The sequence below is a fragment of the Streptomyces sp. NPDC020807 genome (assembly GCF_040641575.1).
Taxonomy (GTDB): Bacteria; Actinomycetota; Actinomycetes; order Streptomycetales; family Streptomycetaceae; genus Streptomyces.
In genome coordinates this window covers 1-46,766 of sequence record NZ_JBFADU010000040.1, presented here as the reverse complement: position 1 = coordinate 46,766, position 46,766 = coordinate 1, and the positions used below count along the sequence as shown (strand labels likewise).

Sequence of the window (46,766 nt, the reverse complement as noted above, 5' to 3'; positions counted from 1 at the left end):
GCCCGGGGGCACATTCAGCCCCGCCGGCGTTTGAGGCGCGGGGTCCGGGGCGGAGCCCCGGTTTCGGGAAGGGGCGGGGTGGGGGAGAAGGCCCGCCGCAGGCGCCGGACCAGGCCCGGTGGCGGGGCGCGCCCCGGAACGTCCCGCTGGCCCCGGACCAGGCCCGGCGGCGGCGCGCCCCGCAACGTCCCGCAGGCACCGACACCGGCACCGGCACCGGCACCGGCACCGGCCGGAACCCACCCGCTCAAGGGCGGGGCCCGCCTACCGCAGCCGCGGACGCCCCGGATGCAACCCCGCCCGATCCGCCGCATCCGCCCCCCGCGTCCACCCCGCCTCGTCCCAAGCCGCCCGAACCCGGGTCGTACGGGTCTCCGGAAAGAGCTCGTCCGTGCGCGCCGTCACCGCGACCTCGCGACTCGCCAGCGCCGGAAGCAGCGTCGGCGCCTCCGCCGCCACCCGGCGGGACGTCGCCGAGAGCCGCTTGCCGAGCCGGTTCGCGTACGCCAGGAAGAACGACTGGCGGAACGACTTCGTGCGCTTGCGTCCCCCGGCCCGCTGCTCCGCCTCCGCCCGCGTCATCGCCGCCGTCCCCTGCACGAGCAGCGACGTGTAGAGCAGTTCCACCGGGTCGAGGTCCGCCTCGAAGCCGACGACCGTCGAGAAGCCGTACGCCTCGTTCCACACGGCCCGGCAGTGGTTGGCCGTCGCCACCGCGTCCAGCAGGATCGCCTTCGCCTGCTCGTACGGCGGCTCGACGCCGATCCGGATCGCCCCGGGCGTCTCCGGCGACGGCGCCCCCGCCGCGAGCGTCGCCTCGTCGAGGCTGTGCCGGGCCATCAGCTCCTGGGCCTTGGCGGTGAGCGCTTCCGCCTCCTCCGGGTACCCGGTCGCCTCCGCCTTCGCGAGGAGGGCCCTGATCCGCGTCAGCATCCGGGGCTCGCCGGCCGCCGCGGGCGGCAGCGCCTCACCCGGTGCAGGCCCGACGGCGTCGAGCCTGGGGAGCCGGACCAGGAGCCGGTACAGCTCCAGGACCGTCGTCGCGTACGAGAAGCGGTCCGTGGGGCGGGCGGCCCCGGCGTCGAGCGCCTCCAGCTGCGCGTCCCAGCGGCGCGGCAGCCGTTCGTACCGCGTGGTCTCCTTCACGATCAGCCCGGCGAGCACGCGCGCGTGCTCGTCCTCCAGCTCCCGCCGGACGGTCCTCGCCAGGTCCGCCGGCTGCCACCCGCGCGCCCACAGGGTCCGTACGAACTCCTCGCCGCGCCGTGCCAGCTCCGCGTCGGCGGAGGGGTCGGCCGCGAGCAGCGACGCCGCCGTGTCGAGGGCGTCGAGGCCGCGGTCACCGCCCGCGTACAGCGCCTCGAAGGCCTTGTCGACGGTACTGCCGGAAGTCATGCCGTGCCTCTCGCGTCCCGATGCGTGTCCCCCTCGATGGTCTCAGGGGTTCTCGGGGGCGTCTCGGGGGCACCTCGGGGGTTCTCGGGGGTAGGGCCGGCCCTACCCCCGAGACGCCCCCTGGTGGTCGTGATCGGCACGCGCGAAAGCGGTTCGCTGAACCCATGACGCCCTATCCCACCCCGGCCTCCACACCCGCCCCCGCCGCCGTACGGCTCCGCGGCCTGGCCCGGCACCACCGTGACGTCCGCGCCCTCGACGGCGTGGACCTCGACTTCGCGGCCGGTACCTTCACCGCCGTCATGGGCCCTTCCGGCTCGGGAAAGTCCACGCTCCTCCAATGCGCCGCCGGGCTGGACCGCCCGACCTCGGGGACGGTGGAGATCGGCGGCACCGCCCTGGAGGGGCTGAGCGAGCGGGGCCTGACGCTCCTGCGGCGGGACCGGATCGGTTTCGTCTTCCAGTCGTTCAACCTGCTTCCCTCCCTGACGGCCGCGCAGAACGTCGCCCTGCCCCTCCGTCTCGCTGGCCGCCGCCCGTCCCGTAGCCAGGTGGGGGACGTCCTCGCCCGGGTGGGCCTCGCCGGAAGGGAACGGCACCGGCCCGGCGAACTCTCCGGCGGGCAGCAGCAACGCGTGGCCATCGCACGGGCGTTGATCACCCGCCCGGCGGTCCTGTTCGGCGACGAGCCGACGGGTGCGCTGGACTCGACGACGAGCCGCGAGGTCCTGGACATGTTGCGGAGCCTGGTCGACGAGGAGGGCCAGACGATCGTCATGGTCACGCACGACCCGGTGGCGGCGGCCCGCGCGGACCGGGTGGTGTTCCTGGCGGACGGCCGTGCGGCGGGCGAACTGCGGGCGCCGACGGCGGAGTCGGTGGCGGAGAGGATGGCGGGACTGGCCGCCGAAGGGCCGGCATGCTGACCGTCATCGTCTCCGGCCTGCGCGCCCGTTGGGCGTCCTTCGTCGGCGGCTTCCTCGCGCTGGCACTGGGCGTCGGACTGCTCGCCACCATGGGTCTCGGCCTCTCCGCCACCTTCCACGCGCCCGAGCGTTCTCCCCAGCGGTTCGCTTCCTCCCCCGTCGTCGTGCAGGGTCAGGACCGCCTGACGCTCGACGTGCGGCGCGGACCCGCGACCGTACCCGTCACGCACCGCCTCGATCGTCCACAGCCTGTGGATACCGAACTGCTGCGCGAACTGCGCGCCCGCTGGACCGTGACGACGTCCGGCGGCCCCGACGCCGTCGGGGTCGAGGCTCCCTCCGCCGACGTCCGCGCCCTCGTGGGCGACCGGGCCCGCGTTCTCACCGGGCACGCGCGCGTGGAGGCCGACCCCGACCCCGAGCGGGACGCCCGGGCACTCGTCGGGCTCAACGCCCTCCTCGGGACGGCGGGCGGCGTCACCGCCTTCGTCTCCGTCTTCGTCGTCGCCTCGACCTTCGCCTTCGCCGTCGCCCTGCGCCGTCGCGAGTTCGGACTGCTCCGCACGGCGGGCGCGACCCCCGGGCAGGTCCGCCGGATGCTCCTCGCGGAGGCGACGGTGCTCGGCGTCCTCGCCTCGGGGGCGGGCTGCGCCCTCGGCGCGCTCGGCGCTCCCGTCCTCGCCAGGACGCTGGTCGAAGGTGGCCTGGCGCCGCGGTGGTTCGCGGCCGGCGAGGCGGTCTGGCCCTTCCACCTGGCCTTCTGGACGGGCCTGACCGTCGCCCTCGCGGGGGCGGTCGCGGCTTCCCGCCGGGCGGGGAAGGTCGGCCCGGCGGCGGCGCTGCGGGACGCGGACGTCGACACGGACGTGCTGCCCGTGGGCCGGGCGCTGCTGGGGGCGGGGCTGCTGGCCGCCGGCCTGGTCCTCCTGGTCCACGCCTGCGCCACGGACCCGTCGTCCCTCCTGAAGCGGAAGACGTACACGACCGTCCCGATGCTGCTGATCGGCGGCACGGCCCTCCTCTCCCCGCTGCTCGTCCGCCCGGCGGCGCGGCTGCTCGGCGCGCTGGGAACGGGCGGCGGGCGCGGCGGTGCGGTGGGCATGCTCGTACGGGAGAACAGCGCTGCGTCCGTGCGCCGTACCGCCGCCGTGGCCGCGCCCGTCCTCGTGACGGTGGCGCTCGCGGGCACGCTGTTCGGCTCGGCGGCGAGCGTCACGCGCGCGCGTGCGGAGGAGGCGCGGCAGCAGACGGTCTCCCCCACGGCTCCGACCTCCGTCTTCGTACGGGACGGGGAGGAGGCGGTCGTGAAGTACGGGGCGCGGGCGGTCACCGACCCAGCGGCGTTCGCGAAGCTCGCACACCTGCCGGTGGTGGCCGGGGACCTGGGGGGCCTGGACGACGGATCGATCGTCGTGAACGAGGAGTTCGAACGGCGCGGGGTGGGCGAGACGGTGGAGGTGTGGCGGGCGGACGGGAGCGGTCCGGTACGGCTCCGGGTGGCGGCCGTCCTCGCACGCGGGACGGGCGACAACGGCCCGTACGTGACGCGGGCGAACGCACCGGGGGCGACGGCAGCGGAAGCGAAGACGAGAACGGACACGAAAACGCCAACGGAAACGGAAGCTGCGCTCACCGCCAGCCCCCAAGCCCGCCTCGGCATGATCCTGGTCCTCGGCATCGCGCTGGTCTACACGGTGATCGGCCTCGCCAACACCCTCTTGATGGCGACGTCGGTACGCGGCGCGGAGCTGTCCGCACTGCGCCTGGCGGGCGCCACGCGGGCGCAGATCCTGCGGGTCGTGACGGGCGAGGCGGTCCTGGCGACGGCGATCGGCACCCTCCTGGGACTGGCGGTGACGGCCGCGGTCCTGGGCGCCCTGGCCGCGGCCCTGTCGTCCCTGGGCGCCCCGGTGACCCTGGCCGTCCCCTGGTCGACGACGACCGCCGCGGCGGCGGTCTGCACCGCTGTGGCCGTCGCCGCCTCGGCCGTCCCCGCGTGGCGCCTCACGCGCTGACCGGCCATGGTGGGACAACGGGGCGGTGACAAGGGTCGGAGCCGGGTCACCGCCCCGTCCGCGTCCGGCCCCGCGGCAGACCCGGCCCGGAGCCAACTCCAGCCCGCGGCAGATCCGGCCCGGAGCCAACTCCAGCCCGCGGCAGACCCGCCCCGGACCCAACTCCAGCCCCGCCGGCGTTTGAGGCGCGGGGTCCGGGGCAGAGCCCCGGTTTCGGGAAGGGGCGGGGTGGGGGACAGGCCCGCCGCAGGCGCCTACCCCCCACTGTCAGACCCCCCTGTCACACTCGCACCCATGACCGAAAGGTGGGCCCTCGCCCCCGAGCCGGAGGGAAACGGCGCACAGCTCGTCCCCCTCGGCCCCGACGGCCTGCCCGCCGGCCCCGTCCGCCACGAGTCCGACCTCGTCACCGCCGTCCGCTCCCGCCCGGACGTCACCCGCTGGGTCTGGCGGGCGACCGCCGAGGTCTACCCCCGCCTCCTCGCCGCCGGCGTCCGCGTCGAGCGCTGTTACGACGTGGAGGACGCCGAGCAGCTCCTCCTCGGCCACGAGGGCCGCCTCGGCGAGCCCCGCTCGGCCGCCGCCGCCTGGGCTCGCCTGCGGAACGCCCCCGTACCCCCCGATCCCCCGCAGCGCGCCGCCGAGCCCGGCTCGCAGGACTCCCTCTTCGAGCCGCGCCCCTCGTCCGACGTGCCCTTCGAGGGCCTGCTCGCGGTGTACGCGGAGCAGCTCCGCCGCCACGACCGCGCCGAGCACCCGGGCAGGATGCGCCTGCTCACGGCCGCCGAGTCGGCCGGCATGCTCGTCGCCGCCGAGATGCACCGCGCGGGCCTGCCGTGGCGGGCGGACGTGCACCGGGAGCTGCTGCACGAGCTGCTCGGCGAGCGGTACGCGGGCGGGGGCGAGCCCCGTCGTCTCGCCGAGCTCGCGGACGAGGTCTCCGCCGCCTTCGGGCGGAGGGTCAGACCGGACCTGCCCGCCGACGTGGTGAAGGCCTTCGCGGGGGCCGGCATCCGGCTGCGGTCGACGCGCCGCTGGGAGCTGGAGGAGGTCGACCACCCGGCGGTCGCGCCGCTCGTCGCGTACAAGAAGCTGTACCGGATCTGGACCGCACACGGCTGGTCGTGGCTGGCGGACTGGGTCAGGGACGGCCGTTTCCGGCCGGAGTACCTGCCGGGCGGCACGGTCAGCGGGCGGTGGACGACGAACGGCGGCGGCGCGCTGCAGATCCCGAAGGTGATCCGGCGCGCGGTGGTCGCCGACGAGGGCTGGCGGCTGGTCGTCGCGGACGCCGACCAGATGGAGCCGCGGGTGCTGGCCGCGATCTCCCGCGATCCGGGGTTCATGGAGGTCGCGGGCCACCCCGACGACCTCTACCGCCGTCTCTCCGACCGCGCGTTCTCCGGCGACCGGGACCACGCGAAGATCGCGCTGCTCGGCGCGATCTACGGGCAGACCAGCGGCGACGGCCTGAAGAACCTGGCGGCTCTGCGCCGTCGCTTCCCGCGCGCGGTGGCCTATGTCGACGACGCGGCGAAGGCGGGCGAGGAGGGGCGGCTCGTCCGGACGTGGCTCGGCAGGACGAGTCCGCGGGCGGTCGGCGCGGGCGACGCGGAGGAGGCGGGACTGCCCCAGGACGGCGGCGAACCGGAGGTACGAGAGGGGGGCGAGTTCGTTCCCGGCTACGCCTCGGGGAACGCGCGGGCCCGCGGCCGCTTCACCCGTAACTTCGTCGTGCAGGGAAGCGCCGCGGACTGGGCGCTGCTGATGCTCGCGGCGCTGCGCCGCTCGCTCGCGGGGATGCGGGCGGAGCTGGTCTTCTTCCAGCACGACGAGGTGATCGTGCACTGCCCGGCGGAGGAGGCGGAGGCGGTGACGGCGGCGATCGCGGCGGCGGGGGACGAGGCGGGCCGGATCGCCTTCGGGGACACGCCGGTGCGGTTCCCGTTCACGACGGCGACGGTGGAGCGGTACGCGGACGCGAAGTAGCCCGGAGGGAAGCCGTACCGACTCCCCTCCGGACCACATCGAGGACTCCTTCGAGGACTCCTTCGAGGACTCCTTCGAGGACTGCCCCTGAGGGCCGCCCCTGCGGACTACTTCTGGGCAGGCCGCGTCTGCCACTTCCCGCTGAGCGCGATCGTCTTCAGCTGATCCATGGTCAGCGCGGGCTCGGCACGGGTCGCGTCCTCGTGCTGGGCGCCGGTGTTGAAGGCGGAGACGACGACCCGGAGGCCCTCGGGCGTGATGGTGTCGACGGTCCACCAGACGACCCCGGAGCCGCCCTTCTCACCGGGCTGCCGGGTGAGCTTCACCTTGCGGCCGTCGGGAAGGGTGGTGACGTCCCCGGTGAAGAGGCCGTCCGCGCCGCCCATGCCGTACTGGACGTTGATCTGGACGAGGCTCTTGCCCTGGCCGTCGTCGACGACCATGTAGCCGTACCCGTCCTCACCCTCCGCTTCGACGACGGTGAGTCCCTTCGGCAGGAGGGAGCGCAGGCCCGCCTCGATGAAGGCCCCGCCGAGCTGGGCCGGCGGCTGGTGGGCGGAGTCGGGCCCGCGCTTCACCTTGACGTTCGGGGCCAGCTGCTCGTACAGCGGGCGCCAGTCGTCGGTGGTCACGAGCTTCCGCAGCTCGGCCGCGTCGAAGGGCGGGTCCTCGCGGGTGATCGCCTCCCCCTTCTCGGCGGGGGCGTTGTACTCGTTCACGTCGACGATGAAGCCGTCCTTGGTGAGCAGGACCGCCCGCCAGTCCTTGGTCTCCTCGCGCTTGTCGGGGTACTCGTACCCCTGGAGGATCATCAGACGGGCACCGCCCGGCAGGCGTTCCTCGTCGCAGTGGTCGTACGGGACGGCGACCTTGCTGGGGCAGGTGACCTGGCCCGAACCGGCCTCGCCGTCGCCGCCGGCGGAGCGGTAGAAGCCGACGGTGACGCCGGCCCTGCCCGCGCCGTCGTCGTAGACGGCGCTGACGTGCTGGCCCGTGCCCTCCAGCGACTCGAACTCCCACTTGCCCTCGGGGGTGTTGTTCTTGAGGACGGCGGCGATGTCCTTGATCGGGATCTGCTCGGCGACCGGCTCCCCGCTCCCCTTGCCGGGCGCCGCGGTGGCGGTCGTTCCGGTGGGCTTGGGCGTGGCCGGCCCGGCCACCGACGTGGTGGTCGCCTTGCCCGCCGGGGTGAGGACGGAACCGCCGTACACCCCGCCGATGCCGATGGCGGCGAGCGCGAGGGCGCCGCCGGTCACGGCGAGGCGGCGGCGCACGATCCGGCGCCGGCCGCGGGCGAGGCCGGCGCTGACGATCTCGCGGCGGCCGTCGAGGGTGAAGCTCTCGCCGGTGCTGCGGAGGGCCGCGCCGAGGCCGTCCTCGAACGGGTCGGGCTGGGGGTCGTTCTGGGGCATGGCAAACCACCGTCTCCGGTCGATAGGGAAAGAGAAGAAGAGGAAAGGGAGCGCCCCCTCAGATGAGGAGCCCGCTCGCATGAGGAGCCACTCGCATGGAGAACCACTTGTCTGGGGAGCCACTCGCCTGGGGAGCCACTCGCCTGAGGAGCCCGCTCAACGAGCGGCGAGCTCCATCACGGTCCCGCCGAGCCGGGCGCGCAGCTTCGCGAGCGCCCGTACGGACCGGGTGCGGACGGCCGCCGAGCTGACGTGCATGGCGTCGGCGGTCTCCTCGACGCTGCGGTCCTCCCAGTACCGCAGCACCACGACCGCCCGGTCCTTGGGCGCGAGCCCGGCGAGCGCGTCGAGCAGCGCGATCCGGAGCGCCGGGTCACCCCCGTCCTCGGGGGCGCGGTCGGGCAGCTCGCCGAGGGGACGCTCGGTGGCCGAGCGGCGCCGCCGGTGGCTGAGGAACGTGCGGACGAGCACGGTCTGGGCGTACGCGGCGGGGTTGTCGATCCGTGCCATGCGGCCCCAGAGGGCGTACATGCGCCCCAGGGTCTCCTGGGTGAGGTCTTCGGCGAGATGGGTGTCGCCGCTGGTCAGCAGGCATGCGGACCGGAAGAGGTGCCCGGTGCGTGCGGAGGCGAACTCCAGGAACTCATCCGCGCGGGACGTCTTCATGCCCCTCCCTTCCTGCCGGTCACGTGGTGTCGCCGCCTGTGTGGTCGCCGTACACCTTCATGACGCGACGGGCGCGCGGAAATGTTTCAGCAAATCTGGGAGGGGACGCCCGTCCGACGAGTCCAAGAAGCGGAATCGGGTAATCCTGAAGTATGAACACTCTCAGCGCAGCAGAGACCCTGGCCGCTGGGGTTTGGCAGTCAGGTCTCGCACAGGTCATCGGCGGCCTCGTCATCGTCGCCGTCCTCATCGGAGCCTTCTGGCTCGGTCAGCGGATCAGGGACCGCGAGCCCGCTCCCCCGAAACCGGAGGAGCAGCCGCACAGGCCGGAGACGGACCGGTTGCCCGGCGAGATGTCGGAGTACCGCCGACCGGCCGAAATGCCGCACACGGACGGCGCACACCGGCTCATGCCGTACCAGCTCAAGGACTCGGGCACCTCGGGCACCGAGACCTCGCCGGAGCCGCCGAGCGAGGAGAAGCGCAAGTGGGGCGGCATCTCCAGCGGCGGCTTCGGCAGCGGCGGCACGGGCCACGGCGACTGACCGCCCTCACCCGAGCCCCCAGGGCTCCTGCGCCCCAGGTCCCTAACCTCCCAGCGTGCGCCCGGCCCGCTCGGCCACGTGGCGGGGCGGCTCGGCCCCCACGGGCAGGCAGGGGTCGGTGACCGGCTCACCGAAGGTGGTGACCACCGGCACGACCCCCGCCCACAGCCCGAGGGCGGCGTCCTCGGAGTCGCCGTCGTCCGGCGGGCCGCTCGCGATCTTCACGGAGGCCTCGGTGAGGTCGAGCGCGAGGAGCGTGGTGGCGGCGAGCTCCTTGCGGCTGGGCTGCCGCGCGTAATCCCACTGCCCCGGGGAGCTCTGCTCGGTGAGTGCGCGGAGCCCGCGCAGCTTCTCGTCGGGGTCGGTGACGATCCGGGGTATGCCGTAGACCATCGCGCAGCGGTAGTTCACACCGTGCTCGAAGACGGACCGGGCGAGGACGAGCCCGTCGACGTGGGTGACGGTGACGCAGACGGTGGTGTCGGGCGCCTGCACCATGCTGCGGCTGGCGACGGACCCGTGCAGATAGAGCCGGCCGTCCTCGACGCCGTACACGGTGGGCACGACCATCGTCGTCCCGTCGACGGGAACGCCGAGGTGGCACAGGAACCCGGCCGCGAGCACGGCGTCCAGGTCCTCCCGCCGGTGGCTCCCCTTCTCCCGCATCCGCCGCAACCGCGTCCGCTCGGTGACGACGAGCGTGCTGTCGGCCGACTCCTCGGCGGCGGTCCCTCGGGTGGTGCTCATGCCACGTGTCCTCTCGTTCCGCGTACGGATGGCGAACAACAGAAAACCCCAGGTCAGAAGAATCTGTCCTGGGGTTTCGCTGAGCCGCCTTCGGGATTCGAACCCGAGACCTACGCATTACGAGTGCGTTGCTCTGGCCAACTGAGCTAAGGCGGCGTGCCGTGCGGACCCATTATCGGGTGCAGCAGCGCCGCCAAGTCTACACAGTTTTCGGAGGTGCTCCGACCACCCCCGGATCATGGCTATGAGCAGCGCTTTCCGTCTTGCGGAGGCGTTCCTTCCAGGAGGTAGGTGTTGATCGCCGTGTCGATGCAGTCGCTGCCCCGCCCGTAGGCCGTGTGGCCGTCGCCCTCGTAGGTGAGGAGGGTGCCGGAGGAGAGCTGGGCGGCGAGGGAGCGGGCCCACTTGTACGGGGTCGCCGGGTCGCGGGTGGTGCCGACGACGAGGATCGGCGCGGCGCCGTCGGCGGTGATGCGGTGGGGGCGGCCGGTGGGCGAGGTGGGCCAGTAGGTGCAGTTGAGGGCGGCCCAGGCGAGGCCCTCGCCGAAGACCGGGGAGGCCTTCTCGAAGGAGGGGACCGCCTGCTCGGCCGCGGCGGGATCGGCGTAGGCGGGCGGCAGGTCGAGGCAGTTCACGGCGGCGTTCGCGTACATCAGGTTCGCGTACGTGCCGTCCGCCTCCCGCTCGTAGTAGCTGTCGGCGAGCGCGAGGAGGCCCGAGCCCTCGCCGCCGATCGCCCGGGTGAGCGCCTCGCGCAGCTGGGGCCAGGCCCCCTCGTCGTACATCGCCGCGATCACGCCGGTCGTGGCGAGGGACTCGCCGAGCTCGCGGCCCTCGCCGGTGGGCAGCGGTGCGGCGTCCACGTCGCGGAAGAACTTCCGGAGCGCGGCCCCCGCCGCCTCGACCGAGCCGGTGCCGAGCGGGCAGTCCGGCGTACGGACGCAGTCGGCGGCGAAGGCCCGGAAGGAGGTCTCGAAGCCGCCGGTCTGGTCGCGGTTGAGGTCGAGCGCCGAGAGGGAGGGGTCCATGGCGCCGTCGAGGACGAGCCGGCCGACCCGGCCGGGGAAGAGCTCGGCGTACGTGGCACCGAGGAAGGTGCCGTACGAGGCCCCCACGTAGTGCAGCTTCTCGTCGCCGAGGACCGCCCGCAGGACGTCCATGTCGCGGGCCGTCTCCACGGTGGAGACGTGCGGCAGTACCGTCCCCGAGCGCTTCTCGCAGCCCGCCGCGAAGCGCTTGAAGGAGGCGCTGAGCTCGTTGATCTCCGCCGCGTCGTCCGGAGTCTGGTCGACCTGCGTGTACGCGTCCATCTGCGGGCCCGTCAGGCACTCGACCGGCTCGCTGCGGGCGACGCCGCGCGGGTCGACGGCCACCATGTCGAAACGGGCGCGGACGGGGGCGGGGTAGCCGATGCCCGCGTACCCCTGGAGGTAGCCGACGGCCGAGCCTCCGGGGCCTCCCGGGTTGACCAGGAGCGAACCGATCCGCTTCCCGGGGCCCGTCGCCTTCGTCCGCGAGACGGCGAGCTTGACGTCGCCCGCCTCCGGCTTCGCGTAGTCGAGCGGGGCGAGCAGGGTCGCGCACTGGAACCCGACGACGCCGCAGTCCCGCCAGGCGAGCTTCTGCCCGTAGTACTTCCTCAGCGCCCCCGAGGCGGGGTCCTGCGAGGCGGCCTCCCGGGAGGCGGGGGCCTGGGCGGCGGACGCCTCGCTCCGCGTGCGGGACGCGGCGGCGTCGCTTCCGCCCGTACAGCCGGAGAGGATCAGCCCGGCGGCGGCGAGGGCCGTGGCGGACGTACGGAGCAAACGCCTGGAGTCCATTGCCGGAGGGTATCCAGACGGGTACACACCGTGTCCAATCCGGAGTCCGGCGGGCGCCTGAGCGGGACCGGTGGGCGCCGGAACGGGCGCCGGGGGACGCCGGAACGGGCGCCTGAACGGGCGCCGGAGGATGCCAGAGCGGGTGCCGGAGGGTGCCGAAGCGGTGCCGGAACGGGCGCCGGAGGGTGCCGAAGCGGCGCCGGAACGGGCGCCGGAACGGGCGCCGGAGGGCGCGTCGGCTACTCCCGCAGCGCCATCGTCATCGCCTCGACCGCGAGCAGCGGCGCCACGTTGCGGTCGAGGGCCTCGCGGCAGGCGAGGATCGCCTCGATCCGGCGCAGCGTCCGCTCCGGCGTCGTGTCGCCCGCGATCCGCTCCAGCGCGTCCCGCACGTCCGTGTTGGCGAGGGGCGCCCGGGAGCGGAGCTGGAGGGCGAGGACGTCCCGGTAGAAGCCGGTGAGGTCGGTGAGGGCCAGGTCGAGGCTGTCGCGCTGCGTACGCGTCCTGCGGCGCTTCTGCCGCTCCTCCAGCTCCTTCATCGCGCCGGCCGTGCCGCGCGGCATCCGCCCGCCCTGCGCGGCGCCGAGCGCCGCCTTCAGCTCCTCGGTCTCCTTGACGTCGATCTCCTCCGCCACCTGCTTGGCGTCCTCGGCGGCGGCGTCGACGAGCTCCTGGGCGGCCTTCAGGCAGCCGCCGATGTCGGCGACCCGCAGCGGCAGCTTGAGGACGACGGAGCGGCGCGCGCGGGCGCGCTCGTCGGTGGCGAGCCGTCGGGCCCGGTCGATGTGGCCCTGGGTCGCGCGGGCGGCGGCGTGCGCGATCTCCGGCTCGATGCCGTCTCGCCGTACGAGCACGTCGGCGACGGCCTCCACGGCGGGCGTCCGCAGCGTCAGGTGGCGGCAGCGGGAGCGGATCGTCGGCAGCACGTCCTCCAGGGAGGGCGCGCAGAGCAGCCACACCGTGCGGGGCGCGGGCTCCTCGACGGCCTTCAGGAGCACGTTCCCCGCGCCCTCGGTGAGGCGGTCGGCGTCCTCCAGGACGATGACCTGCCAGCGGCCGCCGGCCGGGGAGAGCTGGGCGCGCCGGACGAGGTCGCGGGTCTCCTTCACGCCGATGGACAGCAGGTCCGTGCGGACGATCTCCACGTCCGCGTGGGTGCCGACGAGCGACGTGTGACAGCCGTCGCAGAACCCGCAGCCCGGCCCGCCGGTGCTCATCGCCCGGTCGGGGCTCACGCACTGGAGCGCGGCGGCGAACGCCCGCGCCGCCGTCGCCCGGCCGGACCCCGGCGGGCCCGTGAACAGCCACGCGTGGGTCATCTTCGACGCCTCGGGGGCGGGCAGTCCGGCGGCATGGGCGGTCACGAGCGCGTCGGCGTCGCGCGCGGCGGCGGCGAGCTGCTCCTCCACCCGCGTCTGTCCGACCAGGTCGTCCCATACGGCCATGTCTGCCCCTCCTCAGGTACGCCCTCCATTGTGGGGCAGCGCTCTGACATCCCCGGATCAGCCACGGGCCTCCTCGCGCCGCCGCGTCAGCCACAGCCCGACCGCGGAACCGAGCACGACGGCCCCGGTGCCGACGCTTCCGGCGGCACGGAGCCCGCCGGTCAGGTCCGAGAACGTGCCGACGTAGACGTTGGCCAGGACGCTCACGACGAGCAGCAGCCAGAGAAGGGGGCGCATGGGGTACCTCCGTGCGAAGTGGGTGGGTGCCCTACGATCCTCGCCCTCCCCAACCGGCCCGCACAGCGGTGCCCGCTCCCGGGCCGTGGTGTAGCCCGCTCCACCGTGTCGCCTCCCGGCGCCGCCTAGGCTGGCGGGATGCGTGTGGCGATCAAGGAAGCGTTCCGGGCGTGGCTCCACCTGACGGTCGGGGCCGCGGTCTCCGTGCTCTGCTACCTGATGGTCGCCGTCGCCCTGTTCACCGCCGTCCTCACCGTCACGGTCATCGGCGCGGGCGTGCTGCCCGAGAGCGTGCTGCTGCTGCGCCGCCTCGCCGGGTGGGAGCGCCGTCGCACGGCCGCGTGGACCGGGACGCCGGTCCCGGAGGCGTACCTGCCGCTCGAAGGCCCCCTCCCCGCGCGCGTGCGGACGGCTTTCACCGACCCGGGCACCCGGCAGGACCTGCTCTGGGGTGCCGCGCAGCTCCTCTACGGCATGGTCCTCTGGTGCCTCTCGCTGATCCTGTGGATCCCCGCGCTCCTCGTCGACGGGGTCCAGGCCGGGCTCGTGGGGCGGCGGCCGGTGGCGCTGCCGCTGGTCGGGCGGCTCGCGGCGCTCGACGCCGAGTGGTCGCGCGCCCTGCTGACGCCGTCCCCGGCGGCGGCCAGGGACGCCGCCCTCGCGGCCCGGGTCGAGCAGCTGACGGCCACGCGCGCGGGCGCGGTCGCCGCGCACGGCGCCGAGCTCCGCCGGATCGAGCGCGACCTCCACGACGGCGCGCAGGCCCGCCTGGTGGCGCTGTCCATGCGGATCGGCCTGGCCCGGCGCGTGTACGACTCCGATCCCGCGACCGCCCGCGCGTTCCTCGACGACGCCCAGACGCAGGCGGAGGAGGCCCTCGCCGAACTCCGGCACGTGGTGCGCGGCATCCACCCGCCGATCCTGACCGACCGGGGTCTGACCGGGGCGGTACGGGCTCTCGCCGCGAGCAGCGGCCTGCAGACGACGGTCACGGTGACGGGCCTGACGGAGGACGGCCGGGCGGAGGACGGCCGGGGGGAAGACGGCCGGGCGGAGGACCGCCGGGCGGACAGCCGGACGGATGGCGGCCGGGCGGAGGACGGCCCGGCTCAGATCGGCCCGGCGCACGACCGCGACGCCACCCCCGCGCCCGAAGCCCCCCGTGCCCCCGCCGCCGTCGAGGCCGCCGCCTACTTCGTCGTCGCCGAGGCCCTCACCAACGCCGCCAAGCACAGCGGCGCCGCCCGCGCCTCCGTCGCCCTCACCCGCGAGAAGACCGCGCTACGCGTGCGCGTGGCGGACGAGGGACGCGGCGGGGCCGAGGCCGCCGAGAGCCGCGGCTCCGGCCTGACCGGCATGCGGCGCCGGGTCGCCGCGCTCGACGGCACCGTACGACTGACCAGCCCCGTCGGGGGCCCGACCGTGATCGAAGTGGAGCTTCCGTGCGTGTGGTGATCGCCGAGGACAACGCCCTCCTCAGGGAGGGCCTGGTCCTGCTGCTGACCTCGTCGGGGCACGAGGTCGTCGGCGTCGCGGCCACCGGCCCCGAGATCCTGCCCCTGCTCCTCGAGCACCGCCCCGACGTGGCGGTGCTCGACGTACGGCTGCCGCCCGACTTCCGCGACGAGGGGCTCCGTGCGGCGCTCGCCGCCCGCGAGCACCTCCCCGAGCTGCCGCTGCTCGTGCTCTCGCAGTACGTGGAGGAGACGTACGCCGCCGAGCTCCTCGGCGGCGGCGCGCGCGGCGTCGGCTACCTCCTGAAGGACCGGGTGGGCCGGGTCGACGAGTTCCTCGACGCCCTGGAGCGGGTCGCGTCCGGCGGTACGGCCCTGGACCCGGAGGTCGTCACCGAACTGATGGCCCGTCGGCGCGACGACCCGCTCGACTCGCTCACGCCCCGCGAGCGCGAGGTCCTCGGGCTCATGGCCCAGGGCCACGACAACGCGACGATCGCCCGCTCGCTGGTGGTCACCGAGCGGGCCGTGCACAAGCACATCGGGAACGTCTTCCTGAAGCTCGGCCTGCCGCCGACCGACAGCGGCGGCCACCGCCGGGTCCTCGCGGTCCTGGCCTACCTCAACGCGTAGCCGCCGCTCCCGGCGCCCCGCCCGCGACCCCGGCCATGATCGGCCGGGCAGGCCCTACGTCCCCGCGCCCGGCCGCCGCACCCGCCGGAACTCCTCCAGGAACACCCCCGTCACGACCGTGACGAGGACGACCCCGACGATCGCACCGGCCTGCGCGGGCGGCAGGTACGGCAGGCCGCCGGTGAGCGCCCAGGCGAAGGCGGTCAGCGGCAGCGCGCCCACCGCGAGCCCGACGAGGAGGCCCGTCACGGTCAGGAATCCGGCCTCCAGGCCGAGCATGCGCCGCAGCTGTCCCGCCGACGCGCCGACCTGGCGCAGGAGGTCCCGTTCGCCGCGCCGCCCGGCGCCGATGAGGGCGAGGGTGCTGAGGACGGAGAGGACGGTGAGCCCGCCGATCGCGGCGACGATGCCACCGGAGACCAGCCCGTTGAGCTCGGCCCCGGGAAGCGTCACCGCCACGGGCGCGACCGGCGCCCCGCGTCCGGTGCCGGACGCCAGCACGCGCGCGGGGTACGGATCGCTCATGTGCGGGGCCAGTTCGGCCTTCGGGAGCAGGAACTCGCCGAGGGCCAGCGAGCGTTCGTAGACCGCGACCACCCGCAACCGCTTCTCCGTGCCGTCCCCGAGCCGGAGCGCCACCGTCGAACCGGGCTTCGCGTCGAGCGACTTGGCCATGTCCGCGCCGACCGCGACCGTGCCCGCCCGGCCGAGTCCGGCGAGGTCGCCGGCGACGACGCCCGGGTCGAGCGTGCCGGCGAGTCCCTCGGCGTCCACGCCGAGGACCGGGAGCCGGTCGAGGCGCGGCGCGCCCGCCTCGGTGCGGGCCAGGACGACCGAGGAGCTCAGCACGTCCGTGGCCGCGTCGACCCCCGGCAGCTTCCGTACGCGCTCCGCCGTCGTACCGGTGAACGCGAGGTCGGCGGTGGTCGCCGCACGGGCCTGGGCGGCCGCCGCCCGCTCCATGGTGGCGCCCGCCGAGAGCTGTACGAGCGCGAAGGAGGTGACGAGGACGACGGGGACGAGCGCGGCCCCGAGGCGCCGGGAGTGCGCGCCCGCGCCGGCGGCGGTGAGCCGTCTGGGCGCACCGCCGAGCCGGCGGAACGGCCGGTCGAGGACGGCCGTCGCGGCCCGCGCGATCCACGGGCCGAGCAGCGCGCAGCCGGCGACCAGGGTCACCGTGGCCGCCCCGGCAGCGGCGGCGGCCGCCTCGCCGCCCTGGACCGTGGCGGCCCCGGCCGAGCTCGCGCCGAGCACGAGCAGGACGATCCCGAGGACGCGGCGGACGCGCCCCGTCCCGGGCCGCGCGGGCCTGCGGGCGGCGAGGAGGACCACGAGCCGGGCGAGGCCGACGACGAGCGCGGAGACGGCGAGGACCGCGGCGAACAACCAGGTCGGGACGGGAAGTTCGAGCCCCTCCGGTACGACTCCGGTACGGGCCCGCAGCGCCGACCACAGCAGCTGGAAAACCGGCACGGCGGCGAGCGCGCCGAGCAGGGCCGCGGCGGCGGCCACCCGGCCCACCTCGCGGCCCGCCGCCGCCCGGACCTGCCGGGGCGACGCGCCGACGGAGACGAGCAGCTCCCTTTCGGCGGCGCGCTGCTGGAGGGCCTGCGCGACCAGCGAGGAGAGGACGAGGGCCGCGACGAGGAGGAGGGTGCCGGAGACGGCCGCGAGGAGCTGGAGGAGGTCCCCGCGCGCGGGGAGCGCGCCGAGGTGCTCGGCGCCGCCCCGGCCGTCGCCGGTCAGGGCCCGGAGCGGCTGTCCCGACGCGGTGTCCTTGAGCCCGGCGTCGTCCAACGCGGCCCGCACGCGCGCGTGGAGGGTCTCCACGGGGACGCCGGGATCGGCCAGGACGCCGACGGCGTCGACGGCCCCCGGGTGCCCGGCGATCCGCCGTGCCTCCCCGGCGGTGACGTAGAGCGCGTCCGGCCCGTCGGCCACGCCGACGACCTTCCGCCCGGCGAGGGTGTCCCCGACGCCGACACCGGGCCCTGCCCCGGCCCCCACGACGACCTCTCGGCCGTCGCGCGGCTCGCGCCCGTCGGTCAGCTCGTACGGGGCGAGACGAGCGGCCTCCCAGGAACGCCCGGCGTACGCGCGCGTGCCCGCGCCGCCGTCCGGGGCCGGGTTCGTCGTGCCCGCGCCGTCCCGGGCCCGGGACCCTTCCCGTACGACGAAGGTGTCGTCCGGGACCGCCTCCCGTACGCCCGGTACGGCGCGCAGCACGTCGACGGTCGCGGCCGGGATCCGTACCCGTTCGGTGAGGCCCGCCGAGGCCGTCTGCGGCTCGCCGCCCCACGGGGTGACCGTCGACTCGACCTCCTGGTCGCCGGCGACGACGACGGGCGCGGCGGCGTACCGCTCCACGCGCGCGTGGCCGAGTGCGGTGGAGCCGAGGGCGAGGGCCAGGGCACCGAGCAGCGCCGAGGTGACGGCGACGGCGGCGAACACGGCCGCCCACGCCTTGCGGTGGGTGCGCAGCGAACGGGCGGCGAGCAGCCGCACCGCCGGGTTCCCGGGACGGCCGCTCATCGGGCGGCCCCCGACAGGACGCCGGCGGTACGGGCGCCGAGCGCGGCCCGTACGCCCGCCTCGTCCGGCCGGTCGAGGCGGCCGGCCATCCGGCCGCGCTCCAGGAACACCGCCTCGTCCGTCCAGGTGGCGGCCACCGGGTCGTGGGTGACGAGGACGACGGTGGTGCCGCGCTCGTCGACCGCGCGCCGCAGCAGGGCGAGGACGCCGCTCGCCGTGACCGGGTCGAGGGCGGCGGTCGGCTCGTCGGCGAAGACGACCTCGGGCTCGTTGACCAGGGCGCGGGCGATGGCGACCCGCTGCCGCTGGCCGCCGGAGAGGTTCTCGGGCCGGTCGTCGGCACGGTCGGCGAGGCCCACGGCGTCGAGCCCGGCGAGCGCCCGGTCGACGAGCGCGCGGTCCTCGCGGGCCCCGGCGAGGAGCAGGGGCAGGGTGACGTTCTCCCGCACGCTCAGCGCGGAGACGAGGTTGAGCGACTGGAAGACGAAGCCGATGCGGTCCCGACGCAGCCGGGTCAGGCCGGCGGCCTTCAGGGTGGCGAGGTCGGTGCCCCCGATCCGTACCCTCCCGGCCGTCGGCCGTTCGAGTCCGGCCGCGCAGCGCAGCAGCGTGGACTTGCCGGAGCCGGACCGGCCCATCACGGCCACGAAGCGTCCGCGCGGCACGGTCAGGTCGATCCCGTCGAGCGCGGGCGCCCCGCGTCCGTACGCACGGCTCACGCCGTCCAGGGCGAGGGCGGCGCCGTTCTCCGTCACTGCTGTCGTCGTCATACCGCAACGCTAGAAAAGCGCAGGTCAGGCCGGTATGGGGCTGGCTGCCGGACCGGGGGTGGTGCTAGCTCCACCCCCGGTGCCGGTCAGCGGCGGCGGCGCGGGCCCTCGCCCTCGTCGTCGTGCGGGCCGAACAGCTCGTCGGCGAGGGTCGGCAGGTCGTCGAGCGGGGTCTCCTCCGCCCAGTCCGAGCGGCGGCGCGGACGGCCGTGCTCGTCGAGCTGGGGCAGCTCGCGGGTGCGGTCGTTCGCCCCTTCCGGCTCCGGCCGGGCCTGCGGCCGCTCGTCGCGGAAGATGCCCTGCGGCACCCGGTCCACGGGCCGGACGGGAGGCAGGACGGCGGTCTCGTCGACCGCGCGCGGGTCGGTGATCCTGGGCAGGACGGCCGTCTCCTCGGCGGCCCTCGTGTCCTTGACCTGCGGCAGGACGGCGGTCTCCGCCTCCGGCCTCACGACCGGCTCGGACTTCGCGACCGGCTCGGACTTCGCGATCGCCTCGGGCTTCACGACCGGCGTCTGTACGGTGACCTCGTTCGGCGAGACGGACGGCTGGGCCACCCGCGGATCCGGCTTCACGACGGGGGTCGGCACGGTGACCTCGTTCGCCGACTCCTGAGCGGCGGCCTCCTCCGCGGCCGCCTTCTCGGCAGCGGCCTTCTCGGCGGCAGCGCGCTCGGCGGCGCGCTTCTCGGCGGCAGCCTTCTCCGCAGCCGCCTTCTCCGCCGCGGCCTTCTCCGCAGCGGCGGTCCGCTCCGCCGCAGCCGCTTCCGCGGCCGCCGCGCGCTGGGCCGCGGCGGCCACCGCGGCGGCACGCTCGGCGGCGGCCTTCTCCGCGGCGGCCTTGGCGGCGGCCTCGGCCGCGACCTTCTCGGCCGCCGCCTTCACCGCCGCGGCCTCCGCCGCCTTCGCCGCGGCCGCCGCCTCGGCCATCCGGCGGGCCTCCTCGGCGCGGAGCAGCGCCTCCTCGGCCTTGCGCTGCTTCTCCAGGCGGCGCGCCTCGGCCTCGGCCCGGAGCCAGGCCTCCTTCTCGGCCTCCTTGCGGAGCCGCTCCTGCTCCTCCTGGCGGGCCTTCTCCTCGGCGGCGAGGCGCCGGCGCTCCTCCTCGGCGGCGGCCTCCGCCGCGAGCCGCTCCTCCTCGGCCTTGCGCCGGGCCTCCTCGGCCTGACGCTCGGCCTCCAGGCGGCGCGCCTCTTCCTCCTCGCGCCGCTTGCGCTCCTCCTCCTCGGCGCGGAGCTTGGCGAGCTGTTCCTGCCGCTCGCGCTCCAGGCGCTCTTCCTCGGCCTTGCGGGCGGCCTCTTCCTCGGCCCTCCGCCGCGCCTCCTCCTCGGCCTTGCGGCGGGCCTCCTCGGCGGCCTTGATCTCGGCCTCGGAGAGCGGCAGCATCCGGTCGAGCCGGTGGCGTACGACGGTGGTGACGGCCTCGGGCTCCTGGCCGGCGTCGACGACGAGGTAGCGGCTGGGGTCGGCGGCGGCGAGGGCGAGGAAACCGGCCCGTACGCGCGCGTGGAACTCCGGCGGCTCGGACTCCAGCCGGTCGGGCGCCTCGGTGAACCGCTCGCGGGCCGTCTCCGGGGAGACGTCGAGCACGACGGTCAGGTGCGGGACGAGCCCGTCGGTCGCCCAGCGGGAGATGCGGGCGATCTCGGTCGGGGAGAGGTCGCGGCCCGCGCCCTGGTAGGCCACGGACGAGTCGATGTACCGGTCGGAGATGACGACCGCGCCCCGCTCCAGGGCGGGCCGGACCAGGGAGTCGACGTGCTCGGCGCGGTCGGCCGCGTACAGCAGGGCCTCGGCCCGGTTCGACAGCCCCGCGGACGAGACGTCGAGGAGGATCGAGCGGAGCCGCTTGCCGATCGGGGTGGCGCCGGGCTCGCGGGTGACGACGACCTCGTGGCCCTTGGCGCGGATCCACTCGGCGAGCGCCTTGACCTGCGTCGACTTGCCGGCGCCGTCGCCGCCCTCCAGGGCGATGAAGAAGCCGGTCGGGGAGGGCGCCTGGGCCGGGTCGGAGCCGCGGACCGCGTCGCGCAGGTCGCGGCGGAGCGGTACGCCCGCGCGGTCGTCGGTCCTGGCGAGGACGAGCGCGGCGACGGGCAGCAGCAGGGCGCCGACGAGGGCGAGCGTGTAGGCCGCGCCGCCGTGTTCGAGGACGAAGGTGCCGCCCGAGGACGCGAGCCGGTGCGGGCCGATCGCGGCGGCGAGCAGCGGCGCGGCGAGCGCGCCGACGGCCATGCCGACGCGCGCGGCGGCCTGGAGGCGGGCGGTCGTCACGTCGCGGTCCGGCTCCTCGGTCTCCTGGTCGACGAGGGTGTGGCCGGTGTGGGCGGCGACACCGGCGGCGTACCCGGCGAGGACGGCGAGCAGCAGCACGGTCGCCGTGTCGGGGACGAGGCCCATGGCGAGCAGCGCGACGCCGGTGACGGCGGTCGCGAGGGCGAGCAGGCGGCGCCGGGAGAGGACGGGCAGGACGTGCCGCGCGGTGCGGATGCCGACGGCGGTGGCGCCGCTGAGCGCGAGGATCAGGAGCGCGTACGTGACGGGGCCGCCGCCGAGGTCGTACGCGTGGAGGACGGCGACGGACGCGGCGGCGGCGATCGCCCCGGCGACGGTGGCGCAGGTCAGGACGAGCAGCGGGAGCGCGCCGGTACGGCCCTTCGCGCGCTCGCCCTCCTCCTCCGTCCCGCCCTTGCCTCCGGTCCCGCCCAGCCCCGCGAGCGGCGAGCGGAGTGCGGGCCCGCGCCCGCCGGGCAGCGCCATCCCGAAGAGGACGGTGACGGAGGCGGCGAAGAGTCCGGCGGCCACGTACGAGCCGAGGGCGGCCTGGTGGAACGAGAACCAGTCGAGTCCGGCGCCCAGCAGGTTGCCGACGAGGGTGGCGACGAGCAGCGCCACGGCGGCGGCGGGCACGGCGAGGAAGGCGGTGCGCAGCGAGAGCCGGCGCAGCGCGCCCAGGTGGTCCGGGAGCGGCCGGACGGCGTCGCCCTCGGGCGGGGCGGCGGGGAGCAGCGCGGGGGCGGCGCCCTCGCGGCAGACGGTCCAGAGCCGCTCGGCGGCGCCGGTCACGAAGACGGTGCCGAGCACGTACCAGAGGGCGGAGCCGGGGAGCCAGTCGATCCAGAGCGGGGCGACGACGAGCAGCGCGAGCCGCACCCCGTCGGCGCCGATCATGGTCCAGCGCCGGTCGAGCGGGCCGTCGGGCCCGGTCAGCCTGGCGAGGGGGCCGAGGACGACGGCCCCGAACAGGGCCGAGGCGAGCAGGCGCGTACCGACGACGGCGGCCACGGCGAACGCGGCGCCCCGGTAACCGCCCCCGAGCGCGCCCTCGGCGACGGCCGCCTGGAGGCCGAGGAGGACGAGGACGAGGAGTCCGAGGGCGTCGCCGACGCTGCCGACGAGCTGCGCGTTCCACAGACGGCGGAGCGGCTGGTGGCGCAGGAGCGCCCGTACGGCACGCTCCTGGGAATCCGCGACGAGTGCGGCGTCGAAATCGCCGAGGCGGTCTGGCTGCTCTGCTCGCGTCATCCGTCCACCCTATCCGGACGGTCCGGCACCCGGCGGCCTCCACCCGAACACGGGGGCGAACGTGGGGAGGGGGAGGAAGCGTCGCTTCCTCCCCCTCCCCACGACCGTTCGCGGCAGGACTACTCCGGCTGCGCCGCCGCCGTCTTCTTCGCGGCGGTCTTCTTCGCGGCCGTGGTCTTGGCGGCCGTGGTGGTCTTCTTCGCCGCCGTCTTCTTGGCCGCCGTCGCCTTGGTGGCCGTGGCGGTCTTCTTCGCGGTGGCCTTCTTGGCCGGGGCCTTCTTCGCCGGGGCCTTCTTCGCCGGTCCCTTGGCCCGCTTCTCCGCGAGGAGCTCGTAGCCGCGCTCGGGCGTGATGTCCTCGACGCTGTCGCCGGTGCGCAGGGTGGCGTTGGTCTCGCCGTCCGTCACGTACGGGCCGAAACGGCCGTCCTTGACGACGACGGGCTTCTCGCTGACCGGGTCGGTGCCGAGCTCCTTCAGCGGCGGCTTGGCGGCGGCCCGGCCACGCTGCTTGGGCTGGGCGTAGATCGCCAGCGCCTCTTCGAGGGTGATCGTGAAGAGCTGGTCCTCGTCGGTGAGCGACCGCGAGTCCGTGCCCTTCTTCAGGTACGGGCCGTAGCGGCCGTTCTGCGCGGTGATCTCGACGCCCTCGGCGTCCGCGCCGACGACCCGCGGGAGGGACATCAGCCGGAGCGCGTCCTCCAGGGTGACGGTGTCGAGCGCCATGGTCTTGAAGAGGGAGGCCGTGCGCGGCTTGACCGCGTTCTTGCCGGTCTTCGGGGTGCCCTCGGGGAGGATCTCCGTGACGTACGGGCCGTAGCGGCCGTCCTTCGCGACGATCTGGTTCCCGCTGACGGGGTCGGTGCCCAGCTCGAAGTCGCCGCTCGGCTTGGCGAGCAGCTCCTCGGCGTGCTCGACGGTCAGCTCGTCGGGCGCGAGGTCGTCGGGGACGTCGGCGCGCTGGTGGCCCTCGGCGTCCTTCTCGCCGCGCTCGACGTACGGGCCGTAGCGGCCGACGCGGAGCACGATGCCGTTGCCGACGGGGAAGGAGGAGATCTCGCGCGCGTCGATGGCGCCGAGGTCGGTGACGAGCTCCTTGAGGCCGCCGAGGTGGTCGCCGTCGCCGTTGCCCGCGTCGGCCGCGCCGCCGGAGGCGCCCGCGCCGGACTCGCCCTCGCCGAAGTAGAAACGCTTCAGCCACGGCACGGACTGGGCCTCGCCGCGCGCGATGCGGTCGAGGTCGTCCTCCATCCTGGCGGTGAAGTCGTAGTCGACGAGCCGCCCGAAGTGCTTCTCCAGGAGGTTGACGACGGCGAAGCTCAGGAAGGACGGCACGAGGGCCGTGCCCTTCTTGAAGACGTAGCCGCGGTCGAGGATGGTGCCGATGATCGAGGCGTACGTCGACGGGCGGCCGATCTCGCGCTCTTCGAGCTCCTTGACCAGCGAGGCCTCGGTGTAGCGGGCCGGCGGCTTCGTCGCGTGGCCGTCCGCCGTGATCTCCTCGGCGGTCAGCGCGTCGCCCTCCGCGACCTGCGGGAGGCGCTTCTCGCGGTCGTCGAGCTCCGCGTTCGGGTCGTCGGCGCCTTCCACGTAGGCCTTCATGAAGCCGTGGAAGGTGATCGTCTTGCCCGAGGCGCTGAACTCGGCGTCCCGGCCGTCGGCGGACCGGCCGCCGATCTTCACGGTGACGGAGTTGCCGGTCGCGTCCTTCATCTGGGAGGCGACGGTCCGCTTCCAGATGAGCTCGTACAGGCGGAACTGGTCACCGGTCAGGCCGGTCTCCGCGGGGGTGCGGAAACGATCACCCGAAGGACGGATCGCCTCGTGCGCCTCCTGCGCGTTCTTGACCTTGCCCGCGTAGACGCGCGGCTTCTCCGGCAGGTAGTCGGCGCCGTACAGCTGCGTGACCTGCGTCCGCGCCGCCGCCACTGCGGTGTCGGAGAGGATCGTGGAGTCCGTACGCATGTAGGTGATGAAGCCGTTCTCGTACAGCTTCTGCGCCACCTGCATGGTCGCCTTCGCACCGAAGCCGAGCTTGCGGCTCGCCTCCTGCTGGAGCGTCGTCGTCCGGAAGGGGGCGTACGGGGAGCGGCGGTACGGCTTCGACTCGACGGACCGCACGGCGAACGCGGTGTCGGCCAGCGCGGCGGCGAGCGCCCGGGCCTTCTCCTCGTCCAGGTGCAGCACGTTCTCGGTCTTCAGGCGGCCGTCGGCGCCGAAGTCGCGGCCCTGCGCGACGCGCTTGCCGTCGACCGTGTTCAGACGGGCGACCAGCGTCGACGGGTCGGAGGCGTCACCGGTGCGGCCGGTGCCGAAGGTGCCGGTGAGGTCCCAGTACTCGGCGGAGCGGAACGCGATGCGCTCGCGCTCGCGCTCGACGACGAGCCGGGTGGCGACGGACTGCACGCGGCCGGCGGAGAGCCGCGGCATGACCTTCTTCCACAGGACCGGCGAGACCTCGTAGCCGTACAGCCGGTCGATGATGCGGCGGGTCTCCTGGGCGTCGACCATGCGCTGGTTCAGCTCGCGCGGGTTGGCGACGGCCTCGCGGATGGCGTCCTTGGTGATCTCGTGGAAGACCATCCGGTGGACGGGGACCTTGGGCTTCAGGACTTCCTGGAGGTGCCACGCGATGGCCTCGCCCTCGCGGTCCTCATCGGTGGCGAGGAAGAGCTCGTCGGACTCGGCGAGCAGCTCCTTGAGCTTCCTGACCTGCGCCTTCTTGTCGGCGTTGACGACATAGATGGGCTGGAAGTCGTGCTCGACGTCGACGCCGAGGCGGCGGACCTCGCCGGTGTACTTCTCCGGCACCTCGGCGGCACCGGAGGGGAGGTCGCGGATGTGCCCGACGCTCGCCTCGACGACGTAGCCGGGGCCGAGGTAGCCCTTGATCGTCTTCGCCTTGGCAGGCGACTCGACGATGACGAGTCGGCGGCCGCCGTGTGCGGTCTCGCTGGTCGGGGACAACTTCGCTCTTCTCTCCGGATCGACACTCTCTGGCACGTACGGCACTGGCACGCACGGCAGCGGCACGGACGGTGACGCTCCCGTCGCTGCGGAGTGTGACGGTACAACCCGCCCCCGTGTCAAACGGCGAAAGCCCGCAACGGCCACTCGAACGGTAACCCGAGTCCTGCCATTCCTGCCGCCCGGACTCCCGGATGGGCGGACGGGACGGGCGGCGGCGGGAGAGGAGAGGAGAGCGTCGCGAGGGCCCGGGGCCGTGCGGGCGGCGGTGTCAGAGCCGGGCGAAGCACCAGACGCCGAGGGTGAGGAAGCCCGCGCCGAAGAGACCGGTCAGCGCGACGGCCGCGCGTGGCGCGACCCCGTACGCCACGGGCTCGCCGTGCAGCGTCCGCACGGTCGTCCACAGCAGGAGCGCGCCCCCGAACAGCGTGAACGCCGCTCCCGCGAAGATCGCCGGCCCGCTCTCCATGCCCGTACCCCGTTCCGTTGCGGTGCGGGGCTCGTCTCCCCCGCGCAGCCGAGGCTGACACCTCCGGGCGTCGTCGGCGCGAATTCGGGGTGAACGACGCGGAGCGTCCCGTACGGTTTCACGAAGATGGCCGGTAGTGACCCACCCCTCACACCCTCGTGTCGTGCCGACCAGACCCGTGTCGCACCGACCCGGCCCGTGTCATGCCGACCAGGCCCGTGTCGCGCCGACCCGGCCCGGGTCCCGCCGCGTCACATCGTGTCGAGCGTGGCCCGGCGGCGGCTGCCCCGCTCGAAGACGGCGAGCAGGGCGACCGCGAGCAGCCCCCACCCGGCGCCCACGGCGAGCTCGGCCCCGAGCAGGCCGGCGTCGAGGCCGCCGCCCGCGGTCAGCAGCCGCGCCGCGTCCGCCGCGTGCGTGAGCGGCAGCAGCTCGCCCGCGACCCGCATCCACTCGGGCAGCGTCTCCCGGGGGACGGCGGCGCCCGTCAGGAGGAGCAGCACCGAACTCGCCACGTTCGACACCAGGAACACGTCCCGGAAGCGCAGCCCGAGCGCGCCCAGCGCGAGCCCGAAGGCCGAGCAGGCACCGGCGGCGGCGAGCAGCACGAGCCCGAGACCGGGCAGCGCCCCGGCGGGAACGGGCAGCCCGAGGACGAGCGCGGCGACGGTGAGGACGAGGGCGCTGACGAACAGCCCGTTGAGGACGTACGGGAGGGCTCGTCCGGCCCAGAGCGGCACCCGGCGCCGGGGCGAGAGCAGGACGGCCCCGAGGGTGCCGTACCGGCGCTCGTTGGCGACGGCCATCGTGCCGCCGTACACGCAGGAGGCGGAAGCTGCGAGGACGGCGTTGCCCACAAGATGGAAACGGTCGTCCGCGACGCCGAGTTCCCGTCCGAGGAAGACGAAGAAGAAGACCTGGAGGAGCGGCCCCACCAGGAGCGTTCCGACGAACATCGGCGGGGTCGTCCAGTTGAACAGGGCCCGGTAGGAGATCGCCCCGCCGACGACGACGAGCCGGGCGGTGGCCGGGAAACGGAACATCTCTGTCTGGCCTTTCAGGCGAGGGGGGCGGGTGCTCAGGCGAGGGCGAGGGTGGCGGCGGCGCGCGCCCGCCGCTCCACGCGGCCGAGGACGAGCACGGCGGCCAGGGCGTAGCCGGCCCCGAGCGCGGCGGCGGCGAGCAGCGGCGTGAGCACGTCCCCGCCGGAGGTCGCCGCGTGCACGGCCCGCGCGCCCCAGGTGGTCGGCAGCGCCCAGGACAGCGGGTGCGTCCAGGCCGGCAGCACGGTGACGGGCACGAGGAGTCCGGACAGCAGCCAGACGGGCGTGTCCAGCGGGTTGGCCAGGGCGTTGGCGTTCCGCAGCAGGACGAAGGTGGCGGCGAGCAGCAGCCCCGTCATCCCGAGCGCGAGGACGCAGACGGGCACGGCGACCAGGAAGAGCAGCGGGTGCGCGAAGTCGAGCGGGACGCCGAAGAGGACCACGCCCCACAGGATCGTCGCGCCCATCGCGTACGTGCCGATGACGGCGGTCGCGAGGGTGATGGGGAGCAGGACGAGGGCGAGCGGCGCGGGCGCCACGACGAGGTTCTCCAGGGTCCCCAGCCAGCGCTGGTTCTGCACCGCGCCGCCCGAACCGAAGAGCACCGAGCCCCAGATGCCCATGAGTCCGGCGCCGACGGAGGCGGTGAGCAGCCGGTCGGGGTCGCCCGCGGCACGGAAGAGGTAGACGGCGAGGGTCGCGTAGACGATCGGGACGAGGACGGCGAAGGTGATCTCCAGCGGGGAGCGCGACATGTACGAGACGTGGGTCCGGACCCCCACGAGCACGAGCCGTGCCACGCGCCTCACGCGGACGCCTCCTCGGCGGGCGCGCACAGGGCGTACGAAGCCTGGTCGGTGATCCCCCCGGAGCCGGTGCCCGTCGCCTCCTCCACGATCGTGATGTACGCGTCCTCCAGGGACGGTTCACGGCTCGTGACCCGTCCGGTCCGCACGCCGTCCAGCGCGGCGAGCACCGGACCGTGCAGCTCGGCGGCCCCGCGTCCCGCCGTGACCTGGACGGTCACGACCTGGAGGCTCCCCCGGTCGTCGGCCGACGCGCCCGCCACCCCGGCGAGCCGCCGCACCCGGTCGAGCCGTTCCTCGTCCACGCCGTACGCCTCGATCTCCAGCACGTCCCGGTCCCTCACACGGGACTTGAGGCTGTCGGGGGTGCCGAGGGCCTGGATCCGGCCGGCCGCGATGACGGCGATCCGGTCGCAGAGCTCGTCGGCCTCGGCCATGTAGTGCGTGGTGAGCAGGACGGTGGTGCCCGCGGCGGTCAGGTCCGCGACCGTGCGCCGCAGGTCGCGGGCGGCGACGGGGTCGACGCCGATGGACGGCTCGTCCAGGAAGAGGACGTCGGGGCGGTGGAGCAGGCCGCGGGCGATGTGGAGGCGCTGCCGCATGCCGCGCGAGTACCCCTCGACGCGCTCCCTCTCGCGGCCCAGGAGGCCGACCAGGTCGAGGAGTTCGGCGATGCGCCGCTTCTGGTCGCGGCCCTCGACGCCGTACAGCTCGGCGAAGTAGCGGAGGTTGTCGAGCGCGGAGAGCCGGTCGTACAGGCCGCGGTCGCCGCCGAAGACGTACCCGATCCTGCGGCGTACGGCGACGGGGTCGCGCGCCACGTCGTGGCCGAACACCCGGGCCGTGCCGGAGGTCGGCAGGAGGAGGGTGTTGAGCATCTTGATGGTGGTGGTCTTCCCGGCCCCGTTGGGGCCGAGGAGGCCGAAGAGCTCCCCCGGGGCCACGTCGAAGGTGACGCCGCGGACGGCCTCGGTCTCGGTCCGACGCGGCCTGAGCCACCCGGTCCTGCTGGTGTAGGTGCGGCGCAGCGCGTCCGCCTCGATTGCGAGCATGCGCCGGACAGTAGGGGGGCGCGAAAGGGCCGGGCCATCGATTCGGGACGCCCCGAATCGTCGGCCGAGTCCCCTGCCCCGGGCCTGCCCCGGGCGGGCGGACGGCGCGGGCCGGGCGGGCGGGCGCGGGTCGGCTGGTGGCGCGGGTCAGGTGGGTGGGCGCGGGTCGGGCGGGTGGCGCGGGTGAGGCTCGTGGCGCGGGTGAGGCTGGTGGCGCGGGTCAGGCCACCGCCCGGAGGACGCCCTCCCCGGCGAGGAGCGCGAGCAGCGACCGGCCCGTGTCGGTCAGCTGGTAGTAGACGGAGCGCCCCACGCGGTGCCGGGTCACGACCCCGGCCTCGGCGAGGACGGAGAGGTGCTCGGAGACCGTGCTCGGCGCGAGGCCGAGGCGGTCGGCGAGTCCGGCGGTGGTCAGCGGGCCGCCGAGCTCGCGCAGGACCGCCGCGCGGCCCCGCCCGAGCAGCAGCCCGAGCCGGTCGTCCGCGACGGGTTCGACGGGTTCGCGCAGGGCGGCGGCGCCGCGGGCCTGGAAGCTGAGCGCGAAGACCTCGGGGTCGTCCGTCGAGTAGAGCCGGCAGCCCTCGGCGAAGACCAGCGGCACGAGGACGAGCCTGCGCTCGCCCGGCGCGTACTCCGCCTCGATGTACTTGGTCAGTTCGAGTACGGGCGGCGTCCACCGCCCTCGTGACTCCAGTCCGGCGAACAGCGCGTCGACGCCCTCGGTCGCGAACGTCCGGGCGCGGAAGAGCACTTCGTCCTCGACGAGGCGGCGCATCGTCGGCCAGTACGGCTCGATCGCACCCTCCCACCAGGCCGCGTACGCGTCGGCGAGGGTCGCGCAGGCGGCCTCCGGGTCCTTCAGGTAGGGCTGGAGGAACGGGGCGTCGGTCATGCCGGGGTAGCAGGCCTCCACCTGCTCGCGGACGAACGCCGGTTCGGTGGCCCGCAGCGCGCCGAGCTCCTCGTGGACGTGGACCGTCCCGATCGGGCGGGGCAGGAGGAAGTCGGAGACCTGCCCCGGCCCCTCCTCGACCAGCTGCCGCAGCGGGCGCAGCCGGTCGTCCTCGCGCCACACCTCGCGCGCCTGCCCGACCCACGCCTGGTACGGCCAGGAGGGGGTGCGGTGCGGCAGCGCGAGGTGGATCGCGCAGAACGCGTCACGGAGCGGGCTGATCGCGATGCGGGTCGACCCGAGCGAGGCCTCGTCCAGTTCGATCCGTATCAAGCGTCGCTCCCCTCGGTCACGGGCAGCAGGAAGCCCTCCTCGACGAGCAGCCGGATCGCCGCCGGGGTGCGGTCGCGGAGCAGGACGGGGTCCTCGCCCATGAGCTGCCCGATCGCGTCGAGGATGCGGCCGGCGCTGAGCGTGCCGTCGCAGACCCCGGCGAACCCGGCACCGACGTGGTCGACCTTGGTGGCGCGGCGCATGCCCCGGTTCTGCCGGAGGACGACGTGCTCCGGGTCCTCGGCGCCCGGCAGCCCGACCTGCTCCTGCATCACCTCGGCCGCGAGCGTGAACCGGTCGGCGAGGAGCGCGGCGTCGTCGCGGCTCCGCAGGTAGTCCTGGCGCTCGAAGTGGGCGCGGACGGTGTCGCCGAGGGGCTGCTCGACGGGGTGCGGCCACTCCTCGACGAGGACCGACGGCTCGACGGCGCCGGACTCCACCGCCGCGTTCCGCCGGATGGTGATCCAGCCGAAGCCGATCGCCCTGGTCTTGCGCGCCTCGAACTCGTCGAGCCAGCGGCCGTACGCGATGCGGTACTCGTCCGGGTCGCCGCGGTGGTCGCCGCTGTCCCGCAGCCACAGCTCGGTGTACTGGGTGACGTCCTGGACCTCGCGCTGCACGATCCAGGCGTCGCAGCCGCGCGGCACCCAGGAGCGCAGCCGCTCCTGCCACTCCTCGCCCTCGACGTGCTGCCAGTTGGCGAGGAACTGGGCGTACCCGCCGTCGTTGAGCCGCTCGCCGGCCTGCTGCACGAGCGTGCGGCACAGGTCGTCGCCGCCCATCCCGCCGTCCCGGTAGGTGAGCGAGGCGCCGGGCGAGATGACGAACGGCGGGTTGGAGACGATCAGGTCGTACGTGTCGCCGTCGACCGGCTCGAAGAGGGAGCCTTCGAGGAGCTCGGCCTCGCGGGCCCCGGAGAGGGCGAGCGTCAGGCGGGTGAAGTCCAGGGCGCGCGGGTTGAGGTCGGTGGCGGTGACCAGGGTGGCGTGCTGGGCCGCGTGCAGCGCCTGGATGCCGGAGCCGGTGCCGAGGTCGAGCGCGGAGGACACCGGCGTACGGATGGTGATGCCGGCGAGCGTGGTGGAGGCGCCGCCGACGCCGAGGACGACGCCCTCGGCCTTCTTGCCGATGCCCCCGGCACCGCCGACGGCACAGCCGAGGTCGGAGACGATGAACCAGTCCTCGCCGTCGGGGCCGCCGTACGGACGGATGTCGACGGTGGCGAGCACGGCGTCGTCCTCGCGGACCACCCAGCCGTCGTCGAGGGCCTCGTCCAGCGGAAGCGCGGCGGCGGCCTGGTCGTACGTGACGGCGCGCTGGAGCAGGAAGAGCCGGACGAGGGTCTCCAGCGGGGAGTCTCCCCGGGTGGCGCGCAGGGCGGGCACGGTCTCGCTGCGGGCGAGCGCCGCGTAGGCGGGGGCGCCGAGCAGGTCGAGCAGGCCGTCGGCGGTGAAGTCGGCGGCGAGGAGCGTCTCGCGCAGACGGGCGGCGTGCGCGGACACCGGGAGGCGGGGAGGCAGGCTGGTCGTACTCACACGAACCATTGTGACGGCCACCACCGACATCCGGGCAGCCGACCCGACGGCGGACGGTCGACCCGGCGGCGGAGGCCGACCCGACGGCGGAGGGCCGACCCGGCGGCGGGAGGCCGATGCCGCCGGGTCGTGGTGCTCCTGTGGTGCCGCTGCCCCTGGGGGGCTACTCCGCGGAGGCCGAGGCGGACGGCTTCGCCGCGGCGGAGGCGGAGGAAGACGGCTTCGCGGAGGCCGAGGCGGACGGCTTCGCGGAGGCCGATGCCGAGGCGGAGGCGGAGGCGGACGCCTTGGGCGGAACGGAGGCCGTCGGCTTCTGGCATCCGGGCTGCTTGGCCATGGCCTGGCCGAGCTCGCCCTCCTCCAGCTTGGACAGCGCGGCCTGGTCCATCTTCTCGATCTTGGTGAGACCGTCGGCGACGTCCTGGAGGCCGTCGGCGAACTTCTGCTGGTTCGTCGGGTCCAGCGCGTCGACCTCCTTCTTGAGCCCCTCGTAGGCCACCGCGGTCGCGTTCAGCTCCTTGATCGCGTCCTGCTTGATCTTCTCGCCGTTCTCGACGGGCGGGGCGCCGGCGGCCTCGACGGCCTTGGCGAGGGCGCGGTCGGCGTCGGCGATGTCCTGGAACGCCTTCGAGTCGGCGGCCTGGATCTCGGCGGGCTTACTGTCGGCGGCCGTCGAGATGATGATCTGGTGGGCGTTGGCCCGCTTCTGGATCTGCGGCTTCGCCTGGTCGCAGAACGTCTTCGCCCAGTCGTCCACCTTGTTGCCCTCGTCGTCGCTGCAACCCGACAGCACGAGCATCAGTACCGCGCCGCCGGACAGTGCGGCCGCAAGCTTCTTGTTCACCGGATCGGTCCCTTCCAAGGCTCTCGGCCCCGGAACATACACGCCGAACGGGCTACTTCCACCTTTCGTGCGAGCGATTTCGACCACATTGCAGTCGTTTGAACCAAGCGAGACGCCCCTCTCACGCCCCCTTCACGCCGGGGAATGAGACGGACGACACGTCAGGAGACCGCCACGGAACGGCGCTTGGAGAGCCACACCGCGACGACCACGACGAGGACCGCCAGGGCCGCGACCCCCGCCCTCAGTCCGTCGTCGGCGTCCTGCCCGTAACCGAACTTCACGACGGCGGGCGCGATGAGCAGCGCGACGAGGTTCATCACCTTCAGGAGCGGGTTGATCGCCGGTCCCGCCGTGTCCTTGAAGGGGTCGCCGACGGTGTCGCCGATGACGGTCGCGGCATGCGCCTCGCTGCCCTTGCCGCCGTGGTGCCCGTCCTCGACCAGCTTCTTCGCGTTGTCCCACGCGCCGCCGGAGTTGGCGAGGAAGACCGCCATCAGGGCACCCGTCCCGATCGCCCCGGCGAGGTACGCGCCGAGCGGTCCGACGCCGAGAGCGAAGCCGACCGCGATCGGCGCGGTCACGGCGAGCAGCCCGGGCGTGGCGAGTTCCCGCAGCGCGTCCCGCGTGCAGATGTCGACGACCCGCCCGTACTCGGGCTTCTCCTCGTACGTCATGATCCCCGGGTGCTCGCGGAACTGGCGGCGCACCTCGTGGACGACCGAACCGGCCGACCGGGAGACGGCGTTGACGGCCAGTCCGGAGAAGAGGAAGACGACGGCCGCGCCGAGGATCAGCCCGAAGAGGTTGTTGGGCTGCGAGATGTCCATGGACAGCGTCAGGAGGTCGGCCGCCCCGCCGATCGCCCGGAGCCCGCCGGCCTCGGCGACCGCCGTCGCGATGGCGTCCCGGTACGAGCCGAAGAGCGCGGCCGCGGCCAGGACGGCGGTGGCGATGGCGATGCCCTTGGTGATGGCCTTCGTGGTGTTGCCGACGGCGTCGAGGTCGGTGAGGACCTGCGCTCCCGCGCCCTGGACGTCCCCGGACATCTCGGCGATGCCCTGCGCGTTGTCGGAGACCGGACCGAAGGTGTCCATGGCGACGATGACGCCGACGGTGGTGAGCAGGCCCGTCCCGGCGAGGGCGACCGCGAACAGCGCCAGCATGATCGAGGCGCCGCCGAGGAGGAACGCGCCGTAGACGGCGAGGCCGATCAGGAGCGCCGTGTAGACGGCGGACTCCAGACCGAGGGCGACGCCCGCGAGGACGACGGTGGCGGGGCCGGTGAGCGAGGACTTCCCGATGTCCCGCACCGGCCTGCGGCCGGTCTCGGTGAAGTAGCCGGTGAGCTGCTGGATGAGGGCGGCGAGAACGATGCCGATGGCGACCGCGACGAGGGCGAGGACCCGCGGGTCGCCGCCGTGCCCGGGGATGCCGGGCTCGGTGACGCCTTCGAGCTCGGCGTACGAGGACGGCAGGTAGGTGAAGGCGGCGACGGCGACCAGGACGAGCGAGACGGTCGCCGAGAGGAAGAAGCCCCGGTTGATCGCGCTCATGCCGCTGCGGTCGGCGCGGCGGGGAGCGACGGCGAAGATGCCGATCACGGCCGTCACGACGCCGATGGCGGGGACGATCAGAGGAAACGCGAGGCCGTGGTCGCCGAAGGCGGCCTTGCCGAGGATGAGGGCGGCGACGAGGGTCACGGCGTACGACTCGAAGAGGTCGGCCGCCATGCCCGCGCAGTCGCCGACGTTGTCGCCCACGTTGTCGGCGATGGTGGCGGCGTTGCGCGGGTCGTCCTCGGGAATGCCCTGCTCGACCTTGCCGACCAGGTCGGCGCCCACGTCGGCGGCCTTGGTGAAGATGCCGCCGCCGACCCGCATGAACATCGCGATGAGCGCGGCGCCCAGCCCGAAGCCCTCCAGGACCTTGGGCGCGTCGGCGGCGTAGACGAGGACGACGCATGAGGCACCGAGCAGGCCGAGGCCGACGGTGAACATGCCGACGACCCCGCCCGTACGGAACGCGATCCGCATCGCCCGGTGGGACACCTCGGCGAGGTCCTTCTCCGGCGCGCCGGGCGCCGGGGTCGCTTCCCTGGCCGCCGCCGCGACCCGCACGTTGGCCCGTACGGCGAGACGCATGCCGGTGTAGCCGGTGACCGCCGAGAAGAGCGCCCCGACCAGGAAGAACAGGGAACGTCCGGCGCGCTGCGGCCAGTCGTCGGCGGGCAGGAGCAGCAGCAGGAAGAAGACGGCGACGGCGAAGACGGCGAGGGTGCGCAGCTGCCGCGCGAGATAGGCGTTGGCGCCCTCCTGCACGGCGGCGGCGATCTCCCGCATCTTCTCCGTGCCCTCGCCGGCCGCGAGCACCTGGCGGACGAGCAGCGCCGCGACGACCAGCGCGCCGAGGGCCACGGCCGCGACGGCGACCACGATCGTCCGGTTCCCGCTCGTGAGCACGGCGGCGGCGAGCGAAGTGGGGTCCATGGGGACGGATCATAGGGAGCCGAACCGCCACAAAGGGGGACGCCGAGGACGCCTCAGCGCGGATGGTCGAGCGCACGCCCGAAACGGCGGGAGGAACCGGGGAAGGAACCGCGGGAAGAGGCGCCGACAGAGGCGCGGAAAGAGCGGAAAGAGATGAGGAGAGGCCCCGCAGAGCGGGACCTCTCCTCTCACACCTGTGCGCCGCGCCCGGTCAGGACAGAACGTCCGCCGGACTGGTCGGCCAGCTCATCCGGATGGTGCCGCCGTCCACGCCGGCGCTCACCTCCACGTCGTCGACGAGGCCGCGGATCACCGCGAGGCCCATCTCGTCCTCGCCCCCGGCGTCGTCGAAGTCGTCGGCCGGGGCCGAGGACCGCGCTCCGGGCACGCCGACGGCATCGGCCGCGGCCACGCCCGCACCGGGCACCTCGTCGCCGACCTCGATGGAGAAGCTCTTCTCCTCCTCGGTCAGCACGACCCGGATCGGGTTGGTGACACCGTTGCTGCGGTGCAGCCCGACCGCTCGGGAACAGGCCTCGCCGACGGCGAGCCGGACCTCGTCGAGGACCGCCTCGTCCACTCCGGCCCTGCGGGCGACCGCCGCCGCCACGAGGCGGGCCGTGCGGACGTGCTCGGGCTGAGCGCTGAATCGGAGTTCAACGGTGGCCATGCGATCCCCCTGGATCAGTCGACCGCGTTGACGGCCTCGTCGACCGAACCGTGGATCGGGAACACCTTGGTGAGACCCGTGATCCGGAAGATCTTCAGAATGCGCTCCTGGTTGCAGACCAGGCGCAGCGAGCCCTCGTGCGCGCGGACGCGCTTCAGGCCGCCGACGAGCACACCGAGGCCGGTGGAGTCGAGGAAGTCCACGCCCTCCATGTCGACGACCAGGTGGTAGCTGCCGTCGTTCACCAACTCGACCAACTGCTCGCGCAGCTTGGGCGCGGTATACACATCAATCTCGCCACCGACCTCGACGACCGTACGGTCACCACCAGCGCCGGACACATTGCGAGTCGACAGGGACAGGTCCACGGATCCTCCAGCACCTTGCTATCGGGCGATCGCCCCCTCGGGCCTCCCGGGCGGAGCCAGGGAACGGATCGCCAGCCGCAATGGCATTCAATCACTTACGAGCAGTCATGCACGACGCCTTCGAAGCATTGTCCGTCCTGGCAGTGACACACTCGGTGCCGATGGCCAAGAATCAGCGACCCCCTACTCCAGCCGGGTACACGGGCAGTCGCCCCTCCCCCGGCGTGGTCCTCGACCGCCTTTCGGCGGGCGGGAGCCGGGCCGCGCGCATCACTCATACGGAGCACATGCCCGCCCGGGAGGGCCGTCATGCCGTCTGGCCGCATCTCATCCGTCCCGAGGTCATCAGCGCCATCGAGACGGCCGGGATCGAGCACCCCTGGGCCCATCAGGCGGAGGCCGCCGAGCACGCCCTGAACGGCGATTCCGTGGTGATCGCCACAGGAACGGCCTCGGGCAAGTCGCTCGCCTACCTCGCCCCGGTCCTCACGACCCTCCTGGACGGCGCGGAGGCCCCCAACGGACGCGGGGCGACCGCCCTCTACCTCGCGCCCACCAAGGCCCTCGCCGCCGACCAGCGCCGCGCCGTCCGCGAGCTGGCCGCCCCCCTCGGCAACGCGATCCGACCCGCCGTCTACGACGGCGACACGCCGGTCGAGGAGCGCGAGTGGGTCCGCCAGTACGCGAACTACGTGCTGACCAACCCCGACATGCTGCACCGGGGCATACTCCCCTCCCACCCCAGGTGGTCCTCCTTCCTGCGCGCCCTGCGCTACGTCGTGATCGACGAGTGCCACACCTACCGGGGCGTCTTCGGCTCCCACGTCGCCCAGGTGCTGCGCCGCCTGCGCCGGATCTGCGCCCGGTACGGCTCCGATCCCGTCTTCCTCCTCGCCTCCGCGACCTCCGCGGAACCCGCCCTCGCCGCCGGCCGCCTCACCGGCGTGCCCGTGACCGAGGTCTCCGACGACGCCTCCCCGCGCGGCGAACTGGTCTTCGCCCTGTGGGAGCCGCCGCTCACCGAGCTGCACGGCGAGCGCGGCGCGCCCGTCCGCCGCACCGCCACCGCCGAGACCGCCGACCTGCTGACCGACCTGACCCGTCAGGGCGTCCGCTCGGTCGCCTTCGTCCGCTCCCGGCGCGGCGCGGAGCTGATCTCGGTGATCGCCCAGGAGCGGCTGGCCGAGACCGACCGCGCCCTGGCCCGCCGGGTCGCCGCCTACCGGGGCGGCTACCTTCCCGAGGAGCGCCGGGCCCTGGAGCGCGCCCTGCACTCGGGAGAACTCCTCGGCCTGGCCGCGACCACCGCCCTGGAGCTGGGCGTCGACGTCTCCGGCCTGGACGCCGTCGTGATCGCCGGATACCCGGGCACCCGGGCCTCGCTCTGGCAGCAGGCGGGCCGCGCCGGCCGCTCGGGCGAGGGCGCCCTCGCGGTCCTCGTCGCCCGGGACGACCCGCTGGACACCTTCCTGGTCCACCACCCGGAGGCGATCTTCGACCAGCCCGTCGAGTCGACCGTCCTCGACCCCGACAACCCCTACGTCCTCGCCCCCCATCTGTGCGCCGCCGCCGCGGAGCTCCCGCTGACCGACGCCGACCTGTCGCTCTTCGGCCCGGCCTCCCCGGACCTGATGCCCCAGCTGGAGGCCGCCGGGCTACTGCGCCGCCGCGCCGCCGGCTGGTACTGGACCCGCCGCGAGCGGGCGGTCGACCTCACCGACATCCGGGGCGGCGGAGGCAGCCCCGTCCGGATCGTGGAGGCCGGCACCGGCCGCCTGCTCGGCACGGTCGACGAGGCCGCCTCCCACGCCTCCGTCCACGAGGGCGCCGTCCACCTCCACCAGGGCCGCACCTACCTGGTGCGGGAGCTCGACCTCAAGGACTCCGTGGCCCTCGTGGAGGAGGCCGCTCCCCCGTACTCGACCGTCGCCCGCGACACCACCTCCGTCTCCGTCCTCGAAACCGACACCGCGATCCCCTGGGGAGCCGGCCGCCTCTGCTACGGCTCCGTCGAGGTCACCCACCAGGTCGTCTCCTTCCTCCGCCGCCGTCTCATCACCGGCGAGGTCCTCGGCGAGACCAAGCTCGACCTGCCGCCCCGCACCCTGCGCACCCGGGCCGTGTGGTGGACGGTCACCGAGGACCAGCTCGACGCCGCCCGGATCAACCCGGAGATCCTCGGTGGCGCCCTGCACGCCGCCGAGCACGCCTCCATCGGCATGCTGCCGCTCTTCGCCACCTGCGACCGCTGGGACATCGGCGGTGTCTCCGTCCCGCTCCACCCGGACACCCTGCTGCCGACGGTCTTCGTGTACGACGGCCACCCGGGCGGCGCGGGCTTCGCCGAGCGGGCCTTCCACACGGCCAAGGCCTGGCTGACCGCGACCCGCGAGGCCATCGCCGCCTGCGAGTGCGAGGCGGGCTGCCCGTCCTGCGTCCAGTCCCCGAAGTGCGGCAACGGCAACGACCCCCTGCACAAGCGGGGCGCGGTCCGCCTCCTCACGGAACTCCTGCGAGCGGCCCCGGAACCGTCGACGGAGGCGGTGAACCCGGAGTCGGTCCCCCCGGGGGAAGCGGCCCCGGCGGAAGGGGTCCCGGAGGCCCCGCCCGCGACCTGACCTCCGGCCGGTACGGGCCCGCCGCCACCCGCGCGGCCACCTCGGCGATCTCGCCGCTCACCGCGCACCCCCGCAGCTCGGCGCCCTGGGCGGCGGCCACCCGCGAGGCCGCGGCGCACGCCTCGGCCTCGCCCCACAGGGCCCGGTCGGCGGCGGCCAGGGCGGCCAGATCGGCGGCCCCGCCGGCCCGGTGCCGGGCCGCCACCGCCTGCCCGAGCGCGAGCACCGTCCCGAACACCACGCACAGCGCGCAGGCCGCGAAGGCCGTCCACACCGTCGCCGCACCCCGGTCCCCGCGCCGGACCGCCCTCATGACGCCCCCTCGGGTGCCGAGGCCGCGCCCCACGCCTCGCCCACCGTGTCCTCGGCGAGGGCGGCGGCTGCCGCTCCGAGGGTGAGCCCCATGCCCCGGGGGCCGGGGGCGGCCACTTCCACCGTCACCCGCCACAGCTCCCCCGCCCGCGTCACCGCCACCCGCGCCCCCTCGGGCGCGGCGGCCCGCGCGACCCGCTCCGCCGAGGCCGCCGGTTCGGAGCGGGCCGCCGCCCGCGCCCCCGCCCGGGCCGCGTCCACGCAGCGGATCTGCGCGGCGGCCGCGGCCAGGGCCCAGAGGAGCGTCACGGTGAAGAGGGCGAGAACGGGAAGGACCATCGCCGCCTCCACGGTCACGAACCCCCGGTCAGAACGGCGCATTGAGGGCCTTGCCGATCACGGACTCGAGCGCGCCGGAGACCGCCCCGCTCGTCACGATCTTGTAGAGCACCGCGGCGAAGGCCGCCGCGGCGACGGTCCCCACCGCGTACTCGGAGGTCGTCATCCCCACGTCGGTCCGCACGGCCCGCCGCCGCGCCCGCCACCAGTCCCGTACAGCCCTCTTCGTCGCACCGCGCGCCTTCGCGCCCTTCGTCTCCGCCGCCCGCACCGTCTCCGTCGTCACGGTCATGCCGATCTCCCTGCCTTTCGTCGTCGTGGAATTCATCCGTCCATCAGTCCCGTCGCCAGTCCGATCACCACCGGGGCCACTCCCATCGCCAGGAAGGCGGGCAGGAAGCAGAGGCCCACGGGCGCGCTGATGAGCACCTGTGCCCGGCGTGCCCGGGCTGCCGTCGCGCGGGCACGGGCCGCCCGCAGGCCGGCCGCGTGCCGGGCCACGGCCTCCGCGGCGGGGGCGCCCGAGGAACCGGCCCGCTCCATGCAGCGGGCCAGCCCCTCCGCCCCCGGTATCGCGCCGAACCTTCGCCACACTTCGGCCGGTTCGCCGCCGAGCCGCAGCTCGGCCGCCGTACGCGCCAGGCGCTCCCCGAGGGCACCGCCCAGAGACTTCCCGACCGCTTCCGCGGCCGCTCCCGGACCCGCCCCGGCCGAGGCGCAGGCCGCGAGCAGATCCGCCGCGAGCGGCAGGTGACGCGCCGCCGCCTCGTCCTCGACCGAGCTGTTGGCGGACCGGTCTCCCTTCTCCCGCCATCGCGAGGCGCAGAAGGCGAGGACGCCGGCGCACAGCCCGCCCAGCCAGCCCAGCAGCACCCAGCCGAGGACCGCCGCCGCGAACGGGGCGCCTCCGTGCCGCAGCCACGGCGGCCATCCGCCCCCTGGCCCCGGGAACCGCGGCCGCCGGGGCGCGGTCACCCCCAGCAAGCCCGTCACCCGTCGTCGCGTCCCCCGCGCCCGCCGCGCGCGCACCGCCTCCTCCCAGACGGCCTGGGCGCACAGCCCCAGAACCACCGCCAGGAGCTCCGCGGCCTGGACCATCGACCTCATGCGCTCTCCCCTCCCCTGACGATCCGCGCGGCCCACCACAGTCCGGCCGCTTCCAGTGATCCGCCGACCGCCAGGCACCCGAAGCCGGCCGGCGTGTGCAGCAGCACCCGCAGGGGATCGGCGCCCAGCGCGGCACCGAGGGCGAGCCCTGCCGCCGGGAGAACCGCGAGGACCGTCACCGTCGCCCACGCCCCGGCCAGTTCGGCCCGCAGCCGGTCCCTCTGGTCCCCGTGGTCCCGCAGAGCCGCCTCCAGCCGGTCGAGGCCCGCCGCGAGGCCCGCGCCGCCGTCCACGGCCACCTGCCAGCACGCCGCCAGGCCCGCGAGACCGTCGGCACCGTCCTGCCGGGCGGCCTTCCGCAGCGCCGCCGGCACGTCGCCGCCGAACCGCGCGGCGGCGAGCACCTCGGCCTCGTGCTCGCCCAGCGCCCCCGTCTGCCGGGCCGCGAAGGACAGCGCCTGGGCGGGCTGCCATCCGGCTCTCAGCTCGCCCGCGAGCGCCCCGCACAGGGCCACCACCCGGTCCGCCCGCGCCTCCCGCTCCTTCCGACGCTCGGCCGCCCTCAGCCGGCGCGTCAGGAGCGGCACCGCGACCGCGCCAGCCACGAGCGGCAGCGGCGACTCCCCGAGGAGCGCGACCACCCCCGCCACCGGCAGACAGAGCCAGGCGCGCCGCCCCCGCACCAGGCCCCACCACCGCGCGAGCACCGCCCTCGGGGACAGCACCTCGCGCTGGCCGTACTCCTCGGGAAGGGCACCCGCCAGGACCGCCCTCGTCCGCATCGCCCCGCGCCGCCTCTCCACCGCCCACCACAGGAGGAGTCCGGCGCAGAGCGCCGCCGCCCCCGGAGCCGCCGCCGTCACCATGTCCCGCCTCCGATCAGCGACCGCAGCCGCTCCCAGCCCCGCTCGTGCTCGAACCCCTCCGCGCCCCACCGCAGGGCGGGGACCGTCCGCACGAGCCCGTCCCCGTCCCGCTCCAGGACGTGGATCTCGGCGATCCGCCGCCGCCCGTCCCGGTCCCGCGCGAGGTGCACCACGACCGAGAGCCCGGCGCCCAGCTGGCTGTGCAGGGCCGCCCGGTCGAGCCCCGCCGCCGTCCCGAGCGCCTCCAGACGGGCCGGCACGGCCGCCGCCGTGTTGGCGTGAACCGTCCCGCAACCGCCTTCGTGTCCGGTGTTGAGGGCGGCGAGGAGGTCGACGGCCTCGCCGCCCCTGACCTCGCCGACCACGAGCCGGTCGGGCCGCATCCGCAGCGCCTGGCGGACCAGGTCCCGCAAGGTCACGAGCCCCGCGCCCTCCTGGTTGGCGGGCCGCGCCTCCAGCCGCACCACGTGCGGATGGTCCGGCCGGAGCTCCGCCGAGTCCTCGGCCAGCACGATCCGCTCCCGCTCGCCCACGAGCCCCAGCAAGGAGGCGAGCAGTGTGGTCTTGCCCGTGCCCGTGCCGCCGCTGACGAGGTACGACACCCGGGCGTCGATCAGTGCCCGCAGCACGCCGTCCCCGCCCGGAGGGACGGTGCCCGCCCGCACCAGCTCCTCCAGCGAGTAGGCGCGCGGGCGCACGACCCGCAGGGAGAGGCAGGTCGAGCCGACCGCCACGGGCGGCAGCACCGCGTGCATCCGGGTGCCGTCGGGCAGCCGCGCGTCCACCCAGGGCCTGGCGTCGTCGAGCCTGCGCCCCGCCACCGCGGCCAGCCGCTGCGCGAGCCTGCGGACGGCGGTGGCGTCGGGGAAGGACACCGGGGCCCGTTCGAGCCCGGTGCCCCGGTCCACCCACACCCGGTCGGGCGCCGAGACGAGGACGTCGGTGACCGCCGGGTCGGCGAGCAGCGGCTCGAGCGGCCCTGTGCCGATCAACTCGCACCTCAGCTCCTCGGCCGCGCCGAGCACCTCCGCGTCGCCGAGGAGTCGCCCCTGCGCCCGCAGGGCCGCCGCGACCCGTGCCGGGGTCGGGTCGGCGCCGCTCGCGGCGAGCCGCTGCCGCACGGCTTCCAGCAGGACGGCGCCACCGGCGCCCGTCGTCCCGGTCATGCCGCACCCCCGGGCAGGAGCGCGCGCTCCCAGAAGGCGGTGCAGAACCGGCCGAGCGCGCCGCGGGGCTCCGCGCCCGGCGGCAGTCCCGCGTCCTGGTCGGCGACGATCCCCGGGTCGTAGGGGAGCTCGCCCGCCAGGGGAAGCCGCAGCGCGTCGGCGACCCAGAGGTCGTCGATCCCCGCGGCGTACGGCCCGCGGACCACGGCCCGCAGGTCGCGGACGACCATGCCGAGGGCCAGGGCCACCCGGTGGGCCGCCGCGACCGCCCGCAGCTCTCCCGGCACGACCAGCAGTCCGAGGTCGAGCTGGGTCAGGGCCTCCACGGCCGCCTCGTCGCCTCCGCGCGGCAGGTCGACCACGACGATCCCGCCGCGTCGCCGCGCGGCGCCGAGGACGGATCGCACGGCCTCCGGCGGTACGGAGGCGGCGGGCTCCCTGCCCCAGCTCAGGACCCGCACGCCCCGCACCGAGGGCAGGGACTCCTCCAGCGGGCCGCCGGCGAGCCGGCCCTTCGAGGCGGCGAAGTCGGGCCATCGTCTGCCCTCCTCGCGCTCGCCGCCGAGCAACACGTCGAGTCCCCCGCCCAGCGGGTCCCCGTCGACGAGCAGGGTCCGTCGCCCGGTCCGCGCGGCGGCGAGGGCGAGTCCGCAGGCCAGGGTGGAGGCTCCCGCTCCGCCCCTGCCGCCGACGACCCCGACGGTCAGCGCCTGCCGTCCCCCGCCCTCGGCGGCGTCGGCGATGCGTCCGACGAGGAGGCTCTCCGCCTCCGGCAGCCGCAGCACCGACTCCGCGCCGACCTCGACGGCGAGCCGCCAGACCGCGGGGTCGTCCTGCTCACGGCCGACCAGGACGACACCGGGCCTGCGCGTGACCGCCCGGCAGCGGGCCGCCACGTCGTCGCCGACGAGGACGAGCGGCGGATCGGTCCAGCTCGCCCGGCGCTCCGGCACCCGGTGGTGCACCTGGGGATCGACTCCGGCCGCGGCGCACAGCCTCAGCAGATCGTCGAGGAGCCCGAGGTCCTCGGTGAGGATCAGCGGCCCGGACCGCCGTGGCTCCCCCGCGACCGCCGGTACCGCCCCCCTCGATGTCTTCCCGCGCGGCGTCTTCCCGCTCCCGGCCCCGGAAGTCCTTGTCGTCTCCACGGCACCCACCCCTCTCGTGATTCCCGTCGTCCGCGAACTTCGCGACAGGAATCACCGTGAGGCCGTACGGGAAATCGTGCGGAACCCAACAAAAAACTGTGGATAACCACGCCCCTGTGAATATCTCGACCACTCCTCCGGGGACTTCCCGGTCCGCAGCTCAATGGTTACTTTGAGTGACGAATCGAGCGCTCGACAGCAGCCCGGCCGGCTCGCGGCCACAACGTGCGAAGAGAGGAGAGAGCGATGACGCGGACCGCCAAAACGGCTCCGGACATGCGACGACCCCCGCCGGGGGGGAGAGCGGGGGTCGTCTTTCCGGCCGACTCGGGGGGGGGGAGGAGCCGGGCCGGGTTAGCACGGTCGCGAACGATCCGTGACTTCCATGGTGTACCCGAGAGCCTTCTCAGGCAAACCCACGCGCCCCAGCGTGCCCCGAATGGCGGGCACCTATGCTCAGCCTTGTGGAAAACCACTCCTTGCCGCGCACAGCCGCCTTCTTTGACCTGGACAAGACGGTCATTGCGAAGTCCTCGACGCTGACCTTCAGCAAGTCCTTCTACCGGGGCGGACTGATCAGCCGCCGCGCCGCCCTGCGGACGGCCTACATCCAGTTCGTCTTCCTGGTCGGCGGAGCCGATCACGACCAGATGGAGCGGATGCGCGAATATCTCTCCGCGCTCTGCAAAGGCTGGAACGTCTCCCAGGTCAAGGAGCTCGTCGCCGAGACCCTGCACGACCTGATCGACCCGATCATCTACGACGAGGCCGCCTCCCTCATCGAGGAACACCACGCGGCCGGCCGCGACGTCGTGATCGTCTCGACCTCCGGTGCCGAGGTCGTCGAGCCGATCGGCGAGATGCTCGGGGCCGACCGTGTCGTCGCCACCCGGATGGTGGTCGGCGAGGACGGCTGCTTCACCGGGGAGGTGGAGTACTACGCCTACGGGCCCACCAAGGCGGAGGCCGTCCGCGAGCTCGCCGAGTCGGAGGGCTACGACCTCTCCCGGTGCTACGCGTACAGCGACTCGGCGACCGACATCCCCATGCTGGAGGCCGTCGGGCACCCGTACGCGGTCAACCCCGACCGCACGCTGCGGCGCGAGGCCGTCACCCGGGAGTGGCCGGTGCTCTCCTTCGAGAAGCCGGTGCGTCTCAAGCAGCGGCTGCCCGAGTTCCGGATGCCGCCGCGTCCGGCGCTCGTCGCCGCGGCGGCCGTGGGTGCGGCGGCGGCGACCGCCGGGCTCGTCTGGTACGCCTCCCGGCGGCGCCAGGCGATTCGGGCCCATCGACTCGCCGAGGGCTTTGCCCGAATTTGAGCCACAAGCAAAGAAGCGGATCCACCACTTTCGCTTCCACTCCGACAGGAGTAGAAAGGAAGCAGGCCCGCGAGACCAAGGACATCCGAGAGGATCACCTGTTGAGCATGAAGGCCCCACGGACCTAGCACGGAAACCGAGCACCCACGCGACGTCGACCCGTCGATTACGGGCCAGCCGCACCAGGCCATGGGCAAAGTTCCCGGCCTGATGGGCACTTATCGAGGACGCATGGTAACTGGGTAGACGTGCCAGCGGCGGTACCTGACCTGGTGCCGCCGCAACCCTTTCCGGGCCCGGAAAGCCTCGGCTTTCCGGGCTCGGGAAATCTCAGGCCGCGCCGCGCTGGAGCGCCTCGCAGACGGCCGTCGATTCACGGACTCCCAGCTCTACCGAGCGGCCGCAGTGCGCGATCCAGGCGCCGACGCCCTCCGGGGTGCCCGACAGGTAACCCTCGAACGCGGCGAGGTAGGCCGCGCGCCCCTGCTCGGCGTGGCCGACCTCCGCGGGGCAGATCGCCTTGGGGTCGAGACCGCTGCCGACGAGCGCGATCCGTTCCGCCGCGCGCGCGACCAGACCGTTGTACGAGGTGAAGGGGCGCAGCGCGAGCAGTTCGGCGTGGACGACCGAGGACGTCACGAGCGCCGGGGCCTCGCTGCCCGCGACGATCAGTTCCGCGAGGCCGTCGAGACGGCCGGCGACCTCGGACGGTGTCGGCAGCGGGGCCCGGACCAGCGGCTCGTCGACCGCCTCGCCGTCCAGGCGCGGCCGACCGACGGAGTCGCCCGGTCCGCCGACGGAGACGCCGGAGACGCCGGCGTCGCCCGCGGCGACCAGGTGGAGGCGGGCGAGGACGCGGAGGGGCGACTGACGCCAGATGGAGAGCAGCTGACCGGCCTCCGCGCCCAGGCGCAGGGCGGCGCCGACCGTGCGGGCCTCGGCGTCGGCGCTGAAGTCCGTGCGCCGGCGGACCTCTTCCAGGGCCCAGTCGGCGCCGGACAGGGCGGCCGAGCCGCGCGCCCCGCGCAGCGCGGCCTCGGAGGAGATCTCGTTGCTGCGGCGGCGCATCACACGGTGGCCGTAGACCCGGTCGACGGCCTTGCGTACGGAGTCCACCGCGTCGGCGACGCCCGGCAGGGAGCCGAGGGCGGCCAAGGGGTCAGAGGCGTGCGTACTCATAAGTAGGGAGGCTACGCGCCCCGACGGCCCGCCCCACGTTGGAGTGGTCTTCTTCACGCACCTTGACCACTGCACGCGTTCATGCCACTACGCTAGGTGAACATGAAGATCGCTTTCGTCGGGAAGGGCGGCAGCGGCAAGACGACGCTGTCCTCGCTCTTCATCCGCCACCTCGCCGCCACCGACTCCCCCGTCGTCGCCGTCGACGCCGACATCAACCAGCACCTGGGCGCCGCGCTCGGGCTGCCCGAGTCCGAGGCCGCCGCGCTGCCCGCGATGGGCGCGCACCTGCCGCTCATCAAGGAGTACCTGCGGGGTTCCAACCCGCGGATCGTCTCGGCCGACACCATGATCAAGACGACGCCGCCCGGGGAGGGTTCGCGGCTGCTGCGGGTCCGCGAGGAGAACCCGGTGTACGAGGCCTGCGCGCGGACGGTCCCGCTCGACGACGGCGACGTCCGGCTGATGGCGACCGGCCCGTTCACGGAGTCGGACCTCGGGGTGTCCTGCTACCACTCCAAGGTCGGAGCGGTGGAGCTCTGCCTCAACCACCTGGTGGACGGGCCCGACGAGTACGTCGTCGTCGACATGACTGCGGGCTCCGACTCCTTCGCCTCGGGCCTCTTCACCCGCTTCGACATGACCTTCCTGGTCGCCGAGCCGACCCGCAAGGGCGTCTCCGTCTACCGCCAGTACAAGGAGTACGCGCGGGACTTCGGCGTCGCGCTCAAGGTCGTCGGCAACAAGGTGCAGGGCCAGGACGACCTCGACTTCCTGCGCGCGGAGGTCGGCGAGGACCTGCTCGTGACGGTGGGCCACTCGGACTGGGTCCGCGCGATGGAGAAGGGCCGCCCGCCGCGCTTCGAGCTCCTGGAGGCGGAGAACCGCATGGCGCTCCAGGCCCTCCAGGACGCCGCCGACGACTCGCACGCGCACCGCGACTGGGAGCGCTACACGCGCCAGATGGTCCACTTCCACCTCCGCAACGCGGAGAGCTGGGGCAACGCCAAGACCGGGGCCGACCTGGCCGCGCAGGTGGACCCCGGGTTCGTCCTCGGCGAACCGCTCGTCGCGCCCGCGCTCGGCTGACGCCGCCCGGAGAAGGAGAGCCCGGGGCCGACCTGCGCAGGCAGGTCGG

The 46,766-nt window shown here is 74.5% G+C and carries 38 protein-coding genes and 1 tRNA gene; 9 read left to right on the top strand and 30 right to left on the bottom strand.

All coding sequences use genetic code 11. The annotated features are described in order from the left end of the window. Positions 1 to 264: 264 nt before the first annotated feature. Positions 265 to 1,395, bottom strand: coding sequence for a DUF2786 domain-containing protein (locus AB0G79_RS32450; protein ID WP_360812909.1), 1,131 nt, complete (start codon positions 1,393 to 1,395; stop codon positions 265 to 267). Between the two features lie 164 nt (positions 1,396 to 1,559). Here AB0G79_RS32450 and AB0G79_RS32445 point away from each other — a divergent pair, with 164 nt between their 5' ends. The 3 genes from AB0G79_RS32445 (at position 1,560) to AB0G79_RS32435 (ending at position 6,325) form a co-directional block, all read left to right on the top strand. After that, positions 1,560 to 2,321, top strand: coding sequence for an ABC transporter ATP-binding protein (locus AB0G79_RS32445; protein ID WP_360812907.1), 762 nt, complete (start codon positions 1,560 to 1,562; stop codon positions 2,319 to 2,321). Next, a complete protein-coding gene (locus tag AB0G79_RS32440) occupies positions 2,315 to 4,336 on the top strand; it encodes an FtsX-like permease family protein (protein ID WP_360812905.1) in 2,022 nt (673 codons plus the stop codon). The genes AB0G79_RS32445 and AB0G79_RS32440 overlap by 7 nt, the downstream gene beginning before the upstream one ends. A 294-nt stretch (positions 4,337 to 4,630) precedes the next feature. Next, a complete protein-coding gene (locus tag AB0G79_RS32435) occupies positions 4,631 to 6,325 on the top strand; it encodes a bifunctional 3'-5' exonuclease/DNA polymerase (protein ID WP_360812903.1) in 1,695 nt (564 codons plus the stop codon). Between the two features lie 107 nt (positions 6,326 to 6,432). Here the strand turns inward: AB0G79_RS32435 and AB0G79_RS32430 are convergent, their stop codons facing one another. Next, positions 6,433 to 7,737 carry a hypothetical protein gene (locus AB0G79_RS32430; protein ID WP_360812901.1) on the bottom strand — a complete coding sequence of 435 codons (1,305 nt, stop codon included), beginning with the start codon at positions 7,735 to 7,737 and terminating at the stop codon, positions 6,433 to 6,435. A gap of 156 nt (positions 7,738 to 7,893) precedes the next feature. Then, a complete protein-coding gene (locus AB0G79_RS32425) occupies positions 7,894 to 8,403 on the bottom strand; it encodes a SigE family RNA polymerase sigma factor (protein WP_360812899.1) in 510 nt (169 codons plus the stop codon). Positions 8,404 to 8,555: 152 nt separating this feature from the next. Here AB0G79_RS32425 and AB0G79_RS32420 point away from each other — a divergent pair, with 152 nt between their 5' ends. Further along, complete coding sequence (locus AB0G79_RS32420) at positions 8,556 to 8,948, top strand: DUF6479 family protein (RefSeq protein WP_360812897.1); 393 nt, start codon at positions 8,556 to 8,558, stop codon at positions 8,946 to 8,948. 42 nt (positions 8,949 to 8,990) lie between these two features. Here AB0G79_RS32420 and AB0G79_RS32415 read toward each other — a convergent pair whose 3' ends face one another. The 5 genes from AB0G79_RS32415 to AB0G79_RS32395 all read right to left on the bottom strand — a co-directional run bounded on the left by AB0G79_RS32415 (position 8,991) and on the right by AB0G79_RS32395 (position 13,197). Then, positions 8,991 to 9,695 carry a pyridoxamine 5'-phosphate oxidase family protein gene (locus AB0G79_RS32415; protein ID WP_360812895.1) on the bottom strand — a complete coding sequence of 235 codons (705 nt, stop codon included), beginning with the start codon at positions 9,693 to 9,695 and terminating at the stop codon, positions 8,991 to 8,993. Positions 9,696 to 9,777: 82 nt separating this feature from the next. Further along, positions 9,778 to 9,851: transfer RNA gene (locus AB0G79_RS32410), tRNA-Thr, on the bottom strand. Positions 9,852 to 9,937: 86 nt separating this feature from the next. Beyond that, positions 9,938 to 11,515, bottom strand: a complete 1,578-nt coding sequence (locus tag AB0G79_RS32405; RefSeq protein WP_360812892.1) for an alpha/beta fold hydrolase — start codon at positions 11,513 to 11,515, stop codon at positions 9,938 to 9,940. A gap of 239 nt (positions 11,516 to 11,754) precedes the next feature. Continuing rightward, a complete protein-coding gene (locus AB0G79_RS32400) occupies positions 11,755 to 12,960 on the bottom strand; it encodes a DNA polymerase III subunit delta' (RefSeq protein ID WP_360812890.1) in 1,206 nt (401 codons plus the stop codon). 57 nt (positions 12,961 to 13,017) lie between these two features. Then, entirely contained in the window at positions 13,018 to 13,197 is a 180-nt protein-coding gene (locus tag AB0G79_RS32395) for a hypothetical protein (protein WP_360812888.1), read from the bottom strand. Between the two features lie 138 nt (positions 13,198 to 13,335). On the opposite strand from AB0G79_RS32395, the gene AB0G79_RS32390 reads away from it, so the two are divergent. Further along, a complete protein-coding gene (locus tag AB0G79_RS32390; protein ID WP_360812886.1) occupies positions 13,336 to 14,652 on the top strand; it encodes a sensor domain-containing protein in 1,317 nt (438 codons plus the stop codon). Continuing rightward, positions 14,640 to 15,284, top strand: coding sequence for a response regulator transcription factor (locus AB0G79_RS32385; protein WP_360812884.1), 645 nt, complete (start codon positions 14,640 to 14,642; stop codon positions 15,282 to 15,284). Before AB0G79_RS32390 ends, AB0G79_RS32385 begins: the two co-directional genes overlap by 13 nt. 54 nt (positions 15,285 to 15,338) lie before the next feature. Here AB0G79_RS32385 and AB0G79_RS32380 read toward each other — a convergent pair whose 3' ends face one another. The 14 genes from AB0G79_RS32380 to AB0G79_RS32315 all read right to left on the bottom strand — a co-directional run bounded on the left by AB0G79_RS32380 (position 15,339) and on the right by AB0G79_RS32315 (position 35,574). Next, positions 15,339 to 17,816: an FtsX-like permease family protein gene (locus tag AB0G79_RS32380; protein WP_360812882.1), complete on the bottom strand. Its 2,478-nt coding sequence runs from the start codon at positions 17,814 to 17,816 to the stop codon at positions 15,339 to 15,341. Continuing rightward, complete coding sequence (locus AB0G79_RS32375) at positions 17,813 to 18,586, bottom strand: ABC transporter ATP-binding protein (RefSeq protein WP_360812880.1); 774 nt, start codon at positions 18,584 to 18,586, stop codon at positions 17,813 to 17,815. Before AB0G79_RS32375 ends, AB0G79_RS32380 begins: the two co-directional genes overlap by 4 nt. 86 nt (positions 18,587 to 18,672) lie before the next feature. Beyond that, the gene (gene tmk, locus AB0G79_RS32370; protein ID WP_360812878.1) at positions 18,673 to 22,107 is read right to left on the bottom strand and encodes a dTMP kinase; all 3,435 of its coding nucleotides are present in this window, start codon (positions 22,105 to 22,107) and stop codon (positions 18,673 to 18,675) included. Positions 22,108 to 22,226: 119 nt separating this feature from the next. Next, a complete protein-coding gene (gene topA / locus AB0G79_RS32365; protein WP_360812876.1) occupies positions 22,227 to 25,073 on the bottom strand; it encodes a type I DNA topoisomerase in 2,847 nt (948 codons plus the stop codon). 271 nt (positions 25,074 to 25,344) lie between these two features. After that, positions 25,345 to 25,542: a hypothetical protein gene (locus tag AB0G79_RS32360; RefSeq protein WP_360812874.1), complete on the bottom strand. Its 198-nt coding sequence runs from the start codon at positions 25,540 to 25,542 to the stop codon at positions 25,345 to 25,347. Positions 25,543 to 25,793: 251 nt separating this feature from the next. Further along, positions 25,794 to 26,585 (bottom strand): ABC transporter permease, encoded by a 792-nt coding sequence (locus tag AB0G79_RS32355; RefSeq protein ID WP_360812872.1) that lies wholly within the window; start codon positions 26,583 to 26,585, stop codon positions 25,794 to 25,796. A 35-nt stretch (positions 26,586 to 26,620) separates the two neighbouring features. After that, complete coding sequence (locus tag AB0G79_RS32350; RefSeq protein ID WP_360812870.1) at positions 26,621 to 27,394, bottom strand: ABC transporter permease; 774 nt, start codon at positions 27,392 to 27,394, stop codon at positions 26,621 to 26,623. Then, a complete protein-coding gene (locus AB0G79_RS32345) occupies positions 27,391 to 28,443 on the bottom strand; it encodes an ABC transporter ATP-binding protein (RefSeq protein WP_360812868.1) in 1,053 nt (350 codons plus the stop codon). The genes AB0G79_RS32350 and AB0G79_RS32345 overlap by 4 nt, the downstream gene beginning before the upstream one ends. A 220-nt stretch (positions 28,444 to 28,663) precedes the next feature. Beyond that, positions 28,664 to 29,668: a helix-turn-helix domain-containing protein gene (locus AB0G79_RS32340; protein WP_360812866.1), complete on the bottom strand. Its 1,005-nt coding sequence runs from the start codon at positions 29,666 to 29,668 to the stop codon at positions 28,664 to 28,666. Further along, positions 29,665 to 31,212, bottom strand: a complete 1,548-nt coding sequence (locus tag AB0G79_RS32335) for a class I SAM-dependent methyltransferase (RefSeq protein WP_360812864.1) — start codon at positions 31,210 to 31,212, stop codon at positions 29,665 to 29,667. The genes AB0G79_RS32340 and AB0G79_RS32335 overlap by 4 nt, the downstream gene beginning before the upstream one ends. Before the next feature lie 154 nt (positions 31,213 to 31,366). Next, complete coding sequence (locus AB0G79_RS32330) at positions 31,367 to 32,047, bottom strand: small secreted protein (RefSeq protein WP_360812862.1); 681 nt, start codon at positions 32,045 to 32,047, stop codon at positions 31,367 to 31,369. A gap of 161 nt (positions 32,048 to 32,208) precedes the next feature. Then, positions 32,209 to 34,536: a sodium-translocating pyrophosphatase gene (locus AB0G79_RS32325; protein ID WP_360812860.1), complete on the bottom strand. Its 2,328-nt coding sequence runs from the start codon at positions 34,534 to 34,536 to the stop codon at positions 32,209 to 32,211. Positions 34,537 to 34,747: 211 nt separating this feature from the next. Continuing rightward, positions 34,748 to 35,206, bottom strand: coding sequence for an ATP-binding protein (locus AB0G79_RS32320; RefSeq protein ID WP_360812858.1), 459 nt, complete (start codon positions 35,204 to 35,206; stop codon positions 34,748 to 34,750). Positions 35,207 to 35,220: 14 nt separating this feature from the next. After that, entirely contained in the window at positions 35,221 to 35,574 is a 354-nt protein-coding gene (locus AB0G79_RS32315) for an STAS domain-containing protein (protein WP_360812856.1), read from the bottom strand. A gap of 80 nt (positions 35,575 to 35,654) precedes the next feature. Here AB0G79_RS32315 and AB0G79_RS32310 point away from each other — a divergent pair, with 80 nt between their 5' ends. Continuing rightward, on the top strand, positions 35,655 to 38,192 hold the full coding sequence (locus AB0G79_RS32310) for a DEAD/DEAH box helicase (RefSeq protein ID WP_360812854.1): 2,538 nt from the start codon (positions 35,655 to 35,657) through the stop codon (positions 38,190 to 38,192). On the opposite strand, the gene AB0G79_RS32305 is transcribed toward AB0G79_RS32310, so the two are convergent. Genes AB0G79_RS32305 through ssd form a run of 7 tightly spaced genes read right to left on the bottom strand, consistent with a single transcriptional unit; the run spans position 38,074 to position 43,022 of the window. Continuing rightward, the gene (locus AB0G79_RS32305; RefSeq protein WP_360812852.1) at positions 38,074 to 38,505 is read right to left on the bottom strand and encodes an Rv3654c family TadE-like protein; all 432 of its coding nucleotides are present in this window, start codon (positions 38,503 to 38,505) and stop codon (positions 38,074 to 38,076) included. The two genes, AB0G79_RS32310 and AB0G79_RS32305, sit on opposite strands and share 119 nt — an antisense overlap. Next, positions 38,502 to 38,843: a TadE family type IV pilus minor pilin gene (locus AB0G79_RS32300; RefSeq protein ID WP_360812850.1), complete on the bottom strand. Its 342-nt coding sequence runs from the start codon at positions 38,841 to 38,843 to the stop codon at positions 38,502 to 38,504. Before AB0G79_RS32300 ends, AB0G79_RS32305 begins: the two co-directional genes overlap by 4 nt. Before the next feature lie 28 nt (positions 38,844 to 38,871). Beyond that, entirely contained in the window at positions 38,872 to 39,135 is a 264-nt protein-coding gene (locus tag AB0G79_RS32295; RefSeq protein ID WP_360812848.1) for a DUF4244 domain-containing protein, read from the bottom strand. 32 nt (positions 39,136 to 39,167) lie between these two features. Next, on the bottom strand, positions 39,168 to 39,941 hold the full coding sequence (locus tag AB0G79_RS32290) for a type II secretion system F family protein (protein WP_360812913.1): 774 nt from the start codon (positions 39,939 to 39,941) through the stop codon (positions 39,168 to 39,170). Positions 39,942 to 39,946: 5 nt separating this feature from the next. Next, complete coding sequence (locus tag AB0G79_RS32285; RefSeq protein ID WP_360812846.1) at positions 39,947 to 40,816, bottom strand: type II secretion system F family protein; 870 nt, start codon at positions 40,814 to 40,816, stop codon at positions 39,947 to 39,949. After that, positions 40,810 to 41,982, bottom strand: coding sequence for a TadA family conjugal transfer-associated ATPase (locus AB0G79_RS32280; protein ID WP_360812844.1), 1,173 nt, complete (start codon positions 41,980 to 41,982; stop codon positions 40,810 to 40,812). The genes AB0G79_RS32285 and AB0G79_RS32280 overlap by 7 nt, the downstream gene beginning before the upstream one ends. Next, entirely contained in the window at positions 41,979 to 43,022 is a 1,044-nt protein-coding gene (gene ssd, locus AB0G79_RS32275; RefSeq protein ID WP_360812911.1) for a septum site-determining protein Ssd, read from the bottom strand. The genes AB0G79_RS32280 and ssd overlap by 4 nt, the downstream gene beginning before the upstream one ends. A 560-nt stretch (positions 43,023 to 43,582) precedes the next feature. Here ssd and AB0G79_RS32270 point away from each other — a divergent pair. Then, positions 43,583 to 44,449, top strand: a complete 867-nt coding sequence (locus AB0G79_RS32270) for an HAD-IB family hydrolase (protein ID WP_360812842.1) — start codon at positions 43,583 to 43,585, stop codon at positions 44,447 to 44,449. 330 nt (positions 44,450 to 44,779) lie between these two features. Here the strand turns inward: AB0G79_RS32270 and AB0G79_RS32265 are convergent, their stop codons facing one another. Then, positions 44,780 to 45,628, bottom strand: coding sequence for an oxidoreductase (locus AB0G79_RS32265; RefSeq protein ID WP_360812840.1), 849 nt, complete (start codon positions 45,626 to 45,628; stop codon positions 44,780 to 44,782). Between the two features lie 102 nt (positions 45,629 to 45,730). Between AB0G79_RS32265 and AB0G79_RS32260 the strand changes: the two genes are divergently transcribed. Continuing rightward, positions 45,731 to 46,717 carry an ATP-binding protein gene (locus AB0G79_RS32260; RefSeq protein ID WP_360812838.1) on the top strand — a complete coding sequence of 329 codons (987 nt, stop codon included), beginning with the start codon at positions 45,731 to 45,733 and terminating at the stop codon, positions 46,715 to 46,717. The last annotated feature ends 49 nt before the right edge of the window (positions 46,718 to 46,766 follow it).

Excerpts from the sequence above, each read along its gene's own strand:
- AB0G79_RS32320 (WP_360812858.1), bottom strand. The coding sequence starts at position 35,206 with ATGGCCACCGTTGAACTCCGATTCAGCGCTCAGCCCGAGCACGTCCGC.
- AB0G79_RS32290 (WP_360812913.1), bottom strand. The coding sequence starts at position 39,941 with ATGGTCCAGGCCGCGGAGCTCCTGGCGGTGGTTCTGGGGCTGTGCGCC.
- AB0G79_RS32440 (WP_360812905.1), top strand. The coding sequence starts at position 2,315 with ATGCTGACCGTCATCGTCTCCGGCCTGCGCGCCCGTTGGGCGTCCTTC.
- AB0G79_RS32400 (WP_360812890.1), bottom strand. The coding sequence starts at position 12,960 with ATGGCCGTATGGGACGACCTGGTCGGACAGACGCGGGTGGAGGAGCAG.
- AB0G79_RS32300 (WP_360812850.1), bottom strand. The coding sequence starts at position 38,843 with ATGGTCCTTCCCGTTCTCGCCCTCTTCACCGTGACGCTCCTCTGGGCC.
- AB0G79_RS32420 (WP_360812897.1), top strand. The coding sequence starts at position 8,556 with ATGAACACTCTCAGCGCAGCAGAGACCCTGGCCGCTGGGGTTTGGCAG.
- AB0G79_RS32430 (WP_360812901.1), bottom strand. The coding sequence starts at position 7,737 with ATGCCCCAGAACGACCCCCAGCCCGACCCGTTCGAGGACGGCCTCGGC.
- AB0G79_RS32270 (WP_360812842.1), top strand. The coding sequence starts at position 43,583 with ATGCTCAGCCTTGTGGAAAACCACTCCTTGCCGCGCACAGCCGCCTTC.
- AB0G79_RS32285 (WP_360812846.1), bottom strand. The coding sequence starts at position 40,816 with ATGGTGACGGCGGCGGCTCCGGGGGCGGCGGCGCTCTGCGCCGGACTC.
- AB0G79_RS32415 (WP_360812895.1), bottom strand. The coding sequence starts at position 9,695 with ATGAGCACCACCCGAGGGACCGCCGCCGAGGAGTCGGCCGACAGCACG.
- AB0G79_RS32360 (WP_360812874.1), bottom strand. The coding sequence starts at position 25,542 with ATGGAGAGCGGGCCGGCGATCTTCGCGGGAGCGGCGTTCACGCTGTTC.
- AB0G79_RS32280 (WP_360812844.1), bottom strand. The coding sequence starts at position 41,982 with ATGACCGGGACGACGGGCGCCGGTGGCGCCGTCCTGCTGGAAGCCGTG.
- AB0G79_RS32425 (WP_360812899.1), bottom strand. The coding sequence starts at position 8,403 with ATGAAGACGTCCCGCGCGGATGAGTTCCTGGAGTTCGCCTCCGCACGC.
- AB0G79_RS32405 (WP_360812892.1), bottom strand. The coding sequence starts at position 11,515 with ATGGACTCCAGGCGTTTGCTCCGTACGTCCGCCACGGCCCTCGCCGCC.
- AB0G79_RS32335 (WP_360812864.1), bottom strand. The coding sequence starts at position 31,212 with ATGGTTCGTGTGAGTACGACCAGCCTGCCTCCCCGCCTCCCGGTGTCC.
- AB0G79_RS32325 (WP_360812860.1), bottom strand. The coding sequence starts at position 34,536 with ATGGACCCCACTTCGCTCGCCGCCGCCGTGCTCACGAGCGGGAACCGG.
- AB0G79_RS32345 (WP_360812868.1), bottom strand. The coding sequence starts at position 28,443 with ATGCTCGCAATCGAGGCGGACGCGCTGCGCCGCACCTACACCAGCAGG.
- AB0G79_RS32450 (WP_360812909.1), bottom strand. The coding sequence starts at position 1,395 with ATGACTTCCGGCAGTACCGTCGACAAGGCCTTCGAGGCGCTGTACGCG.
- AB0G79_RS32295 (WP_360812848.1), bottom strand. The coding sequence starts at position 39,135 with ATGACCGTGACGACGGAGACGGTGCGGGCGGCGGAGACGAAGGGCGCG.
- AB0G79_RS32395 (WP_360812888.1), bottom strand. The coding sequence starts at position 13,197 with ATGCGCCCCCTTCTCTGGCTGCTGCTCGTCGTGAGCGTCCTGGCCAAC.
- AB0G79_RS32380 (WP_360812882.1), bottom strand. The coding sequence starts at position 17,816 with ATGAGCGGCCGTCCCGGGAACCCGGCGGTGCGGCTGCTCGCCGCCCGT.
- AB0G79_RS32435 (WP_360812903.1), top strand. The coding sequence starts at position 4,631 with ATGACCGAAAGGTGGGCCCTCGCCCCCGAGCCGGAGGGAAACGGCGCA.
- AB0G79_RS32265 (WP_360812840.1), bottom strand. The coding sequence starts at position 45,628 with ATGAGTACGCACGCCTCTGACCCCTTGGCCGCCCTCGGCTCCCTGCCG.
- AB0G79_RS32305 (WP_360812852.1), bottom strand. The coding sequence starts at position 38,505 with ATGAGGGCGGTCCGGCGCGGGGACCGGGGTGCGGCGACGGTGTGGACG.
- AB0G79_RS32310 (WP_360812854.1), top strand. The coding sequence starts at position 35,655 with ATGGCATTCAATCACTTACGAGCAGTCATGCACGACGCCTTCGAAGCA.
- tmk (WP_360812878.1), bottom strand. The coding sequence starts at position 22,107 with ATGACGCGAGCAGAGCAGCCAGACCGCCTCGGCGATTTCGACGCCGCA.
- AB0G79_RS32260 (WP_360812838.1), top strand. The coding sequence starts at position 45,731 with ATGAAGATCGCTTTCGTCGGGAAGGGCGGCAGCGGCAAGACGACGCTG.
- AB0G79_RS32375 (WP_360812880.1), bottom strand. The coding sequence starts at position 18,586 with ATGACGACGACAGCAGTGACGGAGAACGGCGCCGCCCTCGCCCTGGAC.
- AB0G79_RS32390 (WP_360812886.1), top strand. The coding sequence starts at position 13,336 with ATGCGTGTGGCGATCAAGGAAGCGTTCCGGGCGTGGCTCCACCTGACG.
- AB0G79_RS32355 (WP_360812872.1), bottom strand. The coding sequence starts at position 26,585 with ATGTTCCGTTTCCCGGCCACCGCCCGGCTCGTCGTCGTCGGCGGGGCG.
- AB0G79_RS32445 (WP_360812907.1), top strand. The coding sequence starts at position 1,560 with ATGACGCCCTATCCCACCCCGGCCTCCACACCCGCCCCCGCCGCCGTA.